The 56124-nt window shown below is 68.3% G+C and carries 55 protein-coding genes, 1 tRNA gene and 1 pseudogene (2 of these 57 only partly in view); 39 read left to right on the top strand and 18 right to left on the bottom strand.

All coding sequences use genetic code 11. The annotated features are described in order from the left end of the window. Positions 1 to 268: the 3' end of a DNA repair protein RecO gene (gene recO / locus P8627_RS02795; protein ID WP_279965995.1), read on the top strand. It extends 455 nt beyond the left edge of the window; 268 of the gene's 723 nt are visible here — the last part of the coding sequence; the start codon falls outside the window, past its left edge; it ends in the stop codon at positions 266 to 268. On the opposite strand, the gene P8627_RS02790 is transcribed toward recO, so the two are convergent. The 3 genes from P8627_RS02790 to P8627_RS02780 form a co-directional block, all read right to left on the bottom strand. Then, positions 265 to 657, bottom strand: a complete 393-nt coding sequence (locus P8627_RS02790; RefSeq protein ID WP_279965994.1) for an META domain-containing protein — start codon at positions 655 to 657, stop codon at positions 265 to 267. The two genes, recO and P8627_RS02790, sit on opposite strands and share 4 nt — an antisense overlap. Further along, on the bottom strand, positions 654 to 1652 hold the full coding sequence (locus P8627_RS02785; protein WP_279965993.1) for an NAD-dependent epimerase/dehydratase family protein: 999 nt from the start codon (positions 1650 to 1652) through the stop codon (positions 654 to 656). Before P8627_RS02785 ends, P8627_RS02790 begins: the two co-directional genes overlap by 4 nt. Positions 1653 to 1781: 129 nt before the next feature. Then, positions 1782 to 3476 (bottom strand): acyl-CoA dehydrogenase family protein, encoded by a 1695-nt coding sequence (locus tag P8627_RS02780; RefSeq protein ID WP_279965992.1) that lies wholly within the window; start codon positions 3474 to 3476, stop codon positions 1782 to 1784. A 146-nt stretch (positions 3477 to 3622) separates the two neighbouring features. Between P8627_RS02780 and P8627_RS02775 the strand changes: the two genes are divergently transcribed. Beyond that, positions 3623 to 4384, top strand: coding sequence for a sulfite exporter TauE/SafE family protein (locus P8627_RS02775; RefSeq protein ID WP_279965991.1), 762 nt, complete (start codon positions 3623 to 3625; stop codon positions 4382 to 4384). A gap of 3 nt (positions 4385 to 4387) precedes the next feature. Here the strand turns inward: P8627_RS02775 and P8627_RS02770 are convergent, their stop codons facing one another. Together P8627_RS02770 and P8627_RS02765 are read right to left on the bottom strand one after the other, a co-directional pair. After that, positions 4388 to 4906 carry a DUF3859 domain-containing protein gene (locus P8627_RS02770; RefSeq protein WP_279965990.1) on the bottom strand — a complete coding sequence of 173 codons (519 nt, stop codon included), beginning with the start codon at positions 4904 to 4906 and terminating at the stop codon, positions 4388 to 4390. Continuing rightward, positions 4891 to 6486, bottom strand: coding sequence for a phosphoenolpyruvate carboxykinase (locus P8627_RS02765; protein ID WP_279965989.1), 1596 nt, complete (start codon positions 6484 to 6486; stop codon positions 4891 to 4893). Before P8627_RS02765 ends, P8627_RS02770 begins: the two co-directional genes overlap by 16 nt. Positions 6487 to 6798: 312 nt before the next feature. Between P8627_RS02765 and P8627_RS02760 the strand changes: the two genes are divergently transcribed. Genes P8627_RS02760 through P8627_RS02730 form a run of 7 tightly spaced genes read left to right on the top strand, consistent with a single transcriptional unit; the run spans position 6799 to position 12302 of the window. Further along, positions 6799 to 7500: a response regulator transcription factor gene (locus tag P8627_RS02760; protein WP_279965987.1), complete on the top strand. Its 702-nt coding sequence runs from the start codon at positions 6799 to 6801 to the stop codon at positions 7498 to 7500. Between the two features lie 9 nt (positions 7501 to 7509). After that, positions 7510 to 9258: a sensor N-terminal transmembrane domain-containing protein gene (locus P8627_RS02755; protein WP_407932963.1), complete on the top strand. Its 1749-nt coding sequence runs from the start codon at positions 7510 to 7512 to the stop codon at positions 9256 to 9258. Positions 9259 to 9261: 3 nt separating this feature from the next. Then, positions 9262 to 9813, top strand: coding sequence for an HPr kinase/phosphorylase (locus P8627_RS02750; RefSeq protein WP_279965985.1), 552 nt, complete (start codon positions 9262 to 9264; stop codon positions 9811 to 9813). Further along, positions 9810 to 10730: an RNase adapter RapZ gene (rapZ, locus tag P8627_RS02745; RefSeq protein WP_279965984.1), complete on the top strand. Its 921-nt coding sequence runs from the start codon at positions 9810 to 9812 to the stop codon at positions 10728 to 10730. The genes P8627_RS02750 and rapZ overlap by 4 nt, the downstream gene beginning before the upstream one ends. Further along, entirely contained in the window at positions 10727 to 11119 is a 393-nt protein-coding gene (locus tag P8627_RS02740; RefSeq protein WP_279965983.1) for a PTS sugar transporter subunit IIA, read from the top strand. The genes rapZ and P8627_RS02740 overlap by 4 nt, the downstream gene beginning before the upstream one ends. Positions 11120 to 11151: 32 nt before the next feature. Beyond that, complete coding sequence (locus P8627_RS02735) at positions 11152 to 11421, top strand: HPr family phosphocarrier protein (protein WP_279965981.1); 270 nt, start codon at positions 11152 to 11154, stop codon at positions 11419 to 11421. Further along, positions 11418 to 12302 carry a lysophospholipid acyltransferase family protein gene (locus P8627_RS02730; RefSeq protein ID WP_407932962.1) on the top strand — a complete coding sequence of 295 codons (885 nt, stop codon included), beginning with the start codon at positions 11418 to 11420 and terminating at the stop codon, positions 12300 to 12302. Before P8627_RS02735 ends, P8627_RS02730 begins: the two co-directional genes overlap by 4 nt. A 6-nt stretch (positions 12303 to 12308) precedes the next feature. On the opposite strand, the gene P8627_RS02725 is transcribed toward P8627_RS02730, so the two are convergent. Continuing rightward, positions 12309 to 13187, bottom strand: a complete 879-nt coding sequence (locus P8627_RS02725) for a 3-hydroxybutyryl-CoA dehydrogenase (protein WP_279965980.1) — start codon at positions 13185 to 13187, stop codon at positions 12309 to 12311. A gap of 166 nt (positions 13188 to 13353) precedes the next feature. Between P8627_RS02725 and P8627_RS02720 the strand changes: the two genes are divergently transcribed. Further along, positions 13354 to 14172, top strand: a complete 819-nt coding sequence (locus P8627_RS02720; protein WP_279965979.1) for a DUF6473 family protein — start codon at positions 13354 to 13356, stop codon at positions 14170 to 14172. 57 nt (positions 14173 to 14229) lie between these two features. Here P8627_RS02720 and P8627_RS02715 read toward each other — a convergent pair whose 3' ends face one another. The 7 genes from P8627_RS02715 to P8627_RS02685 all read right to left on the bottom strand — a co-directional run bounded on the left by P8627_RS02715 (position 14230) and on the right by P8627_RS02685 (position 19293). Next, complete coding sequence (locus P8627_RS02715; protein WP_279965978.1) at positions 14230 to 15156, bottom strand: electron transfer flavoprotein subunit alpha/FixB family protein; 927 nt, start codon at positions 15154 to 15156, stop codon at positions 14230 to 14232. Continuing rightward, entirely contained in the window at positions 15156 to 15914 is a 759-nt protein-coding gene (locus P8627_RS02710; RefSeq protein ID WP_279965977.1) for an electron transfer flavoprotein subunit beta/FixA family protein, read from the bottom strand. Before P8627_RS02710 ends, P8627_RS02715 begins: the two co-directional genes overlap by 1 nt. 115 nt (positions 15915 to 16029) lie before the next feature. Further along, on the bottom strand, positions 16030 to 16845 hold the full coding sequence (locus P8627_RS02705) for a hypothetical protein (RefSeq protein ID WP_279965976.1): 816 nt from the start codon (positions 16843 to 16845) through the stop codon (positions 16030 to 16032). Positions 16846 to 17029: 184 nt separating this feature from the next. Then, the gene (locus P8627_RS02700) at positions 17030 to 17602 is read right to left on the bottom strand and encodes a cob(I)yrinic acid a,c-diamide adenosyltransferase (RefSeq protein WP_279965975.1); all 573 of its coding nucleotides are present in this window, start codon (positions 17600 to 17602) and stop codon (positions 17030 to 17032) included. 3 nt (positions 17603 to 17605) lie between these two features. Continuing rightward, positions 17606 to 17809, bottom strand: coding sequence for a twin transmembrane helix small protein (locus P8627_RS02695; RefSeq protein WP_279965974.1), 204 nt, complete (start codon positions 17807 to 17809; stop codon positions 17606 to 17608). A 48-nt stretch (positions 17810 to 17857) separates the two neighbouring features. Further along, entirely contained in the window at positions 17858 to 18679 is an 822-nt protein-coding gene (locus P8627_RS02690; protein WP_279965973.1) for an SDR family oxidoreductase, read from the bottom strand. An 83-nt stretch (positions 18680 to 18762) separates the two neighbouring features. Further along, positions 18763 to 19293 carry an SH3 domain-containing protein gene (locus tag P8627_RS02685; protein ID WP_279965971.1) on the bottom strand — a complete coding sequence of 177 codons (531 nt, stop codon included), beginning with the start codon at positions 19291 to 19293 and terminating at the stop codon, positions 18763 to 18765. Positions 19294 to 19450: 157 nt separating this feature from the next. Between P8627_RS02685 and P8627_RS02680 the strand changes: the two genes are divergently transcribed. From P8627_RS02680 to tuf (P8627_RS02660), 5 genes are all read left to right on the top strand, one after another. Continuing rightward, positions 19451 to 21757, top strand: a complete 2307-nt coding sequence (locus P8627_RS02680; protein ID WP_279965969.1) for a DNA topoisomerase IV subunit A — start codon at positions 19451 to 19453, stop codon at positions 21755 to 21757. A gap of 4 nt (positions 21758 to 21761) precedes the next feature. Next, a complete protein-coding gene (locus P8627_RS02675) occupies positions 21762 to 22982 on the top strand; it encodes a DUF898 family protein (RefSeq protein ID WP_279965968.1) in 1221 nt (406 codons plus the stop codon). Next, positions 22979 to 24151, top strand: coding sequence for a M48 family metallopeptidase (locus P8627_RS02670; RefSeq protein ID WP_279965967.1), 1173 nt, complete (start codon positions 22979 to 22981; stop codon positions 24149 to 24151). The genes P8627_RS02675 and P8627_RS02670 overlap by 4 nt, the downstream gene beginning before the upstream one ends. A gap of 57 nt (positions 24152 to 24208) precedes the next feature. Beyond that, positions 24209 to 24766 carry a hypothetical protein gene (locus P8627_RS02665; RefSeq protein ID WP_279965966.1) on the top strand — a complete coding sequence of 186 codons (558 nt, stop codon included), beginning with the start codon at positions 24209 to 24211 and terminating at the stop codon, positions 24764 to 24766. 98 nt (positions 24767 to 24864) lie between these two features. Continuing rightward, positions 24865 to 26040: an elongation factor Tu gene (tuf, locus tag P8627_RS02660; RefSeq protein WP_279965948.1), complete on the top strand. Its 1176-nt coding sequence runs from the start codon at positions 24865 to 24867 to the stop codon at positions 26038 to 26040. A 427-nt stretch (positions 26041 to 26467) separates the two neighbouring features. On the opposite strand, the gene P8627_RS02655 is transcribed toward tuf (P8627_RS02660), so the two are convergent. Continuing rightward, complete coding sequence (locus P8627_RS02655) at positions 26468 to 26740, bottom strand: hypothetical protein (RefSeq protein ID WP_279965965.1); 273 nt, start codon at positions 26738 to 26740, stop codon at positions 26468 to 26470. Positions 26741 to 26908: 168 nt separating this feature from the next. Then, positions 26909 to 27391: a peptide-methionine (R)-S-oxide reductase gene (locus tag P8627_RS02650; RefSeq protein WP_279965964.1), complete on the bottom strand. Its 483-nt coding sequence runs from the start codon at positions 27389 to 27391 to the stop codon at positions 26909 to 26911. A gap of 225 nt (positions 27392 to 27616) precedes the next feature. Here P8627_RS02650 and P8627_RS02645 point away from each other — a divergent pair. The 12 genes from P8627_RS02645 (at position 27617) to P8627_RS02590 (ending at position 43230) form a co-directional block, all read left to right on the top strand. Continuing rightward, positions 27617 to 27692 (top strand) — tRNA-Trp (locus P8627_RS02645). A 66-nt stretch (positions 27693 to 27758) separates the two neighbouring features. Further along, positions 27759 to 27953, top strand: coding sequence for a preprotein translocase subunit SecE (secE, locus tag P8627_RS02640; RefSeq protein WP_279965963.1), 195 nt, complete (start codon positions 27759 to 27761; stop codon positions 27951 to 27953). Positions 27954 to 28105: 152 nt separating this feature from the next. After that, the gene (gene nusG, locus P8627_RS02635) at positions 28106 to 28639 is read left to right on the top strand and encodes a transcription termination/antitermination protein NusG (protein ID WP_279965962.1); all 534 of its coding nucleotides are present in this window, start codon (positions 28106 to 28108) and stop codon (positions 28637 to 28639) included. 110 nt (positions 28640 to 28749) lie between these two features. Beyond that, on the top strand, positions 28750 to 29199 hold the full coding sequence (gene rplK / locus P8627_RS02630) for a 50S ribosomal protein L11 (RefSeq protein WP_279965961.1): 450 nt from the start codon (positions 28750 to 28752) through the stop codon (positions 29197 to 29199). Next, a complete protein-coding gene (rplA, locus tag P8627_RS02625) occupies positions 29199 to 29909 on the top strand; it encodes a 50S ribosomal protein L1 (protein WP_279965960.1) in 711 nt (236 codons plus the stop codon). Before rplK ends, rplA begins: the two co-directional genes overlap by 1 nt. A gap of 398 nt (positions 29910 to 30307) precedes the next feature. Then, positions 30308 to 30826: a 50S ribosomal protein L10 gene (gene rplJ / locus P8627_RS02620; RefSeq protein WP_279965959.1), complete on the top strand. Its 519-nt coding sequence runs from the start codon at positions 30308 to 30310 to the stop codon at positions 30824 to 30826. A gap of 74 nt (positions 30827 to 30900) precedes the next feature. Further along, positions 30901 to 31281, top strand: a complete 381-nt coding sequence (gene rplL / locus P8627_RS02615; protein WP_279965958.1) for a 50S ribosomal protein L7/L12 — start codon at positions 30901 to 30903, stop codon at positions 31279 to 31281. Between the two features lie 259 nt (positions 31282 to 31540). Then, positions 31541 to 35680 carry a DNA-directed RNA polymerase subunit beta gene (gene rpoB, locus P8627_RS02610; RefSeq protein ID WP_279965957.1) on the top strand — a complete coding sequence of 1380 codons (4140 nt, stop codon included), beginning with the start codon at positions 31541 to 31543 and terminating at the stop codon, positions 35678 to 35680. Positions 35681 to 35763: 83 nt separating this feature from the next. Continuing rightward, positions 35764 to 39996 carry a DNA-directed RNA polymerase subunit beta' gene (rpoC, locus tag P8627_RS02605; protein ID WP_279965956.1) on the top strand — a complete coding sequence of 1411 codons (4233 nt, stop codon included), beginning with the start codon at positions 35764 to 35766 and terminating at the stop codon, positions 39994 to 39996. 234 nt (positions 39997 to 40230) lie between these two features. Continuing rightward, positions 40231 to 41379, top strand: a complete 1149-nt coding sequence (locus P8627_RS02600) for a Hint domain-containing protein (RefSeq protein WP_279965955.1) — start codon at positions 40231 to 40233, stop codon at positions 41377 to 41379. Positions 41380 to 41513: 134 nt separating this feature from the next. Beyond that, entirely contained in the window at positions 41514 to 42344 is an 831-nt protein-coding gene (locus P8627_RS02595) for a glycosyltransferase (protein ID WP_279965954.1), read from the top strand. Position 42345: 1 nt separating this feature from the next. Beyond that, entirely contained in the window at positions 42346 to 43230 is an 885-nt protein-coding gene (locus tag P8627_RS02590; RefSeq protein WP_279965953.1) for a DMT family transporter, read from the top strand. On the opposite strand, the gene P8627_RS02585 is transcribed toward P8627_RS02590, so the two are convergent. Next, positions 43227 to 44030 (bottom strand): glycosyltransferase, encoded by an 804-nt coding sequence (locus tag P8627_RS02585; protein ID WP_279965952.1) that lies wholly within the window; start codon positions 44028 to 44030, stop codon positions 43227 to 43229. The two genes, P8627_RS02590 and P8627_RS02585, sit on opposite strands and share 4 nt — an antisense overlap. A 282-nt stretch (positions 44031 to 44312) precedes the next feature. On the opposite strand from P8627_RS02585, the gene rpsL reads away from it, so the two are divergent. The 10 genes from rpsL to P8627_RS02535 all read left to right on the top strand — a co-directional run bounded on the left by rpsL (position 44313) and on the right by P8627_RS02535 (position 53681). Next, positions 44313 to 44684, top strand: a complete 372-nt coding sequence (rpsL, locus tag P8627_RS02580; protein WP_279965951.1) for a 30S ribosomal protein S12 — start codon at positions 44313 to 44315, stop codon at positions 44682 to 44684. Between the two features lie 12 nt (positions 44685 to 44696). Beyond that, positions 44697 to 45167: a 30S ribosomal protein S7 gene (gene rpsG / locus P8627_RS02575; RefSeq protein WP_279965950.1), complete on the top strand. Its 471-nt coding sequence runs from the start codon at positions 44697 to 44699 to the stop codon at positions 45165 to 45167. Between the two features lie 83 nt (positions 45168 to 45250). Further along, on the top strand, positions 45251 to 47374 hold the full coding sequence (gene fusA, locus P8627_RS02570; protein ID WP_279965949.1) for an elongation factor G: 2124 nt from the start codon (positions 45251 to 45253) through the stop codon (positions 47372 to 47374). A gap of 85 nt (positions 47375 to 47459) precedes the next feature. Next, the gene (gene tuf, locus P8627_RS02565; protein WP_279965948.1) at positions 47460 to 48635 is read left to right on the top strand and encodes an elongation factor Tu; all 1176 of its coding nucleotides are present in this window, start codon (positions 47460 to 47462) and stop codon (positions 48633 to 48635) included. 400 nt (positions 48636 to 49035) lie between these two features. Further along, positions 49036 to 50313 carry a class I SAM-dependent methyltransferase gene (locus P8627_RS02560; protein ID WP_279965947.1) on the top strand — a complete coding sequence of 426 codons (1278 nt, stop codon included), beginning with the start codon at positions 49036 to 49038 and terminating at the stop codon, positions 50311 to 50313. Positions 50314 to 50369: 56 nt separating this feature from the next. Then, a complete protein-coding gene (locus P8627_RS02555; RefSeq protein WP_279965945.1) occupies positions 50370 to 51374 on the top strand; it encodes a zinc transporter ZntB in 1005 nt (334 codons plus the stop codon). Positions 51375 to 51587: 213 nt separating this feature from the next. Beyond that, positions 51588 to 51896 (top strand): 30S ribosomal protein S10, encoded by a 309-nt coding sequence (gene rpsJ / locus P8627_RS02550; RefSeq protein WP_246947868.1) that lies wholly within the window; start codon positions 51588 to 51590, stop codon positions 51894 to 51896. 14 nt (positions 51897 to 51910) lie between these two features. Next, a complete protein-coding gene (rplC, locus tag P8627_RS02545) occupies positions 51911 to 52783 on the top strand; it encodes a 50S ribosomal protein L3 (RefSeq protein WP_279965941.1) in 873 nt (290 codons plus the stop codon). After that, positions 52780 to 53400, top strand: coding sequence for a 50S ribosomal protein L4 (rplD, locus tag P8627_RS02540; protein ID WP_279965939.1), 621 nt, complete (start codon positions 52780 to 52782; stop codon positions 53398 to 53400). The genes rplC and rplD overlap by 4 nt, the downstream gene beginning before the upstream one ends. Continuing rightward, positions 53397 to 53681 carry a 50S ribosomal protein L23 gene (locus P8627_RS02535; RefSeq protein WP_279965937.1) on the top strand — a complete coding sequence of 95 codons (285 nt, stop codon included), beginning with the start codon at positions 53397 to 53399 and terminating at the stop codon, positions 53679 to 53681. The genes rplD and P8627_RS02535 overlap by 4 nt, the downstream gene beginning before the upstream one ends. A gap of 83 nt (positions 53682 to 53764) precedes the next feature. Here the strand turns inward: P8627_RS02535 and P8627_RS02530 are convergent, their stop codons facing one another. Beyond that, positions 53765 to 54187, bottom strand: a complete 423-nt coding sequence (locus tag P8627_RS02530; RefSeq protein WP_279965936.1) for a DoxX family protein — start codon at positions 54185 to 54187, stop codon at positions 53765 to 53767. 153 nt (positions 54188 to 54340) lie between these two features. Between P8627_RS02530 and rplW the strand changes: the two are divergent. Beyond that, positions 54341 to 54469, top strand: a pseudogene (gene rplW, locus P8627_RS02525) (50S ribosomal protein L23); the annotation flags it as partial. 55 nt (positions 54470 to 54524) lie between these two features. Here the strand turns inward: rplW and P8627_RS02520 are convergent. Next, entirely contained in the window at positions 54525 to 55589 is a 1065-nt protein-coding gene (locus tag P8627_RS02520) for a RelA/SpoT domain-containing protein (protein ID WP_279965935.1), read from the bottom strand. A gap of 205 nt (positions 55590 to 55794) precedes the next feature. Here P8627_RS02520 and rplB point away from each other — a divergent pair, with 205 nt between their 5' ends. Beyond that, positions 55795 to 56124, top strand: partial view of a 50S ribosomal protein L2 gene (gene rplB / locus P8627_RS02515; RefSeq protein ID WP_279965934.1) — the 5' portion only. It continues 513 nt past the right edge of the window; the window shows 330 of its 843 coding nt (coding positions 1-330); its start codon is at positions 55795 to 55797; the stop codon falls past the right edge of the window.

The following is a 56124-nucleotide window of genomic DNA, read 5'->3' as shown; positions in this document are numbered from 1 at the left end:
CGCCGCCGGGGGCGGGGCGAATGACCTGGCCTTCATCAGCCCGCGCACGGGCCGCGCCGTCAGCCGCGCGGGGGCGGGCGAATGGGCCGACCGGCTCCTGGTGCTGCCGGAGCTGATGCTGGGCGGGATGGCGACGCTGGACGGTGTGCTCGCCGCGCTCGAGGTGACGGGCCATTTCCTCGAGAAACGGCTCGCGCCCTCGCTGGGCGAGCGGCCGCTTCCGCCCGCGCGCGGGCGCCTGCTGGCCGCGCTGAAGCGCGAGGCTTAGTTTTCCTGAGGCTCGGCCACAAAGACCATCTCGCGCCCCGCCGCGTCCGACAGGATCAGCACCCGGTCGCTCGCCTCCGCCAGCGTCATCGCCTCCAGCGCCGCGAAGTAGCGCGTCTCGGCCTCGAGCGCGGGGCAGGCGCGGCGCGTGGCGGCGACGGGGCCGATCTCCAGCCAGGGGTAGGGGGCCGATTGCGCGGCGCGGAAGACGTTGCAGGGCCCCGCGCCCAGCGCGAGACTCGGCTCGGGGAAGCGCAGGGTCGCGGGCGCGGCGAAGGGCGCGCCGTCCAGTTCGGTCAGCCGCCAGACCGTGGCGCGGTCGGAATAGCCCGAGATCGTCTCGTCGCCCCGGCAGGCGGCGAGCAGCAGCAGGAGCGCGAGCGCCCTCACGCGTCGAGGGCGATCATGGCGCGGGCGGCGGCGCGCACTGCGTCGTCGGGCGGGATGTAGTCGATGCCCAGCTCGATCCGGGCCTTCTCGCCCGAGATCGGCTCGTTGCGGCCGAGCACCGGCACGAGGCCGCGCAGCGCCGGGTCCATCATCGCGAGCGCGCGGACCAAGAGCCGCGGCGCCGTCCGCGTGGAGATGCCGCGATGAGGCGCCTCGGCGGCGACGATGCGGGCGATGTCGGCGAACCACATCTTGCCCGCCACCAGCAGGAAGCGCCGGCCCGCCGTCGCCGGCGTCTCCAGCGCGACGACATGGGCCCGCGACACGTCGCGGACATCCACGATCTCGAAGGCCACCGGCGGCACCATCGGGTCCTTGCCCGACAGGATGCGGGCGATGATGCCCAGCGAGGTCCCCGCCTCGTCGCCCAGCGGCGGGCCCATCACGAGGCCCGGGCAGATGGTCGTCAGCAGCAGGCCCTCGGCCTCGGCGAAGGCCCAGGCGGCGCGCTCGGCCTCGGTCTTCGAGCGGACATAGGCATTGGCGTTCGGGTGATCGGCACTCGACCAGTCGCGCTCGTCGCGGGGGCGGTCGTCCTCGGGGCGGGGCCCGTTCTCGACCGCGACGACCGAAGAGGTCAGGATCACCCGCGCCACCCCGGCCGCCTTGGCGGCGCGCAGCGCGCGCTCGGTGCCCTCGACCGCCGGGCGGATGATGGTCTGGGGATCGGCCGGGGTCTGCATGATCGGGAAGGGCGAGGCGGTGTGGATCACGGCATCCGTGCCCTGCGCCGCCTCGTTCCAGCCGTCATCCTTCGTCAGGTCGAGCTCGACGAATTCCAGCCGATGCGCCGCGGCCTCGGGCATCAGCGCGCGCACGGCCTCGCCCTTGCCACGGTCGCGCAGCGAGCCGCGCACATGGTGGCCCGCGGCCAGCAAGTCATGGGCGATGCGGCGCGCAAGGAAGCCGGTGATGCCCGTCAGCAGAACCTTCATGCCGCGCCCCTCCCCGAACTGCCGCTCGCCCAGATATGGGTGCGGCGACGCGTCGGCACCAGTCTCGGCGGGCCGGGCGGCGGATTCGGGCGCGCGGGGTGGGCGTCGTGTGGGGCTAGAGACGATGCCTCAGGCCAGCAAGCGGCGCGCGATGACTTGTGCCTGGATCTCGGCTGCGCCCTCGAAGATGTTGAGGATGCGGGCGTCGCAGAGCAGGCGGCTGATCGGGTATTCCAGCGCGAAGCCGTTGCCGCCATGGATCTGCAGCCCGTTATCGGCCGCGGCCCAGGCGGTGCGCGCGCCCAGCAGCTTGGCCATCCCGGCCTGGACGTCGCAGCGGCGCTCGGCATCCTTCTCGGCGGCGGAGTAATAGGTCAGCTGCCGCGTCACCATGATCTCGACCGCCATCATGGCGAGCTTGTTGGCCACGCGCGGGAAGGCGACGAGCGGCTTGCCGAACTGGTTGCGCGTCTCGGCATAGGCGAGGGCCGCGTCGAGCGCCGCCTGCGCCACGCCGATCGCGCGGGCGGCGGTCTGGATGCGAGCGCTCTCGAAGGTCTGCATCAGCTGCTTGAAGCCCTGGCCCTCGGCCCCGCCCAAGAGGTTCTCGCCCTTGACGCGGAAATCGTCGAAATTGACCGTATATTCCTTCATGCCCCGGTAGCCGAGAACCTCGATCTCGCCGCCCGAGATGCCCGGATCCTGCCAGGGCGCCGCATCGGTGCCGGGCGTCTTCTCGGCCAGGAACATGCTCAGCCCGCGGTAATCGTCGGTGCCGGGCACGCTGCGCGCCAGTACGGTCATCATGTGGGTCCGCGCGGCATGGGTGATCCAGGTCTTGTTGCCGTTCAGCACCCAGTCCTCGCCGTCGCGCACCGCCTTGGTGCGCAGCGACCCGAGGTCGGAGCCGGTATTGGGCTCGGTGAAGACGGCGGTGGGCAGCGTCTCGCCCGAGGCGAGGCGGGGCAGCCACTTGTCCTTCTGCTCGGGCGTGCCGCCGCAGAGGATCAGCTCGGCCGCGATCTCGGACCGGGTGCCGAGCGAGCCCACGCCGATATAGCCGCGCGACAACTCCTCCGAGACGACGCACATCGCGGCCTTGGGCAGGCCCAGCCCGCCGTATTCCTCGGGGATGGTCAGGCCGAAGACGCCCATCTCGGCCATCTCGGCGATGATCTCCATCGGGATCAGCTCGTCCTTGAGATGCCATTCATGCGCATGCGGCGCGACCTTCTCGGTCGACCAGCGGCGGAACTGGTCGCGGATCATCTCCAGCTCGTCGTCGAGCCCCGTCGCGCCGAAGGTCGCGTTGGCGGTCGCATCGCGCAGCAGCGCGACGAGGCGGTCGCGCGCGGCCTGGCTGTTGGCGTCCGCGATCAGCGCGGTCACGGCCGGCGTGGCGAAGCCGTCCATGTCGGCGCGCGACAGGCCCATATCGGCGGGGCGGATGATCTCGCCCTGGCTCATCGGGATGCCGCCCGCGACCTGCGCGAAATATTCGCCGAAGGCGATCTGGTGCAGCAGCCGCTCGGCCTCGCCGAAACCGCCCTCGGCCTCCAGCCGCTCGGCCCAGGCCTGCATCTGGCGCAAGGCCTGCGCGTACGTTGTGAGCCAAGCCAGTCCGTGGGTCGCGGCCTGCTCGGCTTCGAGCGCCGCGGCGTCGAGACGCCCGTCCCGCATCACCCGCGCGCCCACCGTCTCGCGCGCCCGCGCGGCAAGCGCGTCGAGCGCATCGGCGGCCGGGCCGGTCAGGGCCAGCAGGTCGGCGAGGACCGGGCCGGAGGCGGGCGCGTCGAGGGGCATGGTCTGACCGTCATGGGGCATCGTGGGGCTCCGGGAAAGGGGAACGTTTCGCAGTTGCAGCGTAACTTAATTCCACGACAAACCCCCGGCAAGGGAATTATCTGACCGCGCCGCCCTGTCGCACTTGTGGCTGGAACGCCCTCGCGCCGGCGCGTAGGCAAGGGCGGATGGAGACGCTTACCCCCTTCCTGTGGACCGCCGCGGTCGCGATCGCCTTCGGGGCGGGGCTGATAAAGGGCTCCATCGGATTCGCGCTGCCGCTGGTGATGGTCTCGGGGCTGTCGACCTTCCTCGATCCGCGGCTCGCGCTGGCGGGCTTGATCCTGCCCGTGCTGATGACCAACGGGATGCAGATCCTGCGCGCCGGCGCCGGGCCCGCCATCGCCGCGACGCGGCTGCATTGGCGCTACGTGCTGATGGTGGTCCTCGCGATCCTGATCGCGGCGCAGGCCGTCACCGCGATCCCGCGACAGGTCTTCTATTTCGTCCTCGGCATCCCGGTCGTGCTGCTATCGGTGGTGCAATTGGCCGGCTGGGTCCTGACGATCCCGCCCGCGCGGCGCATCGCCGCCGAATGGGGGGTGGGCGCGGTCTCGGGCGTGCTGGGCGGGCTGGTGGGCACCTGGGGGCCGACGACGGTGCTCTACCTGATGGCGATCGAGACGCCCAAGGACCGCCAGATGGTGGTGCAGGGCGTCATCTACGGCATCGGCTCGGTCGCGCTCCTGGTGGCGCATCTGGCCTCGGGCCTGCTCAACGAGCGGACGGTCTGGTTCTCGGCGGCGATGCTGGTGCCGGCGGTGATCGGCATGGCGCTGGGCCAGCAGATCTCGGACCGCATGGACCAGGCGCGGTTTCGCAAGCTGACGCTGGTGGTGCTGGTGATCGCCGGGTTCAACCTGATCCGCAAAGGCGTCGCGGGCATCTGAGCGTCACGACATGAACTGGAAGCAGGCCGCCTCGACCGGCCCGCGCGCGCCCTCGCGCGTGACCTCGAAGGGCACCGAGACGACGGGTCGGCCCGCGACCTCGACCGCGAAGGTCCAGGGCCCGGGGACCTTCTCGTAATCCAGCTCGAAGGTGAACAGGTTCAGGTTGGTCTGGCCGGGAAACAGCGTGTCGGGCCATTCCTCGCGGGTCACGCCGCGCGGGCCCATGGGCGGGTGGGTGACGACAATGGTGACGTCGGTGGCGGGCGCGCCGTCCTTCAGCGCGGTGCGGAAGCCGAAGCTGAGATTGTCCATCGTCGGAACCGTCCGCGCGGCGAGGTCGAAGCCCAGGCCCTCCTCGATGCGCCGGATATGTCCCGCCTCCGTGCCCGGCGCCTCGACCAGTTCGCCGGTCGAGATCCGCGGGCAGATGATGCCCGCCTCCAGCAGCCGGACCTGCGCCGCCGCCGGACCCGCCAGAAGCACGAGCCCGGCGGCGAGGCCGATCAGCCGATGGCGCATGCCGCGACATCCTCGTCGATGTGATCGACATACTGCGCGAAATTGTCGGCGAACATCGCCACCAGCTTGGCCGCCGCCGCGTCATAGGCCGCCTTGTCGGACCAGGTGCCGCGCGGATCGAGCAGCGCGTCGTCCACGCCCGCGACCGAGACCGGCACGTCGAAGCCGAAATTCGGGTCGCGGCGGAACTGGCCGCGGGCCAGCGAGCCGTCGAGCGCCGCCGAGAGTAGCGCGCGCGTGGCCTTGATCGGCATCCGCGAGCCGGTGCCGTAGGCGCCGCCGGTCCAGCCGGTGTTCACCAGCCAGCAATCCGAGCCGTGCTTGGCGATCTTCTGCTGCAGCAGCTTGCCGTAGACCTCGGGCCGGCGCGGCATGAAGGGCGCGCCGAAGCAGGTCGAGAAGGTGGGCTCGGGCTCGGTCACGCCGCGCTCGGTGCCCGCGACCTTCGAGGTGAAGCCCGACAGGAAGTGATACATCGCCTGCGCCGGGCTCAGCCGCGAGATCGGCGGCAGCACCCCGAAGGCGTCGCAGGTCAGCATCACCACGTTCTTCGGATGCCCCGCGAGCCCCGTGGCGGAGGCGTTCGAGATCGCCTCCAGCGGGTAGGCGCAGCGCATGTTGGCGGTGATGCTGTCATCCTCGAAATCCAGCTCCAGAGTCTCGGGATCGAAGAACATGTTCTCGATCACGGTGCCGAAACGGCTTGTCGTTGCGTGGATCTCGGGCTCGGCCTCGGCGCTCAGGTTGATGGTCTTGGCGTAGCAGCCGCCCTCGAAATTGAAGATGCCGCTATCGGACCAGCCATGCTCGTCATCGCCGATCAGCGTGCGGTCGGGCGCCGCCGACAGCGTCGTCTTGCCGGTGCCCGACAGGCCAAAGAAGACCGCGGCCTCCGACGGGTCGTCGGGCGCGTGGTTGGCCGAGCAATGCATCGGCATCACGCCGCGCTCGGGCAGGATGTAATTGAGGAGCGTGAAGACCGACTTCTTGTTCTCGCCGGAATATTCGGTGCCCGCGATCAGCACCTCCCGGGCCTCCAGGTTCAGCGCGATCACGACCTCGCTGCGGCTGCCGTGCCGCGCGGGATCGGCCTTGAAGGAGGGGCAGTTGATGACGGTGTAGCCCGGCACGAACCCCTGCAGCTCGGCCATGTCGGGGCGGCGCAGCAGGTGGCGGATGAACAGGCTGTGCCAGGCCAGCTCGGTCACCACGCGCACATCCAGCCGGTGCGCGGGATCGGCCCCGGCGAAGAGATCCTGCACGAAGAAATCTCGCCCCTTCATATGCGCCAGCATGTCGGCGCGCAACGCGGCATAGGCCTCGGGCGACATCGCCCGGTTGGCATCCCACCAGATCGTGTCTTCGGTCGCGGCCGAGCGGACGATATGCTTGTCCTTGGGCGAGCGACCCGTATAGGCGCCCGTCGTGACCATCAGCGTCCCGCCCCGGCCCAGCGTGCCCTCGCCCCGCCGCAGCGCGGCCTCGACGATCGCGGCCTCGGAGAGGTTGTAGCGCACCTCGCCCAGCCCGGTGATGCCCTGTGCTTCGAGCGTGTGATCGGGATTGACGCGCTGGGTCATGGTCGGCCTCCTCCGTGGCGCAGCTCCGCCCGGAGCGGGATCGGCCGGGATCGGCGAACCGCAGGGGCGGATGCGTCCCTCGCATATAGCACGCCCGCCGGGTGGGGCAGACCTCGTTAGCGCAACCATCACGCCAGATAGCGCAATCATGCCGCCGGGATACGGGCCGGCGCTTCACCTTCCCTTAATTGCAGCACGGCCACAGTCACCCGGGCGAATCACCCATCACGCGAAATTCCTTGATTCTGCCTCCGCATTCCGGCGAGTTGGAAAAAAACACGGCAGAAAACAGGCAACCACGAGGACATTGGCATGTCGCGGATCGCGCTCGTCGACGACGACAGGAACATCCTGACGTCGGTCTCGATGACTCTCGAAGCCGAGGGCTTTGAGGTCGAAACCTACAACGATGGGCAGAGCGCGCTGGACGCGTTCAGCCGGCAACTCCCCGATCTGGGGGTGTTCGACATCAAGATGCCGCGCATGGACGGCATGGACCTGCTCCAGCGGCTGCGCCAGAAATCCAGCGTCCCGGTGATCTTCCTGACCTCCAAGGATGACGAGATCGACGAGGTGCTGGGCCTGCGGATGGGCGCGGACGACTACGTGCGCAAGCCCTTCAGTCAGCGCCTCCTGGTCGAGCGGATCCGCGCGATCCTGCGCCGGCAGGAGGCGATCGCCTCCGACGACACCGAGACGCCGGAGGAGACGCAGGTCATGGTCCGCGGCGAGCTGACGATGGACCCGCTGCGCCACGCGGTGAAGTGGAAGGGCCGGGACGTCACGCTGACGGTGACCGAATTCCTGCTGCTGCAGGCCCTGGCCCAGCGGCCGGGCTTCGTGAAGTCGCGCGACCAGCTGATGGACGTGGCCTATGACGACCAGGTCTATGTGGACGACCGTACGATCGACTCGCACATCAAGCGCCTGCGCAAGAAGATGCGCTCCGCCGACCCGGAATTCTCGGCCATCGAGACGCTTTACGGCATCGGTTACCGCTACAACGAAGAGTGAGGCGCCTGCATGGCCTCCGCGACCGAGATCGACCTGATGCCTAAGGCCCCGCGACGCGGGCGCGGCGCCGACCGCGTGGAACGCGCCGATGGCGAGGTCGTCCTCGGCGAGGATTGGGAAGGTCCGGAGGGCACGGTCGAGGCCGAGCTGAGCGAGGCGCGCGAGCGTCGCGGCCTCTTCTCGCTCGACCGCTCGCCGCTGGCGCGCAAGATCATCCTCTTCAACCTGCTCGCGATCCTGATGCTGGTCGCGGGCGTGCTGTTCCTGAATCCCTCGCGCGACAGCCTCGTCGTGCAGCGCGAGCAGGGGCTGGTGACCGAGGCGCGGCTCATCGCCGACGTCTTCACCGCCTCGCTGCCCGCGGGCGCACCGATCAGCTTCGGGGCGGGCGACGGGGTCAACGTGCCGACGCTTCTGGACGCGATCGACCTGCCGCGCGGCGTCGAGGTCCATGTCTTCGACACCGGCGGCACCCTCATCGCGCAAGCCATCGGAAACGCGCCCTCGGGCGCGGTGGCCGGGCTGAACACGCCGGTCCAGAAGACCACCATCATCACCAGCGCGCTCAACACGATTTGGGAAGGGCTCTCGGCGCTGTTCAGCCGCAGCCCGGACCAGCCGCCGCTCACGCTGGACGTGGCGCAGGACCTGATCGACGCGACGCCCGCCGGCGAGACGGCGATCCGCGGCTACGAAGGCATCCAGGGCCAGCTCTACACAGTCACCACGCCGATCGAGACCGGGGCGGGACCCATCGGCACCATCGCCATCACCACCCGCGCGGGCGAGATCGACGCGCTGGTCCGGGTCGAGCGCGAGGCGCTCTTGCAGATGTTCGTCATCGCGCTCCTCGTCTCCATCGGCCTCAGCCTGGTGCTGGCCTCGACCATCGCGAACCCGCTCTCCGACCTGTCGGCGGCGGCCGAGCTGGGCCGCGACAAGCACGCGCGCAAGATGTCGCCGCAGCGCGTCCGCATCCCCGACCTGACCGCGCGCCCCGACGAGATCGGGCGCCTGTCGGGGGCGCTGCGCGGCATGGTCGCCGCGCTCTACGACCGGATCGACAGCAACGAGCAATTCGCGGCCGATGTCGCGCATGAGATCAAGAACCCGCTGGCCTCCCTGCGCTCCGCCGTGGGCACGCTGCGCCTGGCCAAGAACGACGACCAGCGCGGCCGCCTCCTAGAGGTGATCGAGCACGATGTCCGCCGGCTCGACCGGCTGGTTTCGGACATCTCCAACGCCTCCCGCCTCGACAGCGAACTCGTCAAGGAGGAGGAGGAGCCCTTCGACCTGGTCAAGATGATCTCGAACCTCGCCGTCTATCACGGCCAGGAGGCGGAGCTTCAGGATATCGACTTCATCACCGACCTGCCGCGCGACCCGATCGTGATCATGGGGCTCGAGGCGCGGCTGGCGCAGGTCTTCGTGAACCTCATCACCAACGCGCTCAGCTTCTGCGAGGCGGGCGACGCCGTCCGCGTCTGGATGCGCCGCCGCGACAACCGCGTCCTCGTCGTGGTCGAGGATACCGGCCCCGGCATTCCCGAGGCCGCGCTGACCAAGGTGTTCAACCGCTTCTATTCCGAACGGCCCGTGAAGCAGTTCGGCAACCATTCCGGCCTCGGCCTCGCCATCTCCAAGCAGATCGTGGAGGCGCATGGCGGCGTCATCTGGGCCGAGAACATCCGGCCCACCGATGCCGACGTGACCTCCGATCCGTTGGGCGCGCGCTTCGTGGTCGGCCTCCCGGTCTGACCGATGGGGCAGGGCGCGCCGCTTGAGCCGGAGCTGCCCACCTTCCACGACATGGGCGATGGACGCCTGTCGGTCCACGGCACGGCCGTCGCGCTGGATGACCGGGGCCTCCTGATCCTCGGCCCGGCCGGATCTGGAAAAAGCGGCCTCGCCGCCGGGATGATCGCGCTGGGCGCCGCGCTCGTGGTCGACGATCTCGTCATCCTCTCCGATGACACGGCCGCAGGCAGCCTGCGCGTCGCCGCGCCCCCGGGCCGGCCCCTGCGGCTGGAGCTGCGCGGGCTGGGCCTGGTCGAACCGCCCACCGCGGGTCCCGTACCGCTCGTCGCACTCCTGCTGCTCGCCCCCTCCGCCGCGCGCCTGCCCGAGCCGGCGAGTCTGACGCTTTTCGGCCGCGCCGTCCCGCTGCTGCGCCATCCCGCGCATCCCGACCTCGCGGCGAAGATGATGCTCTGGCTCGGGGCATCACGGCTGCGCGATCCCGGGGCCGAACCCCTTCCCGGCGCGGCCGCGGAACATAGATCGAAGCGGTCTTCCCAGAAAGGTCGCCCATGACCCCGCCGCCCGATTCCCCCGACCTGATCCTCGTCACCGGCCCCTCGGGCGCCGGGCGCACCACCGCGATCCGCGCGCTGGAGGACCAGGGCTTCGAGGTGATCGACAACCTGCCGCTGTCGATGGTGACGCGCATGGTCGGCGACGGGCTGGACCGGCCGCTTGCGCTCAGCCTCGACGTGCGCAACCGCGATTTCAGCGTCGAGGCGGTCGCCGATCTCGTGGCCGAATTGCGGGCCGATCCGGGCGTGACGGTGCGGCTTCTCTATCTCGATTGCGATGCCGACGCGCTCGTGCGCCGCTTCTCCGAGACGCGCCGCCGCCACCCGCTCGCCCCGTCCGAGGACGCGGAGCTGGGCGTCGCGCGCGAGCTGGAGCTCCTGGCCCCGCTGGCCGATCTCGCCGACTTGCTGATCGACACGAGCGCGCTCAACGTCCACGACCTGAAATCCGAGATGGCGCGCTATTTCGGCCGGCGCGAGGACCGGCTTGCCGTGTCGGTCCAGTCCTTCAGCTACAAGCGCGGACTTCCGCGCGGGCTCGACATGGTGTTTGACGTGCGTTTTCTGCGCAACCCGCATTGGGTGCCCGATCTGCGCCGCGGCACCGGCCGCGACGCCGCGGTGCGCGACCACGTCACCGGCGATCCGCATTTCGCGCCCTTCTACGCCCGCGTCGAGGAGCTGATCCTGTCGCTCCTGCCCGCCTATCGCGACGAGGGCCGGGCGCATCTCGCCATCGGATTCGGCTGCACCGGCGGGCGTCACCGCTCGGTTGCCCTTACGGAAATGCTCGCCGAGTCCCTTGCGGCGGCGGGCTGGCAGGTGTCAAAACGTCATAGGGAACTGGACCGCCGGGCGACGGCGGTCCCCGGGTCCGGGCCAGGGGACATGGCCCACGGGGGAAGCGCCGCATGATCGGCATCGTGATCGTGGCCCATGGCGGGCTCGCGGACGAATATCGCAAGGCCGTCGAGCATGTGATCGGCCCGCAGGACGGTGTGCGCGCCATCGCCGTCAGCGCCACCTGTGACCGCCGCCGCAAGGAGCTCGAGATCTGCGAGGCCGCGGACGCGGTCGACACGGGCGACGGCGTCGTCGTCGTCACCGACATCTTCGGCGGCTCGCCCTCCAACCTCTCGATGAACGCCTGCGCCCCGCAGGATCGTGTCATCTTCTACGGCGCCAACCTGCCCGCGCTGATCAAGCTGGCGCGCAGCCGGGCCAAGCCCCTGGGCGAGGCGGTGGCCTTGGCGAAGGCCGCGGGAACACGCTACATGGACGTGGCGCAGGGACCGGCCGCCTGACGGCGCCGCAGGCGCGGGCCGTGGGGGGATGGATGCCGGTACGAACGCTCGACATCATCAATGAGAAGGGGCTGCACGCGCGCGCCTCCGCCAAGTTCGTCGAGACGGTGGAGCGTTTCGACGCGCGCGCCACCGTGCGGCGCGACGGGATGGCGGCCGAGGGCGACTCGATCATGGGGCTCCTGATGCTCGCGGCCGCGCGCGGCACGGCGATCGAGGTCGAGACCTCGGGCCCCGAGGCCGAGCCGCTGATGGAGGCGCTCGATGCGCTGGTGGGCGACTATTTCGGGGAAGGCATGTGACCGACCTGTCGCCGCCGCGGGACGCGCCCGGCCCCGCGCACGGGGCCGGCGACGCGCGCCCGGACGCGCCCTATGACCGCCGCAGGCTCAGCTATGCCGGCACCTTCACCCATCCCGGGCGCGCCGCCGCGATCCGCACGGTCGAGTGGCTGACCGGCAAGCCGCGTCTCCTGCGCCGCATCCGGCAATTCGAGCGCGAGGGCGTCGCGACCGGGCCCGCCTTTTTTACCCATGCCCTGCGCGTCATGGGCATCCGCATCGACACGCCGCCCGAGCAGGTCGCGCGCATCCCGCGCGCGGGCCCGCTGGTCGTCGTGGCCAATCACCCCCACGGGCTGGTCGACGGCATGGTCCTGGCCGAGCTGCTGGGCCGCGTCCGGCCCGACTTCAAGATCCTGACGCGCAGCCTTCTGACCAACATCCCCGAGATCGCGGACCACATGATCCCCGTGCCCTTCCCGCACGAACCCGGCGCGCGCGCCCGCAACCTCGCCATGCGCGGCGAGGCGATGCGCCACCTGGGCGCGGACGGCGTCGTGGCGCTGTTCCCGGCAGGGGGCGTGGCGGCGGCGGCCAGCGCCTTCGGCCCCGCGGTCGAGGGCGACTGGAACCCCTTCACCGCCAAGATGATCCGGCTGTCGGGCGCCACGGTGCTGCCGGTGCATTTCGCCGGCGCCAATTCGCGCGCCTACCAGATCGCCAACCGGCTGTCGGCCACGCTGCGCCAGGGCCTCCTGCTGCACGAGGTGGTCCACAGCCTCGACCGCCCGCAGGCTCCGACCATCCGCGCGCCTATCCCGCCCGCCGCGTGGCGCGCACATGCGGACCAGCCCTCGGCCTTCATGGCGTGGCTGCGGGCCCGGACGCTAGGCGACGCCTGAGCGGCCTCAGCGCGTCGGAACCGGGTCGCCCTCGCCGCGATAGTCGTAGAAGCCGCGTAGCGATTTCCGGCCCAGCCAGCCGGCCTCGACATATTTCACCAGAAGCGGGCAGGGCCGGTATTTTGTGTCGGCCAGCCCGTCATGCAGCACGTTCATGATGGCCAGGCAGGTATCCAGCCCGATGAAATCGGCCAGCTCCAGCGGCCCCATCGGATGGTTCGCGCCCAGCTTCATCGAGGTGTCGATCGACGTGACCGTGCCCACGCCCTCGTAAAGCGTGTAGACCGCCTCGTTGATCATCGGCATCAGGATCCGGTTGACCATGAAGGCCGGGAAATCCTCTGCCGTGGCGGCGGTCTTGCCCAGCCGTTCCACCACCGCCTGGCAGGCGGCATAGGTCTCGTCATCGGTGGCAATGCCGCGGATCAGCTCGACCAGCTGCATCACCGGGACCGGGTTCATGAAATGAAAGCCCATGAACTTCTCGGGCCGGTCGGTGCGGCTGGCCAGCCGCGTGATCGAGATGGACGAGGTGTTCGAGGTCAGGATCGTCTCGGGCTTCAGATGCGGGACCAGGTCCTCGAAGATCGCCTGCTTGATCGTCTCGCGTTCGGTCGCGGCCTCGATCACCAGGTCGCAGGCGCCCAGGTCGGTCAGGGTCAGCGTGGTCGCGATGCGCGCCAGCGCGGCGTCGCGCGCCGCCGCGTCGATGCGGTCGCGCTGCACCTGGCGGTCGAGGTTCTGGCCGATCAGGTCCAGCGCAGCGTCCAGCGCATCCTTGCTGACATCGGTCAGGGTCACGTCATAGCCCGCCAGCGCGCAGACATGCGCGATGCCATTGCCCATCTGCCCGGCCCCGACGATGCCGATGGAGGCGATTTCCATGCGCGGTCTCCCCAGTCGCAACTCGGCGCGACCATAGCAGCGCGCGGGCCCGCCGCAAGCGAACCCGGCCCGCGCAATTCGACGCGAATTCCCCGGTCAAGAACTCGGTAAGGCCCGGCTGCGAGGTTGCACGAACCCCTGCCGAATCGCGGACCGGACCAATGCGATGAGCTTCGAAGGACCCCCCACCGGGTTGGACTATTACCCGTGCCGCTACGGCAAGTCGCGGCTGCCGTTTCGCGGGCCGCGCGCCGCGCTCGACGGCCGCTACACCGTCGTGCTCGGCGGGTCGGAAACCTATGGCAAATACGTCGAGGACCCGTTCTGCGACCAGCTGGCCGAACGCACCGGCCGGCGCGTCGCCAATCTCGGCATCATGAACGGCAGCGTGGAGGCGTTCGTGCTGGACCGCCCGCTCCTGCGGGTCATCCGCGCCGCGCAGGTCGTGGTGGTCCAGGCGATGGGCGCGCAGAACCTGTCGAACCGCTACTACACCGTCCACCCGCGCCGAAACGACCGGTTCCTGCGCCATTCCCGGCAGATGGAGCGCCTGTTCCCGGAGGTCGATTTCAGCGATTTCGTCTTCACCCGCCACATGCTCGGCGCGTTGCACGACGTCTCGCCCGAGCGTTTCGCGACGCTCCGGCGCGAGTTGCAGGCGACCTGGTCCGCCCGGATGCGCCGCCTCCTGTCCGAGATACCGGGCCAGAAGGTCATGCTCTGGATCGAGGGCGTGCCCGCCCACGGCCCCTGGAGCGAGCCGCTCTTCGTCACGCTCGAGATGATGCAGGGGCTCGAGGGGCAGATCGACAAGTTCGTCCATGTCGACGTGTCGGACCTGCAGGGCGATCCGACGCTCGGCCGGATGGTCTTCCCCGAGACCGAGCGTCCGGCCGCGCGGCTGATGATGACGCCGGACGGCCATGCCCGCGTCGCGGCGGCGCTGGCCAAGGCCATTCGCCGCGCCAACGGCATGGCTGCCTGAACGAAAGACGGCGCGACCCCGCGAAGGGCCGCGCCGTCGGCTCGGTTCGGTCCGGGCTCAGAGCTTCTCGGTCAGCTCCGGCACCGCGGTGAAGAGGTCCGCCACCAGGCCGTAATCGGCGACCTGGAAGATCGGCGCTTCCTCGTCCTTGTTGATGGCCACGATGATCTTCGAATCCTTCATCCCGGCGAGGTGCTGGATCGCCCCCGAGATGCCGACCGCGACGTAGAGATCGGGGGCCACGACCTTGCCGGTCTGCCCCACCTGCCAGTCGTTGGGCGCATAGCCCGAGTCGACCGCCGCCCGCGAGGCGCCCACGGCGGCGCCCAGTTTGTCGGCCAGCTTCTCGATCATCGCGAAATCGTCCTCGGACCCGACGCCGCGGCCGCCCGAGACGACGATGCCCGCCGAGGTCAGCTCGGGCCGGTCCGACTCCGCCAGCTTGTCCTCGATCCATTCCGACAGGCCCGGGTTCTCGGCCGCCGAGATGGTCTCGATCGGGGCCGAGCCGCCGTCGCCCGCGGCCTCGAAGGTCGAGGTCCGGATGGTCATCACCTTGGTCGGGTCTACCGACTTGATCGTCTGCACCGCGTTGCCGGCGTAGATCGGGCGCTCGAACGTGTCGGCATCGACCACGCCGGTGACGTCCGACAGGATCATCACGTCCAGCAGCGCCGCGACGCGCGGCATGACGTTCTTCGCATCCGTGGTCGAAGGGGCGAGGATATGCGAGTAGTCGCCCGCCAGCGCGGCGATCAGCGCCGCGGTCGGCTCCGCCAGGCGGTGGCCCAGCGACGGGTCCTCGGCGACCAGCACCTTGGCCACGCCGTCCAGAGTCGCAGCGGTCTCGCCCGCGGCCGCGGCCGAGGCCCCGGCGCAGAGCACGGTCACGTCGCCCAGTTGCTTCGCGGCGGTCAGCGCCTTGGAGGTCGCGTCCAGCGCCAGCGCGCCATCGGTCACTTCACCAATCAGAAGAACAGCCATCACACAGCCCCCGCTTCCTTGAGTTTCTCCACCAGCTCGTCGACCGATTTTACCATCTCACCCGCCTTGCGGGCCTCGGGTTCGGCGGTCTTGAGGATCTGCAGCCGCGGCGTGACGTCGACGCCGTAATCGGCGGCGGTCTTCTCGTCGAGCGGCTTCTTCTTGGCCTTCATGATGTTGGGCAGCGAGGCGTAGCGCGGCTCGTTGAGGCGCAGGTCCACGGTGACGATGGCGGGCATCTTCACCTTGATGGTCTGCAACCCGCCGTCGACTTCGCGCGTCACCGTCGCGTGGTCGCCGTCGATGGCGACCTCCGAAGCGAAGGTCGCCTGGCTCCAGCCGGTCAGCGCCGCCAGCATCTGGCCGGTCGCGTTCATGTCGTTGTCGATGGCCTGTTTGCCGGCCAGCACGAGGCCCGGCTGCTCCTCGTCGATCACGGCCTTGAGGATCTTCGCGACGGCCAGCGGCTCGATATCCTGGTGCACGTCGTCCGAGGCGATCACCAGGATCGCGCGATCCGCGCCCATGGCCAGCGCCGTGCGCAGCGTCTCCTGCGCCTGCTTCACGCCGATCGAGACGGCCACGACCTCCTCGGCGGCGCCTTTCTCCTTCAGGCGGATGGCCTCCTCGACGGCGATCTCGTCGAAGGGGTTCATGGACATCTTGACGTTTGCGAGGTCCACGCCCGAGCCGTCGGCCTTCACCCGGACCTTCACATTATAGTCGATGACCCGCTTCACGGGCACGAGGATTTTCATCTGTCACTCCTCCGAATTCGCGTCTTTCGGAGGTGGTGTTACCGGATGCCGGGGCAAGGCGACAGGCGGAAAACGACGCAGGGACAGCCCGTGACGTGGTGTTTTGACGTGAACGTCACGTCGTCGCGATCTCGTGCTTCTCGGCCAGCCGATGCAGCACCGTCGCCTGCGGCGGGATGCCATCGTATTCCTTCAGCAGCCGGTCGCGGATGCGGCGGCCGTAGAAATGGATCGACATGGTCCGGTCGGTGCAGGACCGCATGACGTGGCGGGCGCGTTTGAAGATCTTGCGCCGGTCCGGATAGGAGACGGGATAGAGCGTGTCATGCGGCATGGCATGCTCCAGCTCGCCCGTATGGCGCAGGACCCAGGTGATCGCGCTGGGTCCCCAGGCGCCCCAGGGAAATTCCGACACATGGACCGGTTCGCCGTCGCGCGCGGCGCGGCAGGCCTGGTCCAGCGCCGTCGCCGGCAGCCAGGGCAGCACGGCATATTCGTTCTCGGTCCAGGCGATCAGCTCGCGCAGCGTCGCGCTTTCGGGTGGCAGGGCCAGCACGCCATTGGCGACGATGCGGCTCTTTTCGTCGGCGAAGGCGAAGAAATACCCGGTCGGGTTCTCGAAGGGGCGCAGGCAATAGGCATCGGTATCCGCCCAGATCACCCCGGGCCGCTTGGCCAGCAGGTGATAGCGGAACCGGTCGGCGAAGGGGGCGGGGCTCTGCGTGCGCGTGTGGGTGGTGATCGTCTCGGGTTCGGCCAGGATGTCGTTGGCGTCGGCCATCTCCACGCCGTCCGGAACGCCCTCGACCGCGCCGTAGCTGTAGAGCACCATGCGGTGCCCGGCATCGAGGAAGGATTTCAGGCACAGCCGCTCGATCATCGAGAGCGGATCGCCGGTCCAGAAACTGGCGATGGTGGGAAGCTCGGCCAAGACGGTCTCCTTCGATGGCGAACGGGCCGCCGGCCCGCGCACCATGCACATGACGCCCCAAGGGGGCAATTCTTTGACACGAAGCGGAAGCGTTTTCCGGCCGGCCCCAGCCCGCCCGTGGGCTCATGCGGCGGGCGGCGCATCGCCCCCCGCGCCGGGCATCAGCGGGTCGCCGATGACACGGTCACCGGTTCGCGCCGGGAACCCACAACACGTCGGCGCGGCCGTCGTCATTGGCGATGCGCGATGCCACGAAGAACCAGTCCGACAGGCGGTTGAGGTAGCGCACGGCGGGCTCGGTGACGTCCTCGCGCACGGCCAGCTCCGTCGCCAGCCGCTCGGCCCGGCGCGTCACCGTCCGGCACAGGTGCAGATGCGCGGCCAGGGGCGACCCGCCGGGCAGCACGAAGCTGCGCAGCGGCTCCAGCCCCGCGTTCATCGCGTCGATCTCGGTCTCCAGCCGCTCGACCTGGCTCTCGACCATCCGCAGGGGCGGATATTCGGCCTCGGCATCCTTCGCCGGGTCGGGGCGGCAGAGGTCGGCGCCCAGGTCGAACAAGTCGTTCTGGATCCGCGCCAGCGCGTCGTCCATCTCGCCCTCGGCCGTCAGACGGGCGAGGCCGATGGTCGCGTTTGCCTCGTCCACCGTTCCATAGGCCTCGACCCGCAAGGCACCCTTCGCCACGCGGCTGCCGTCGCCCAGGGCCGTCGTGCCCTTGTCGCCAGTGCGCGTGTAGATCTTCGACAGCACCACCATCGCTCAGCCCCCCGACCGCAGCCAGACGAAGCCCACGAGCAGGATCACCGCGATGAACTGCGCGATCACCCGCCAGCGCATCAGGCGGTTGGCGTGCTTCTTGTTGAAATCGCCGCCCTTGGCGAAACCGCCGATCCCGGTCAGCAGGATCAGCAGCACGACGACGCAGGCGCCGGCCACGAGGTAGAACAGAGGGTCGTCACGCATCTTCGGGTCCTCAGGGCTTCGGGTCCGGTGGGGACCTAGCAGATCGGTTCAGGAATTCGACAGGATTCGGTCCATTCCGCGCGTCGACAGGACCCGGCGGGCCAGCGCGGCCAGCTTGGTGGGCACCGTGACGCGGTAGCGGGGACGGGGGCGCGCGGCCTCCAGCGCGTGGATCAGCACCCGCGTCACGGCCGCGGGCGGCAGCTGGAAGCGGTCCTTCGCATCCCCCGTCAGACGGACCATCAGCCGCTCGTAATCGCCGCGCCGCGCCGAACGCTCCCAGTCGATCCAATGCTCGAACTGGGCGCGGGCGTTCTCGCGGAAGCGGGTGCCGATCGGCCCCGGCTGGATCAGCACGACCGCGATCCCGCTGCCCGCCATCTCCTGGCGCAGCGTGTCGGTCATCCCCTCCAGCGCGAATTTCGTGGCGTTGTAGGCGCCCCGCCACGGCGCGGCGGCGAAGCCCAGAACCGAGGAGCATTGCACGATCCGCCCCGATCCCTGCGCGCGCATCACCGGGATCACGCGCCGCGTCAGGTCGTGCCAACCGAAGAGGTTCGCCTCGAAGATCGCGCGCAGCGCCTCCGTGGGCATATCCTCGACCAGGCCCGGGATGGCGTAGGCCCCGTTGTTGAACAGCGCGTCGAGCCGCCCGCCCGTCGCCGCCAGCACCTCGTCCAGGCCCGCGGCGACGGTGTCGGGGGCTTCGTAGTCGATCCGCGGGCTCTCGAACCCCTCGGCGCGAAGCCGCGCGCAATCCTCGGCCTTGCGGCAGGCGGCGAAGACGTGCCAGCCGCGGTCCTTCAGCGCTCGGGCGGCATCGAGGCCGATGCCGGAGGAGCAGCCGGTGATCAGAATGGAACGTGTCATCCGCGCGCTCTAGCAACGCGGGCCGGGAATGCAAACGGCCGCGGCCCCGCCGCGCCCGATGGGTCGTCTCGGTCAGTTGTGGCTTACGACGGCGACAGGAAGCGCGCCGCCATGTAGCCGGTCAGGCCGGTGCTCACGTCCCGGATCTCCTGCCAGCCATCGACCGGCGCGCCCAGCGGCTCGGTCAGCGTGCCCTCGGCCAGGCTGTCGACGACCGGATTGGCGGTCGACGGCCCGGAGCGCATGTTCACCACCGTCCCCGTCACGACCAGGAAGGGGCCGCCCGCGGGCTGTGTCGTCTCGGCCTCAGCGTCGGGTGCGGGGGCGCCCGGATCGACCAGGCTGACGACCAGCGGCTCGCCGATATCGCGCAGCCGCCCGAAATCGGCGGTGGGCGCAGGTGCCGAGGCGGCGACCACCGCCGGATCGGGCGCCACGAAAGCCCGCGTCACGGCCGGTTCGGCCGCGTCCACCGACAGGATCGTCGGCCGGTCGTAATCCACGGCGGCCGTCTCGATCGGCGCGGCCTCCGTCGACGCCTCAGCCAGGCCGTCGACCGGCCGGCCCCAGATCACGAAACCGGCGTAAAGCGCCACGGCGAGCGTAAAAGTCATTTTCATCATATGGTCGTCCCCCCGGACAAAATTCGTTCATCGTCAAAACGCTGGACCCCCGGCAACGGGTTCCACATCGACCAAGATAACACATCGCGGACCGTCCTCGTAGCGCCCTCGGCTTGTGCGCCCGAGTCCCCTCGAATACATCGTGAACATGAGTGACCCGAACGACACGGACCCGCCCGCGCTGGTCGTCACCGAACGGCTGCGCGACGCGATCGGCGACCGCTATCTGACCTACGCGCTGTCCACGATCATGCACCGCGCGCTGCCCGATGCGCGGGACGGTCTGAAGCCCGTGCACCGGCGCATTCTCTTCGCGATGCGCGAGCTGCGGCTCAGCTCCGCGGGGGGGTTCCGCAAGTCGGCCAAGATCGCGGGCGACGTGATGGGCAATTACCACCCGCATGGCGACGCCGCGATCTACGACGCGATGGCGCGGCTGGCGCAGGATTTCGCGGTCCGCTATCCGCTGGTCGACGGGCAAGGGAACTTCGGCAATATCGACGGCGACAACCCCGCCGCCTCCCGCTACACCGAGGCGCGCATGACCGCGGCGGCCGAGGCGCTGCTCGAGGGGCTCGACGCCGACGCGGTCGATTACCGCGACAATTACGACGGCACCCTGCGCGAGCCGGTGGTCCTGCCCGCGGCCTTCCCGAACCTTCTCGCCAACGGCGCCGCCGGCATCGCGGTCGGCATGGCCACCAACATCCCGCCGCACAATCTCGACGAGCTGATCGACGGCTGCCTGCACCTGATCCGCCACCCGAACGCCACCGACGAGAAGCTGGTCGAGCTGATCCCGGGGCCCGACTTCCCCACCGGCGGCGTCATCGTCGAGCCGCGCGAGAGCATCCTCGACGCCTATCGCACCGGCCGCGGCGCCTTCCGCCTGCGCGCCCGCCACGAGATCGAGGATCTGGGCAAGGGACAGTGGCAGATTGTCGTCACCGAGATCCCGTACCAGCTGCAGAAGGGCAAGCTGATCGAGAAGCTGGCCGAGCTGGTGCTGCAGAAGAAGGTGCCGATCCTCGGCGATATCCGCGACGAGAGCGCCGACGACATCCGCATCGTGCTGGAGCCGAAATCGCGCAATGTCGATCCCGACACGCTGATGGCCACGCTCTACCGCATGTCGGATCTGGAAACGCGCTTCTCGCTCAACATGAACGTGCTGATCGACGGCGTGACGCCGCGCGTCTGCGGCCTGCGCGAGGTGCTCCAGGCCTTCCTCGACCACCGCCGCGAGGTGCTGCTGCGCCGCTCGCGCCACCGGATGGCCAAGATCGACCACCGGCTGGAGGTGCTGGAGGGCTTCATCCTCGCCTATCTCAACCTCGACCGCGTGATCGACATCATCCGCTACGACGACGCCCCGAAGGAGGCGCTGATGTTCGAGGGCTGGGGCGAGGGCTATGTCCGCGCCACCGACGAGGGCGATTACGTCTCGCCCCTGCCCACCGAACGCGCCGCCACGCTGAGCGACGTGCAGGCCGAGGCGATCCTGAACATGCGCCTGCGCGCCCTGCGCCGGCTCGAGGAGATGGCGCTTCTCAAGGAGCGCGACGCCCTGATGGAGGAGCGCGCCGGCCTCGAGGACCTGCTCGACAATGACGAGGTGCAGTGGAAGGCCATCGCGGGCGAGCTGCGCGAGGTCCGCAAGGTCTTCGGCAAGGGCACCGATCTGGGCCGCCGCCGCAGCACCTTCGCCGAAGCGGGCGAGGTGGCCGAGGTCCCGCTCGAGGCGATGATCGAGCGCGAGCCGATCACCGTCGTCTGCTCCCAGATGGGCTGGGTGCGCGCGCTGTCGGGTCACCAGCCGCTCGACAAGGAACTGAAGTTCAAGGATGGCGACGGCCCGGCCTTCATGTTCCACGCCGAGACCACCGACAAGCTGATCGTCTGGGGCAGCGACGGCCGCGCCTTCACGCTGCAGGCCAGCCAGCTTCCCGGCGGCCGCGGCATGGGCGAGCCGCTGCGCCTGATGGTCGATCTGCCCAACGAGACGGCCATCGTCGACATCCTGATCCACAAGCCGGGCCGCAAGCTGCTGCTCGCCTCCTCGGCCGGCGACGGCTTCGTCGTCCCCGAGGAGGAGTTGGTCGCCATGCGCCGCGCGGGCAAGCAGGTGCTGAACCTCCGCGCCGGCACCAATGCGCTCCGTCCGGTCGAGGCGCGGGGCGACCACGTCGCCTGCGTCGGCGACAACCGCAAGATGCTGGTCTTCCCGCTGGCCGAGCTGCCCGAGATGCCGCGCGGCAAGGGCGTGCGGCTGCAGAAGTTCAAGGATGGCGGGCTCTCCGACGTGACCGTGATCGCGCTCGAGGACGGGCTGAAATGGTCCGATCCGGCCGGCCGCATCCGCCACGAGCCGGACCTGACCGAATGGCTGGGCGCGCGCGCCCAGGCGGGGCGGATGGCGCCGCGGGGCTTCCCGCGCGACAACCGCTTCGGCTGAGGCCTTGGCGGCCGCGGGCCTCGACACGCTGGATGCGGATCTCGCGGGCAGCCGCGCGGCGCTCCTCGCGCTGACGCTCAAGACGACATTGCTCAGCGTGGCGACGCTGGGGCTCTACTCCTTCTGGGCGCGCACGCGGGTGCGCCGCTGGCTCTGGTCGGCGCTGCGCGTGGGCGGCACGCCCTTCGAATATCTGGGCAAGCCGCTCGAGAAGCTGATGGGCTTCGTCATCGCCGCCGCGATCGTGGCGACCTATCTGGGGGTCGTGGTGATGCTGCTGGTCTTCGCCGCCATCACCCTGTTCCAGACCCCCGGCCCGGGCATCGCGGCGGCCTTCGCGATGGTGCTGCCGGTCTACTGGTTCGCGCAGTACCGGGGCCTGCGCTACCTGCTCAACCACACCCGCTGGCGCGGCCTGTCCTTCGGGATGGAGCCGTGCGCCTGGGGCTACACCTGGCGCGCGATCCTCTGGACGGCGCTGACGGTGGTCACGCTGGGCGCGGCGCTGCCCTGGCGGACCCACGCGCTCTGGCGCTTCCGCGCCGCGCGCACCCGCTACGGCGACGCCGCCTTCCGGCTCGAGGGCGAGGCCCGGCCGCTCGTCCGCCTCTGGCTGCCGATCTGGGCCACCGGCTGGGCGGTGGCCGCCACCGCCGCGATCTGGGGCGCGCAGGCCTCGGGCGGCTGGCAGGACCCGGAGGCGAATGCCCGGGCGCTCGGCCTCATCACGCTGATCTGCGCGCCGATCCTCGTCCTCCTCTGGGTGCGCTGGCGCGTGCGCGCCTTCGCGATGCTGGCCGGTGCGATGCGCTACGGCGAAGGCGCGGCGCTGTCGGTCGCGCCGCGCGTCGGGCGGGTGATCCGCATCCACCTGCTGGGCTGGATCGTCGTCGGCACGCTGCTCGTCGCGATCCTCCTGGGCCTCGGGATCGCGCTGGGCGTCCTCGCCGTGGGCGGGCTCGAGGCGCTGCCCCGGTCCGGCGATCTTGCGACCGTCTCGCCCTATGTCGTCGCCGTCATCGGCCTGCTGGCCTATCTCACGCTCTTCCTGCTGCGCGGCGCGCTGCGCACGGCCTTCGTGACCTACCCGCTGATCCGCCATGTCGGCGAGACGCTGGTCGTGTCGAACGCGACCGAGGTCGTCTCGACCAAGGCGGGCCGGTCGCGGCACATGGCCGATGCGGACGGCTTCGCCAATCTCTTCGACATGGGGGCCGGGATATGAGCGTCTGGGGCCCCGCCACCCCCACCGGGCAGGCCGCATCGTCCACCGGACAGGATGCGCCCGACGCGCCCCCCGAGGCGGTCTTCGCCGATCTCTTCGACGGCAGCCGCGCGATGCGCCGCCGGGTCGAGCTGCGGGCGGGGCAGGGCGGGCTCGACCTGCTGGAGCCCGACGACACCCGGCACCACTGGCCCGCGGGACAGATCCACCGCGTCCCCGACCAGGCCGGCGGACGCGTGACCGTCTTCGCCCGCGACGGGGCCGACCCGGCCCGGCTGGTGGTGGCCGACGGCCCGGCGCGCCTTCTGGTCGAACGCGTCGCCACCCGGCCCGCCCGTGCCCCCGCGGGTCCTGCCCTCAAGCGCCGCGCCGCGCTGGTCGTCGCCGGCGGCGCGGGTTTCATCGCCGCGCTGGTCTTCGCGGTGTTGCCGCTGCTGGCCGCCGGCCTCGCCCGGGTGATGAGCCCCGAAGCCGAGGCCGCCATGGGCGAGATGCAATACGAACAGACGCGGGTTTTCTTCGGCGGCGAGAGGGGCGCGCTGCGCGAATGCGACGACCCGGCGGGGCTGGCCGCGCTGCAGGCGATGACCGACCGCGTCGCCGCCGGCGTCGATCTGCCCTATCCGCTGCAGGTCGCCGTGCTCGACGACCGGGCCGAGCCGATCCTCAACGCCTATGCCGTGGCCGGCGGGCGGGTGGCCTTCTTCGACGCGATGATCCAGGCCGCCGAGCATCCCGACGAGATCGCCGCCGTGCTGGCGCACGAGCTGGGCCATGTCGTCAACGACGATCCGGTTCGCGGGATGCTGCAGCAGCTCTCGGGCGTCGCCATCCTGTCGCTGCTCCTGGGCGACGTGACCGGGGGCGGCCTGCTCTCGAGCACGGCGACGGGGGCGCTCTCGGCCAGCTATTCCCGCGGCGCCGAGGCCGAGGCCGACGAATTCGCCGCCGCGCAGCTGCGCGCCCAGGGCCTGCCGCCCTCGGCGCTGGGCCGGATGTTCGAGCGGCTCCGCGACCGCTACGGCGACGCGACGGGCATCGTGCGCCATTTCTCGTCCCACCCGCAGCTCGCCGCCCGGATTGCCGCGGCCGAGCGCGCGGGCGACCCGGATGGCGCGCCCGCGCTCGACCCCGCGCAATGGGCTGCCCTGCGCGGGATCTGCCGCTGATCTTGCCCCGCGCGGCCCCGCCCGCTAGCCAGTCCGCGACCGACAGGAGACCCGCCCATGTCCACGCCCCTCAGCCGCCGCCGCTTCGCCATGCTGGGCGCGGCCGCCTGCGCCGGGCTCGCCGGGTGCGAAGCCGCCGACCCGCTGACCGAGGCGCCGCGCGAGATGGGGAATTTCCGGCTGGGCTTCAACATCGTGGTCGCCGAGAACGCCAAGAAGATCCCGCCCTCGCGCAATGCCGAGCCCGCGGAATGGCAGGCGGTGTTGAAATCCGAGATCGACCGCCGCTTCGGCCGCTACGAGGGCGCCAAGGAATTCCACATCGCCCTCAATATCGACGGCTACGCGCTGGCTCCGCCGGGCATCCCCATCGTGCTGACGCCGAAATCCATTCTCGTCGTCTCGGCCAATATCTGGTCGGCCGAACTGGGCCAGAAGATCCTCGGCCCCGAGCAGATCTCGACCTTCGAGGGGGCGGACACGCTGCTTCTGGGCTCGGGCCTGGTGAAGACGGCGGACGAGCAGATGGTCACGCTCGCGCGCAACATGGCGGGCAAGGTGCAGTCCTGGATGCTGCGCAATCCCGAGTGGTTCGACCTGCCCCCGCGCGGCTGACACGGCCGGTCTTGCGTTCGCGGATCGGCCCGGCTAGACGGCCCGCGATGTAATCAGGGGGCCCGTTTTCCGGGCCCCGACAAGCGCAGGGGCCCCTCATGGCGAAGGCAAAATTCGAACGCACGAAGCCGCATGTGAACATCGGCACGATTGGTCACGTGGACCACGGCAAGACGACGCTGACGGCGGCGATCACGAAGTATTTCGGTGATTTCAAGGCCTATGACCAGATCGACGGCGCGCCGGAGGAGAAGGCGCGGGGGATCACTATCTCGACGGCGCATGTCGAGTACGAGACCGAGGCGCGGCATTACGCGCATGTCGACTGCCCGGGCCATGCCGACTACGTCAAGAACATGATCACGGGCGCCGCGCAGATGGACGGCGCGATCCTGGTGGTGAACGCGGCCGACGGCCCGATGCCGCAGACGCGCGAGCACATCCTGCTGGGCCGCCAGGTCGGCATCCCGAAGATGGTCGTGTTCATGAACAAGGTCGACCAGGTCGATGACGAGGAGCTTCTGGAGCTCGTCGAGATGGAGATCCGCGAGCTGCTGTCGAGCTACGACTACCCGGGCGACGACATCCCGATCATCGCGGGTTCCGCGCTCGCGGCGATGGAAGGCCGCGACCCGGAGATCGGCGAGAACAAGATCCGCGAGCTGATGCAGGCGGTGGACGATTACATCGACACGCCCGAGCGCGCGGTGGACCAGCCCTTCCTGATGCCGATCGAGGACGTGTTCTCGATCTCTGGCCGGGGCACGGTTGTGACGGGCCGGGTCGAGCGCGGCGTGATCAACGTGGGCGACGAGATCGAGATCGTGGGCATCCGCGACACGAAGAAGACGACCTGCACGGGCGTCGAGATGTTCCGCAAGCTTCTCGATCGCGGCGAGGCGGGCGACAATATCGGCGCGCTGCTGCGCGGCATCGACCGCGAGGGCGTCGAGCGCGGCCAGGTGCTGTGCAAGCCCGGCTCGGTGAAGCCGCACACGAAGTTCGAGGCCGAGGCCTACATCCTGACCAAGGACGAGGGCGGGCGGCACACGCCGTTCTTCGCGAACTACCGTCCGCAGTTCTACTTCCGCACGACGGACGTGACGGGCACGGTGGAGCTGGCCGAGGGCACGGAGATGGTGATGCCGGGCGACAACGTGTCCTTCGGGGTGGAGCTGATCGCGCCGATCGCGATGGAGCAGGGCCTGCGCTTCGCGATCCGCGAAGGCGGCCGCACCGTCGGCGCCGGCGTCGTCAGCAAGATCATCGAGTAAGCCGCGCGGCCCCGTCCCGGGGCCGACGCGCGAACCCGACAGTGCAGCGGGCCCCCGCGGGGGCCCTTTGTCACGAGAGGGAAAACGAGATGATCTGACGCGCCGAAAAAGCGTCTCGAAGATCATCGAGTGAGCCGCGCGGCCGCGTCCAGCGGCCGACACGCGAACCCGACAGTGCAAAGGGCCCCCGCGGGGGCCCTTTGTCACGTGAGGGGGAGCTTGACGACGGGACTCCGCACGCCAAGCGCACCTCCCGTTACCGACGCACCCGAGCCCCGGCGATGAAAGGGCTGCCCGTCGCCGGCCTTCGATCCATCAGAAATCGCGACCTCCCACAGTCCCGCGATCCCCCAGACCCGCACACGAAAAAGGGCGGCGCAGATGCGCCGCCCCTTGACCCGGCCGGGGCCGGGATCGATCGGTCGGATCAGTTGTTGGCGATGATCGCCTCGATCCGGCCCTTCTTCTCGGGGTTGGCTTCGTCACCTTCGACGACGGCCTTGATCGCGGCGATCTGGCCCAGCGTCAGGTCGTCGAGCGTGTCGGTCGGGATGCCGAGCTGCTCGAAATCGGCCATCAGCGCCGTCTGCAGCATGTTGAAGCCTTCGTTCATCATGCCGGCATGGGCGTCGGCCATGGCGGCGGTGCCGCCGAAGGTCAGGGTGGCGGCGGTGGCGAGAGCGGTAAGCGTGCGGTTCATGGTGTGCTCCTTTCAAAGGGGGCAGTGGTCATTGAGACGGACCCCTTAAGGGCCGCGTCGGGGATAGAACGATGCCCCGCGCCAATTGGTTCCGCCGCGGTTGCGGGGAGCTGCAATTTTCTTTCGTCGGCCCCAAACGGCTTGTCCGCGCGCCTCGTCCCGCGCCAGTCACGCCGCCGCGAAGTTCAGCGCCAGCCCGTTGATGCAATGCACGTTCTGCCCGGCCACATTTAGGTAGTGGCCCAGATGCGATCCGCAGCGGCGGCAATGGATCTCGACCAGCGTGGTCGATCCCTCGGCCATGCCGTATTCGCGCACCGCCCCGTCGATCCCGGTCAGCACCGAATTCGGCTCGGCATGGGTGAAGAAGACCCAACCCTTGTCGAGCGGCACCTTCCAGTTCGCGCCGAAGACCGGCAGCTCGCAGCCCTTGCAGGCGAACATGCCGTCCCGCGTCTCGCTCACCAGCTCCGGCGAGGTGCCGGGCAGCTCGGTCGATCCGCGGCGCAGGATGACGTATTCCTCGTCCGAGAGCATCTCGCGCCACTCCGCCTCGCTGCGGGTGACCTCGTATTCGAATTCGTCGGTCTCGATATTGCGCTGCGCGCGGGCGGCGAGCGGGGCGAGCGCGGCCATCCCGGCCGAGCTCATCAGCGCCCTGCGGGTCAATCTCGCATGTTTCATGGCGTAATCCTCCGGGGTTCAAACCTCGTGTTGCGCGTGCAGTCTGCCACATTTCGCCCGGGCCCGCCGACACATTCGCGTAAAACCCCCGTCAAGGGCGCGTGACCGCGGCGCGCGCCCGCGCCGGACGGCCGGGGCCCCACGACCCCTCTTGCGCGCGCGCACGGCGCGGCTTATTCCGCACCGGCCTGCAGGGGTATAGCTCAGTTGGTAGAGCAACGGATTCCAAATCCGTAGGTCGCGGGTTCGAATCCTGCTGCCCCTGCCAGGCCCGTTGCGCGGCACGCGCGGCGCGCCTATCTGGCGTGCCAACCCGACAGCAGAGGCGCTCGACATGGCCACGAACAACCCGATCCAGTTCATCCAGCAGACGCGCGCCGAGGTCGGCAAGATCACCTGGCCCGGCCGCCGCGAGGTGCTGCTGACCACCGTGATGGTCTTCCTTCTGGCGATCATCGCGGCGACCTTCTTCTTCCTGGTCGACCTGGCGATCCGCACCGGTCTGACGACGCTGCTGCAATCCTTTTGAGCGGCCTTGAAACCCTTTCCGCCCGGCGGTAGAGGGACGCAACTTCGGACCCGGGCGGCGCGCATCGATTCGACATGCGCGCTGCTTGACGTTTCAGGCGACCCGAACCCGGGGCGGTCCGGCCCAGAACGACGAGCGAGGACGACGGACAGATGGCGAAGCGGTGGTATTCGGTGAGCGTGCTGTCCAATTTCGAGAAGCGCGTGGCGGAGCAGATCCGCACCGCGGTCGAGGAGCAGGGCCTGCAGGACCAGATCGAGGAGGTCCTCGTCCCGACCGAGGAGGTCCTCGAGGTGCGCCGCGGCAAGAAGGTCACCTCCGAGCGGCGCTTCATGCCCGGCTACGTGCTGGTGCGCATGGAGATGTCGGACGAGGGCTACCACCTCGTGAACTCGATCAACCGCGTCACCGGCTTCCTGGGGCCGCAGGGCCGTCCGATGCCGATGCGCGACGCCGAGGTGAACCAGATCCTCAACCGCGTCCAGGAAGGCGAGGAAGCCCCGCGCAGCCTGATCACCTTCGAGGTGGGCGAGCGGGTCAACGTCATCGACGGCCCGTTCGAGGGCTTCGACGGCGAGGTCGAGGAAGTCAACGACGGCGACCAGAGCCTCAAGGTCTCGGTCTCCATCTTCGGCCGGCCCACGCCGGTCGAGCTGAAATTCACGCAGGTCGCCAAGGCCGCGTGATCGTCGGACGTGGGAGGGCGCCTGCGGGCAGCCCGAACCACGGCCTCAAAGCGCGTCCCCGGGCGCGAGGGTAAGGCGGGAATGCTCCCGCCGCCGAAAAGGAGAAAGCCATGGCGAAGAAACTCGTCGGCAAGATGAAGCTGCAGATCCCTGCAGGCAAGGCCAACCCCAGCCCGCCGGTCGGCCCGGCGCTGGGTCAGCGCGGCATCAACATCATGGAGTTCTGCAAGGCGTTCAACGCCAAGACGCAGGAAATGGAGCCCGGCGCTCCCTGTCCGACGGTGATCTCGTATTACCAGGACAAGTCCTTCACGATGGACATCAAGACGCCCCCCGCGAGCTACTATCTCAAGAGGGCCGCCGGCCTGAAGCCCGTGGGCAAGCGCAACCGTCCGCGCGGCGCCGAGAAGCCGGGCCGCGAGACCGTCGCGTCGGTGACCGTCAAGCAGGTTCGCGAGATCGCCGAGGCGAAGATGAAGGACCTCTCCGCGAATAACGTGGAAGAGGCGATGAAGATCATCGTGGGGTCGGCGAACTCCATGGGCATCGAGGTGAAGTGATGGCGAAACTCGGTAAGCGTACCCGCTCGGCCCGCGAGGCCTTCGCCGGCAAGGAGAACCTCCCCGTCGAGGAGGCCGTCTCGCTGATCAAGTCGAACGCCAACGCGAAATTCGACGAGACCGTCGAGATCGCGATGAACTTGGGCGTCGACCCGCGCCATGCCGACCAGATGGTCCGCGGCGTGGTCAGCCTGCCCAACGGCACCGGCAAGTCGGTCCGCGTGGCGGTCTTCGCCCGCGGTCCCAAGGCCGACGAGGCCAAGGAAGCCGGGGCCGATATCGTCGGCGCCGAGGACCTGATGGAGCAGGTGCAGTCGGGCAAGATCGACTTCGACCGCTGCATCGCTACCCCCGACATGATGCCGATCGTCGGCCGTCTGGGGAAGGTGCTCGGCCCGCGCAACCTGATGCCGAACCCCAAGGTCGGCACGGTGACGATGGACGTGGCCGAGGCGGTGAAGGCCGCCAAGGGCGGTCAGGTCCAGTTCAAGGCCGAGAAGAACGGCGTGGTCCATGCCGGCGTCGGCAAGGCCTCCTTCGATGCGGGCCAGCTGCGCGAGAACGTGCTGGCCTTCGTGGACGCCGTCTCCAAGGCCAAGCCGGCGGGCGCCAAGGGCTCGTATCTGCAGAAGATCTCGCTCAGCTCGACCATGGGCCCGGGCGTGACGGTCAGCGTCGAAAGCGCCACCGGCAACGCGCCCGGCGCCTGAGGCGGCACCCTCACGAAACGCGACGCGGGCGGGTCCGAAAGGGCCCGCCCGCTTCCGTTCGGGGCCGCCCACCGCGCGAAATCGCTTGCCCGGCGGCCCGCCCGCGCCCTAGGATGCGCCACCGGCCGGGCGCTGCGCGCGATTTCGGCCTTTTCATTCCCGCATGACCGTCCTATGACGCCCCCCGACGACCCGGGCGAAGTCATTCGCACGGGCCGTCGATTCGTCCGAGACGGTGGGCGGCTCCGGCCATAAGCCCTGCCCGAGACGGGAAGAGACATTCCGGCCCCGATTTCCGGGTCCTGGGCTGCATTGACCCGTAAGGACTTCTTGCCGCGCATCCGTCGCGGCGAAAACGAGCCGGAGGGGGTCCGCCCCTCCACACTTGGAGAAGAACTGTGGATAGAGCCCAGAAAGAGAAAGTGGTCGAGGAACTCGGCCAGATCTTCGAAAGCTCTGGCGTCGTGGTGGTCAGCCGCTACGAGGGCATGACAGTCGCCGAGATGCAGGACCTCCGCGCGCGCATGCGCGACGCGGGCGGCTCCGTTCGGGTTGCCAAGAACAAGCTCGCCAAGATCGCCCTCGAAGGGAAGGCCGTCGACTCGATCGGCTCCTACCTTCAGGGCATGACCGTGCTCGCCTATTCCGAGGACCCCGTCGCTGCGGCGAAGGTCATCGATGCGTATGCCAAGGAAAACTCCAAGCTGGAGATCCTGGGCGGCGCGATGGGCGACACGGCGCTGGACGCCGCCGGTGTTCAGGCAGTGGCCAAGATGCCCAGCCGCGAGGAGCTCATCGCTTCCATCGTGGGCTGCATCGGCGCACCTGCTTCGAATATCGCGGGGGCCATTGGCGCGCCTGCTTCCAACATCGCGAGCATCCTGTCGACCATCGAGGAGCGGGCCGAGGCGGCCTGATCCGAAAACATGCTTTCGTCGCGGGGTTGAACACCCGGAACCGGAACACATCTTAACGAACTGGAAATCATCAAATGGCTGATCTCAAAGCTCTCGCCGAACAAATCGTCGGCCTCACCCTCCTGGAAGCCCAGGAACTCAAGACCATCCTCAAGGACGAATACGGCATCGAGCCCGCCGCCGGTGGCGCGGTCATGATGGCCGGTCCCGCGGGCGACGCCGGCGGCGCCGCCGCCGAGGAGCAGACCGAATTCGACGTCATCCTGAAGTCGGCCGGTGCCTCCAAGATCAACGTGATCAAGGAAGTGCGCGGCATCACCGGTCTGGGTCTGAAGGAAGCCAAGGACCTGGTCGAAGCCGGCGGCAAGCCCGTCAAGGAAGGCGTCGACAAGGCCGAGGCCGAGGAAATCAAGGCCAAGCTCGAAGCCGCTGGCGCGGAAGTCGAGCTGAAGTGATCGCGGTCTGACCGCGGCCCCGCGCGCGCCGCGCGCGGGTCGAAGATGCAGGGTGGAGCGGGTTTTCCCGCTCCACCCGCTCCTGTCTCGAAAAGCCCCTTCCGCAGGGCGGGGCTTTTCCGGTCAGGAGGACGGGACGGGGGCGCGCCTGTGGGACGGCGCGCCGGATGGTCCCCCCTCGAAGACCCCTTCGCAGGCCGCGACCGTCCGATGCCCGACGGATGGCGCGGCGCGAAACGTGAGAAAAGGCGAGCATCACATGGCTCAGACGCAGGCGTCCTCCAAGCGTATCCGTCGGTATTATGGCAAGCTGGAAGAAGTGCTCCAGATGCCGAACCTCATCGAGGTTCAGAAATCCTCCTACGACCTGTTCCTGAACTCCGGAAGCGGCGAAGCCCCGACAGACGGGGAGGGCCTGATGGGCACCTTCCAGTCGGTCTTCCCGATCAAGGATTTCAACGAGACCGCGGTCCTGGAATTCGTGAAATACGAGCTCGAGGAGCCGAAATACGACGTCGAGGAATGCCAGCAGCGCGACATGACCTACAGCGCGCCGCTGAAGGTCACGCTGCGGCTGATCGTGTTCGATGTCGATGACGACACCGGCGCCAAGTCGGTCAAGGACATCAAGGAGCAGGACGTGTTCATGGGCGACATGCCCCTGATGACGCCCAACGGCACCTTCATCGTCAACGGCACCGAGCGCGTGATCGTCAGCCAGATGCACCGCTCGCCGGGCGTCTTCTTCGACCACGACAAGGGCAAGACGCACAGCTCGGGCAAGCTGCTCTTCGCCTGCCGCATCATCCCCTATCGCGGCTCCTGGCTCGATTTCGAGTTCGACGCCAAGGACCTCGTCTTCGCGCGCATCGACCGCCGCCGGAAGCTTCCGGTGACGACGCTGCTCTACGCGCTGGGCATGGACCAGGAAGCGATCGTCAGCGCCTATTACGACACCGTCGTCTACGAGCACCGCAAGAACGAGGGCTGGGCCACCAAGTTCTTCCCCGAGCGTTATTCGGGCTCGCGCCCGGCGATGGACGTGATCGACGCCGCCACCGGCGAGGTCGTGCTGGAAGCCGGCAAGAAGGTCACCCCGCGCCAGGTCAAGAAGCTGCGCGAGGAGGGCAAGGTCGACCAGATCCTCGTCCCCTTCGACGCGATCGTCGGCAAGTTCGCCGCGCGCGACATCATCGACGAGTCGAACGGCGCGATCTTCGTGGAGGCCGGCGACGAGCTGACCTGGGAGATCGACAAGCAGGGCGAAGTCTCCGGCGGCACCCTGAAGGAGCTGCTCGACGCGGGCATCGAGGACATCCCCGTCCTCGACATCGATAACGTCACCGTCGGCCCGTATATCCGCAACACGCTGGCCGCCGACAAGAACGTCAGCCGCGAGACGGCGCTGATGGACATCTACCGGGTCATGCGCCCGGGCGAGCCGCCCACCGTCGATGCCGCGCAGACGCTGTTCGACCAGCTCTTCCGCGATAGCGAGCGCTACGACCTCTCGGCCGTGGGCCGCGTGAAGATGAACATGCGCCTCGACCTCGACGCCGAGGACACCGTCCGCACGCTGCGCGACGAGGACATTCTCGCCTGCGTCAAGGCGCTGGTCGAGCTGCGCGACGGCCGCGGCGAAATCGACGATATCGACCATCTCGGCAACCGCCGGGTGCGCTCGGTCGGCGAGCTGATGGAGAACCAGTACCGCGTGGGTCTCCTGCGCATGGAGCGCGCCATCAAGGAGCGTATGTCCTCGGTCGAGATCGACACGGTCATGCCGCAGGACCTGATCAACGCGAAGCCCGCCGCGGCGGCCGTGCGCGAATTCTTCGGCTCCTCGCAGCTGTCGCAGTTCATGGACCAGACCAACCCGCTCTCCGAGGTCACCCACAAGCGCCGCCTCTCGGCGCTCGGACCGGGCGGCCTGACGCGCGAGCGGGCGGGCTTCGAGGTGCGCGACGTGCACCCGACCCACTACGGCCGGATGTGCCCGATCGAGACGCCGGAAGGCCCGAATATCGGCCTGATCAACTCGCTCGCCACCTTCGCGCGCGTGAACAAGTACGGCTTCATCGAGACCCCCTACCGCAAGGTCGTGGACGGCAAGGTCACGGATGAGGTCCAGTACATGTCCGCCACCGAGGAGATGCGGCACACCGTGGCGCAGGCCAACGCCAAGCTGACCGACGCCAAGACCTTCGAGAACGAGCTGGTCTCGACCCGTCAGTCCGGCGACTACATGCTGCAATCGCGTGAGAACGTGGACCTGATCGACGTCTCGCCCAAGCAGCTGGTCTCGGTCGCGGCGGCGCTGATCCCCTTCCTCGAGAACGACGACGCCAACCGCGCGCTGATGGGCTCGAACATGCAGCGCCAGGCGGTGCCGCTCCTGCGCGCCGACGCCCCCTTCGTGGGCACCGGCATGGAGGGCGTCGTGGCCCGCGACTCGGGTGCGGCCATCATGGCCAAGCGCGGCGGCGTGATCGACCAGGTCGACGCGCAGCGGATCGTCGTGCGCGCCACCGAGGATCTCGCCCTCGGCGATGCCGGCGTGGACATCTACCGCCTGCGCAAGTTCCAGCGTTCCAACCAGAACACCTGCATCAACCAGCGCCCGCTGGTGAAGGTGGGCGACACCGTCCAGAAGGGCGAGGTCCTGGCCGACGGCCCCTCGACCGACATGGGCGAGCTGGCGCTCGGCAAGAACGTGGTCGTCGCGTTCATGCCGTGGAACGGCTACAACTACGAGGACTCGATCCTGATCTCCGAGCGGATCGCCCGCGACGACGTCTTCACCTCGATCCATATCGAGGAGTTCGAGGTCGCCGCGCGTGACACCAAGCTCGGACCCGAGGAGATCACCCGCGACATCCCCAATGTCGGTGAAGAAGCGCTGCGCAACCTCGACGAGGCCGGCATCGTCTATATCGGCGCCGACGTGGAGCCGGGCGATATCCTGGTGGGCAAGATCACCCCGAAGGGCGAGAGCCCGATGACGCCCGAGGAAAAGCTCCTCCGCGCCATCTTCGGCGAGAAGGCCTCGGACGTGCGCGACACCTCGCTGCGGGTGAAGCCGGGCGATTACGGCACCGTGGTCGAGGTCCGCGTCTTCAACCGTCACGGCGTCGAGAAGGACGAGCGCGCGCTCCAGATCGAGCGCGAGCAGGTCGAGCGCCTGGCCCGCGACCGCGACGACGAGCGCGAGATCCTTGACCGCAACATCTATGCCCGCCTGCGCAGCATGATCGAGGGCAAGAAGGCCGTGAAGGGCCCGAAGGGCTTCAAGTCCAACACGGTCGTCGACGCGGCCGTGCTGGAGCAGTTCACCCCCGGCCAGTGGTGGCAGCTCGCCATCGAGGAGGAGGAGACCGCCCAGCAGGTCGAGGCCCTGAACGAGCAGTACGAGATCCAGAAGCGCGCCCTCGAGGCCCGCTTCGAGGACAAGGTCGAGAAGGTCCGCCGCGGCGACGACCTGCCGCCGGGCGTGATGAAGATGGTCAAGGTCTTCATCGCGGTGAAGCGCAAGCTTCAGCCGGGCGACAAGATGGCCGGCCGTCACGGCAACAAGGGCGTCATCTCCAAGGTCGTCCCGATGGAGGACATGCCCTTCCTCGCCGACGGCACGCCGGTCGATTTCGTGCTCAACCCGCTGGGCGTGCCCTCGCGCATGAACGTGGGTCAGATCCTCGAGACGCATATGGGCTGGGCCGCGCGCGGCCTGGGCCTGCAGATCGACGAGGCGCTGGACGACTACCGGCGCTCGGGCGACCTGACCCCGGTGCAGGACGCGATGAAGATCGCCTATGGCGAGGAGGCCTGGGAAGAGCACCTGGCCGCCATGTCCGAGGACGGCCTGATCGAGGCGGCGACCAACGTCACCTCGGGCGTGCCGATCGCGACGCCGGTCTTCGACGGCGCCAAGGAGCAGGACGTCAACGACTCGCTGCAACGGGCGGGCTTCGACACCTCGGGGCAGTCGGATCTGTTCGACGGCCGCACCGGCGAGAAGTTCTCGCGCCAGGTGACCGTGGGCATCAAGTACCTGCTCAAGCTGCACCACCTGGTGGACGACAAGATCCACGCGCGCTCGACGGGCCCGTACTCGCTCGTCACCCAGCAGCCGCTGGGCGGCAAGGCGCAGTTCGGCGGGCAGCGTTTCGGCGAGATGGAGGTCTGGGCACTGGAAGCCTACGGCGCGGCCTACACCCTGCAGGAGATGCTGACGGTGAAGTCCGACGACGTGGCCGGCCGGACCAAGGTCTACGAGAGCATCGTCAAGGGCGAGGACAATTTCGAGGCGGGCGTTCCCGAGAGCTTCAACGTGCTCGTCAAGGAAGTCCGCGGCCTCGGCCTGAACATGGAACTCCTGGATTCGGAGGAAGGCGAGGAATAGCGACTCTTCGCCGAAAAACCGGGGCGGTCTCTGGGACCGTCCCGCGCTCCTCCTCCGAGACACCTTTTTTGTAAGGACCTGACATGAACCAGGAACTGACGAACAACCCGTTCAACCCGATCGCGCCGCAGAAGGTCTTCGACGAGATCAAGGTCTCGCTGGCCTCGCCCGAGCGGATCCTCTCGTGGTCCTATGGCGAGATCAAGAAGCCCGAGACCATCAACTACCGTACGTTCAAGCCCGAGCGCGACGGCCTGTTCTGCGCGCGCATCTTCGGTCCGATCAAGGATTACGAGTGCCTGTGCGGCAAGTACAAGCGCATGAAGTATCGCGGCGTCGTCTGCGAGAAATGCGGCGTCGAGGTCACCCTGCAGAAGGTCCGCCGCGAGCGCATGGGCCATATCGAGCTGGCCTCGCCCGTCGCCCATATCTGGTTCCTCAAGTCGCTGCCCTCGCGCATCGGCCTGATGCTGGACATGACGCTGCGCGATCTCGAGCGGATCCTCTATTTCGAGAATTACGTTGTGATCGAGCCGGGCCTCACGGACCTCGCCTACGGGCAGCTGATGTCCGAGGAGGAGTTCATGGACGCGCAGGACGCCTACGGCGCCGACGCGTTCCAGGCCAATATCGGGGCCGAGGCCATCCGCGAGATGCTGGCCGCGATCGACCTCGATGCCGAGGCCGCGCAGCTGCGCGAGGACCTCAAGGAGGCCACGGGCGAGCTGAAGCCCAAGAAGATCATCAAGCGCCTGAAGATCGTCGAGAACTTCATCGAGTCGGGCAACCGGCCCGAATGGATGATCCTGACGGTGATCCCGGTCATCCCGCCCGAGCTGCGCCCGCTGGTCCCGCTCGACGGCGGCCGCTTCGCCACGTCTGACCTGAACGATCTCTACCGCCGCGTCATCAACCGCAACAACCGCCTCAAGCGGCTCATCGAGCTGCGCGCGCCCGACATCATCGTGCGCAACGAGAAGCGGATGCTGCAGGAATCCGTCGACGCGCTCTTCGACAACGGCCGTCGCGGCCGCGTCATCACCGGCGCCAACAAGCGCCCGCTGAAGTCGCTGTCGGACATGCTCAAGGGCAAGCAGGGCCGGTTCCGCCAGAACCTGCTCGGCAAGCGCGTGGACTTCTCGGGCCGCTCGGTCATCGTGACCGGGCCGGAGCTGAAGCTGCATCAATGCGGCCTGCCCAAGAAGATGGCGCTCGAACTCTTCAAGCCGTTCATCTACTCGCGGCTCGAAGCCAAGGGCCTGTCGTCCACCGTCAAGCAGGCGAAGAAGCTGGTCGAGAAGGAGCGTCCCGAGGTCTGGGACATCCTCGACGAGGTCATCCGCGAGCACCCGGTCCTTCTGAACCGCGCGCCCACGCTGCACCGTCTCGGCATCCAGGCCTTCGAGCCCGTGTTGATCGAGGGCAAGGCGATCCAGCTTCACCCGCTGGTCTGCTCGGCCTTCAACGCCGATTTCGACGGCGACCAGATGGCCGTGCACGTGCCGCTCTCGCTGGAAGCCCAGCTTGAGGCACGCGTCCTGATGATGTCGACGAACAACGTGCTGTCGCCCGCAAACGGCGCGCCGATCATCGTGCCGTCGCAGGACATGATCCTCGGCCTCTACTACGTCTCGATGGAGCGTCAGGGCATGAAGGGCGAGGGGATGATCTTCTCCTCGGTCGACGAGGTCGTGCACGCGCTCGAGGCCGGCGAGGTGCATCTGCACGCCCGGATCAAGGCGCGCGTCACCCAGATCGACGAGATGGGCGAGGAAGTGGGCCGCGTCTACGACACGACCCCCGGCCGCGTGCGCCTCGGCGCGCTCCTGCCGCTCAATGCCAAGGCGCCCTTCGACCTGGTCAACCGCCTGCTTCGCAAGAAGGAGGTCCAGCAGACCATCGACACCGTCTACCGCTATTGCGGCCAGAAGGAGTCGGTCATCTTCTGCGACCAGATCATGACGCTGGGCTTCCGCGAGGCCTTCAAGGCCGGCATCTCCTTCGGCAAGGACGACATGGTCATCCCCGAGGAGAAGTGGGGCATCGTCGAATCCACCCGCGAGCAGGTGAAGGATTTCGAGCAGCAATACATGGACGGCCTGATCACCCAGGGCGAGAAGTACAACAAGGTCGTCGACGCCTGGTCCAAGTGCAACGACAAGGTGACCGAGGCGATGATGTCCAACATCTCCGTCTCCGCCACCGACGAGTCGGGCGCCGAGGCCGAGCCGAACTCGGTCTACATGATGGCCCATTCCGGCGCGCGCGGCTCGGTCACGCAGATGAAGCAGCTGGGCGGGATGCGCGGCCTGATGGCCAAGCCGAACGGCGACATCATCGAGACGCCGATCATCTCGAACTTCAAGGAAGGCCTCACCGTGCTGGAGTACTTCAACTCCACCCACGGCGCCCGCAAGGGCCTGTCGGACACCGCGCTCAAGACCGCGAACTCGGGCTACCTGACCCGTCGACTCGTCGACGTGGCGCAGGACTGCATCGTCCGGGTCGACGATTGCGGGACCGAGAAGGCGATCACCGCGCAGGCGGCCGTCAATGACGGCGAGATCGTCGCCACCCTGGCCGAGCGCGTGCTGGGCCGGGTCGCGGCGGAGGATGCCGTCAAGCCGGGCACCGACGAGGTAATCGTCGCGGCCGGCGAGCTGATCGACGAACGCCGCGCCGACCTGATCGACCAGGCGCAGATCCAGTCGATGCGCATCCGCTCGCCCTTGACCTGCGAGGCCGAGGAGGGCGTCTGCGCGACCTGCTACGGGCGCGACCTGGCGCGCGGCACCAAGGTGAACCTCGGCGAGGCCGTGGGCATCATCGCGGCGCAGTCGATCGGCGAGCCGGGCACCCAGCTGACGATGCGGACCTTCCACATCGGCGGCGTGGCCCAGGGCGGCCAGCAGAGCTTCATGGAGGCCTCGGTCGAGGGCACCGTGGAGTATCGCAACGCCAGCACGCTGATGAACGAGGCCGGCGGCGTCGTCGTGATGGGGCGCAACATGTCGCTCGCCATCATCGACGAGAACGGCGAGGAGCGGTCGACCCACAAGCTGGGCTACGGCACCACGCTCTTCGTCAAGGAAGGCCAGAAGGTCGCCCGCGGCGACAAGCTGTTCGAGTGGGATCCCTACACCCTGCCGATCATCGCCGAAGCCGACGGCAAGGCGAAATTCGTCGATCTCTACGCGGGCATCTCCGTGCGCGACGAGACCGACGACGCGACCGGCATGACCCAGAAGATCGTCTCGGACTGGCGGTCGGCGCCGAAGGGCTCGGATCTCAAGCCCGAGGTGCTGGTCGTCGGCGAGGATGGCGAGCCGGTGCGCAACGAGGCCGGCAACCCGGTGACCTACCCGATGTCGGTGGACGCGATCCTCTCGGTCGAGGATGGCCAGATGCTGAAGGCCGGCGACGTGGTCGCACGGATCCCGCGCGAGGGCGCCAAGACCAAGGACATCACGGGCGGCCTGCCGCGCGTGGCGGAGCTGTTCGAGGCGCGCCGTCCCAAGGATCACGCGATCATCGCGGAGGCCGACGGCACGGTGAAGTTCGGCAAGGACTACAAGAACAAGCGCCGGATCACCGTGGTGCCCTCCGACGACAGCCTCGAGCCGATCGACTACATGGTGCCCAAGGGCAAGCACATCCCCGTGCAGGAGGGCGATTACGTCCAGCGCGGCGACTACATCATGGATGGCAACCCCGCCCCGCACGACATCCTGCGGATCCTGGGCATCGAGGCGCTGGCCGACTACCTGATCGACGAGGTGCAGGATGTGTACCGCCTGCAGGGCGTGCGCATCAACGACAAGCACATCGAGGTCATCGTCCGCCAGATGCTCCAGAAGTGGGAGATCCTCGACAGCGGCGGCACCACGCTGCTGAAGGGCGAGCATGTCGACAAGGCCGAGCTGATGGAGGCCAACGAGAAGGCCGAAGCGCGCGGCGACCGTCCCGCCCGGGCCGAGCCGATCCTGCTCGGGATCACCAAGGCGTCGTTGCAGACCCGCAGCTTCATCTCGGCGGCCTCCTTCCAGGAGACGACCCGCGTGCTCACCGAGGCGTCCGTCCAGGGCAAGCGCGACAAGCTCGTCGGCCTCAAGGAGAACGTCATCGTGGGCCGCCTGATCCCGGCGGGCACGGGCGGCGCGACGCAGAAGATGCGCGCCATCGCCCAGAGCCGCGACAATGTCGTGATCGAAGCCGCGCGCGCCGAGGCCGAGAAGGCCGCGGCCCTCGCCGCCCCGTCGGAGGAGGAGGTGTTCAAGGACACCCCCGCCGCCGAGGAGGAACCCGTCGAGGATTGATCCTCGCGGAAACGTGACCGAAATCACCCCCGCCGGAGCCATCCGGCGGGGGTTTTTCGTATTATCTGCCCGTTATCCGCACGCGATTGACGTAGTGTTCACGCAATTTCCCGCTAGTTGCTCGCGTAACGCGATCGTCCCGGTGGATCGGGCAAAAATCTCCCGTAGATCGGGATAGTCGCGTCGCGCGGCGGGATGATCCCGCGGTGTCCCGAAACCCGAACCGGACCGATCATGGCGGACAAGCTCAACGGCATCATCATCAGCGAGGTTCTCGCCGATAACCCGTCCAGTGGCGGGTTCGATACCGATGGCGACGGCCGCGCCAGCAAGTCCGACGAGTTCATCGAGATCCAGAACACGACCGGCAACCCGATCTCGCTGGCGGGCTATCAGCTCTGGTCCGACGATCGCGGGCTGCTCTACGAATTCGGCCCCGGCACCACGATCGCGCCCGGCGGCACGGCGACGGTCGTGGGCGAATATACCGGCACGCCGCCGCCCGGCTTCTACGATGCCGGGCTCTCCAACAGCGGAAACTTCCTGCCCGATGGCGAGGGCAGCAAGTTCGACACGATCTACCTCGTCGACCCGGCCACCGGCGATTTCATCGCGCTCTCCTATGGCGACCCGCCGCGCCCGCCGGATCCGCCGCAGGGCTTCCCCGGCACCAACCAGCAGGGATCGGGCGAGCAGATCAACAGCAACGCCCCGAACGGCACCGCCTTCTCGCGCAACGCCGAAGGGCAGTTCGTCGAGGACCCGAACCCCGACCCCGGCACGCCCGGCGTCGCCTGCTACGCCGCGGGCACGCTGATCGCGACGCCGGACGGCCCGCGCCGGATCGAGACGCTGGCGGCGGGCGACCATGTCGGCACCCTCGACGGCGGCGCGGCGCCGATCCGGCTGATGCTGTTCCGGCGCGAGCAATTCGAGGATCCGGACGCGGCCCGCCCGATCCAGATCAAGGCCGGCGCGCTGGGCCCGGGCCGCCCGGCCCGCGATCTCGTGGTCTCGGCCAATCACCGCATCCTCGTGGGCGGGCAGGGGCAGCTCGCCGACCGCTTCCCGGCCGAATGCTTCGTGCCCGCTAAGGCGCTGGTCGGCCTGCCGCGCATCCGCGTGATGGCGGGCAAGCGCGCGATCCTCTGGGTGCATTTCCTGCTGCCGGATCACGGCGTCGTCTTCGCCGAAGGCGCCTGCAGCGAGTCCATCCTCCCGGGCCCCGTGGCCCTGCGCCAGGCCGCGCCCGGCCCGCGCCGCGTGCTGCGCGCGGGCGCCCCCGCCGCGCCGCGACCCGCGCGCCCCTGCCTGACCCCGCGCCAGGCCGCCGAATGCCTCGCGCCGCGCCCCGCCGCCGCGCCGGACGCCGTCCCCGCCTGACCGCTCGCCCGCACAGAAGACGGTCCACCGGCGTCCGTAGGTGCGAATTTTAGGTATGACGCAGATCACCCGTGGATCACCCATGAATTCCGCCCCGCTTGCCCGGCCCCCCGGCCCGTGCCACCACCCGGGCCATGACCGTCCGCAACCAGATCATCGGCGTGCTGCGCTTCTCCTATCCGGCCAAGGAAGGCTTCGCCGTCTCCGGTCTCGACGAGGCCGCGCTCGAGCGGCATCTCTACGATCCCGCCCGTCTCGAGACCCGCTTCCGCTACCTCGAGACCATCACGCTGCCGTCGCTCGCCGCGCAGACCGATCCCGACTTCCGCTGCGTGATCCTGGCCGGCACCACCCTGCCGTTCCGCTATCGCAAGCGCCTGAGATCGCTGGAAGAAAGCCACCCGTTTCTGCAATGCGTCTTCCTCGAACGCATGGGCGCGCTCGCCGCCGGCAAGCGCGCCTTTCGCCGGGCCAGCGCGGCGGAGACCACCCATATCACCGGCTTCCGCATCGACGATGACGACGCCGTGGCGACCGACTACATCGCCCGCACCCGCGACCTCGCCGACCGGCTGATCGGCGCGGGGCTGGCCGATGCGCCCACCACGCTCTCCTTCATGCGCGGCATCTACTGGAACCTCTTCGACCCCGACGCCCCCTTCCACGAATTCCGCGAGCCCCAACCCCTCGGCCTCGCCTCCGCGATGATCACCACCGCCGATCTTCCGACCTGCATCTTCCGCTACAACCACCGCCGGCTGCCCTGCCACGTGCCGGGCTATACCCTGCCGGGGGAGGCGCCGATGTTCCTGCGCACCCTGCACGCGCATAACGACAGCGGCCGATCGATCCCGCCGCACGCCACCGCGATGCCGACCCGCAAGGGACGCAAGCTGATGGCGGAGCGGTTCGGGCTCGACCCCGAGGCCGCGCTGGCGCTGATGCCCGTGCCGCCGAAGGACTGACATGCGCGACAACCTGAAGGGCGCGGCCCTGATGATGGGCGCGATGGCGACGTTCACGATGAACGACGCCGCGCTCAAATGGCTGGCGACGGACCTGCCGGCCTTCCAGGTGACCTTCCTGCGCGGCTGCGCGGCGACCGTCCTGATCGTCGCGCTGTCCGCGGCGATGGGCAGCTTGCGCCGAGGCATCCCCCGCGCCGACCGGCCCTGGGCCATCGGGCGGTCCGCGGCCGAGGCCGGCGCCTTCCTGCCCTTCCTGTTGGCGCTGCAGCACATGCCGCTGGCCAACATCACCGCGATCCTCGCGGCGTTGCCGCTGTCGATCACGGCCGCGGGCGCGCTGTTCCTCGGCGAGCCGGTCGGCTGGCGGCGCTGGACGGCCATCGCCGTCGGGTTCATCGGGGTCCTGCTGATCATGCGCCCGGGCACGGAAGGCTTCGACGGCTGGTCATTGGTGGCGATGCTGACCGTCCTGCTGGCCACGCTGCGCGACCTGCTGACGCGCCGCCTGTCGCGCGAGACGCCATCGCTCAACGTGGCGGCGATCACCGCGGGCTTCGTGACGCTGCTGGGCCTCGGCCTGTCCCTGACGGAGCCATGGATCCGCCCCGATGCTGCGCAGGCGGGCATGATCCTCGCGGCGGCAGCCTTCATCCTCGGGGCCTATCTGTGCTCGGTCATGGCGATGCGCGTGGGTGAGGTCGCGGTGGTCACGCCGTTCCGCTACACCTCGTTGGTCTGGGCGCTGCTGCTCGGCTGGCTCGTCTTCGGCGACTGGCCCCGGCCGCTGACGCTTGTCGGCGCGGCGCTGATCGCGGGCACGGGCCTCTATACGCTTTGGCGCGAGACGCGCGTGCCGATGCCCCGCCCTGTCGCGCCGCGCTAGAAGCTCCGGGCGATCGCGTCGAGGTCGAGGCGAAACCGCGTTTCGAGATCGGCGCGCTGCTCGGGGCTGGGTGGCGCCAGCCGGTCCGCCGCCTGCGGCATCGGGCTGTCGTTCATCCCGTCCACGCCGCGCAGCCACATGCAGGCGTCCGGGAGGGTGACCGACGGCATCAGGAGGCCGAGCTTGTGATGCGGGAAATGGATCGCGGTGCGCCGCAGCCCCGGCGGCAGGACCAGCGCCTGCGCCACGCCCAGATGGTTGCGCGCGGTCTCCTCGACCCGCACGCCCTCCGGGCCCAGCGCCAGCATGTAGCCGCGGTTGAAATCGATCGCGAGGCGCTCGTGGCGCTCCCACAGGGGCCGGACCTGCCGAAAGGTCTCGCGCGCACGGGCCACGAAGCTGCGCGCCACGCCGTCGTCGTCATCCTGCCGGAACTGCATCACCGGCGGACCGTCGGGGTCGATGCGCGCGGTGACGATCGCCTCCATGGCCTGGCGGTGGTTCTGCGGCGGGTGGAAGATCAGCTCGGTCTGCGGCAGCCGCGCCGCCAGCGTCTCCAGCCGCCCGCGCCAGGGCTCGGGCAAGGCGTCGCCGGTGATCAGCAGGTGGCGGAAGCCGCCATCGGTCTGCGCGGCCAGCGTCGCCATGCAGACATGCTCGAGCGAGCGCAGCCGCGCCTCCATCCGCGCCGGCGCCCAGAGAAACGCCGCGCGCTCGGCCACGGTCTCGTGCCGGGTCTGGAAGCCGCCCAGCCCGGGATAGGCGAAGCGGGTGATGGCGATGATCTGCAGCTCGGCCATGGCGGCGACCGTGGCGCGCGGCGCGGGGCGGGGCAAGGGCCGGGGCCGCGTTGACACCCCCCGCCGATTCCCCTAAGTGACGCGCAATTCGGTCCGGGTGCGCCCTCTGCGCCCGTTCCGGCAAGCCAGAACCGTCGCACAAGATCCGGGATACTGTTTCCCGCATCCTCTGTCACCAAACCGCAGCGTCCAGGTCGGAATTCCGGGCGGCTGCGGGTTTCGGTTTTTGGCGCGTCGGGGTCCGGACGTGATTGGAACGAGAGAGAACGGGAACACCCACAGATGCCCACCATCCAGCAGCTGATCCGCAAGCCGCGGCAGCCCAAGGTCAAGCGATCGAAATCGATGCACCTGGAAGGGTGCCCCCAGAAGCGCGGCGTCTGCACGCGCGTCTACACCACAACGCCGAAGAAGCCGAACTCGGCCATGCGGAAGGTCGCCAAGGTGCGCCTGACCAATGGCTATGAGGTCATCAGCTACATTCCCGGCGAGAGCCACAACCTGCAGGAGCACTCCGTGGTCCTGATCCGTGGCGGCCGCGTGAAGGACCTTCCCGGCGTTCGCTATCACATCCTGCGCGGTGTGCTCGATACGCAGGGCGTCAAGGATCGCCGCCAGCGTCGTTCGAAGTACGGCGCGAAGCGTCCGAAGTAAGAGGATCGAGATATGTCCCGCCGTCACGCCGCCGAGAAGCGCGAAGTCCTGCCTGACGCCAAGTATGGCGACAAGGTTCTGACGAAATTCATGAACAACCTGATGATCGACGGCAAGAAGGCCGTCGCCGAGCGCATCGTGTACACCGCGATGGACCGGGTCGAGGGCAAGCTCAAGCGCTCGCCCATCGAGGTCTTCACCGAAGCCCTGGACAACGTGAAGCCCTCCGTCGAGGTGCGGTCGCGCCGCGTCGGCGGCGCCACCTACCAGGTGCCCGTCGAGGTCCGCCCCGAGCGCCGCGAGGCGCTGGCCATCCGCTGGCTGATCAACGCCGCCCGCGCGCGCAACGAGAACACCATGGAAGAGCGTCTGGCCGGTGAGCTGATCGACGCCGTCCAGTCGCGTGGCTCCGCCGTCAAGAAGCGTGAGGACACCCACAAGATGGCCGACGCCAACAAGGCGTTCAGCCACTACCGCTGGTGATCCCCCGCACCCATATGGTGCGCGAAAAGGGGACCGCGTCCGGCGGTCCCCGCAACCAATTCTCCTCTACGAGGTAAGCCGACATGGCACGCGATTATCCCCTCCAGCGGTACCGCAACTTCGGTATCATGGCCCATATCGACGCGGGCAAGACCACTTGCTCCGAGCGGATCCTCTTCTACACCGGCAAGTCCCACAACATCGGCGAAGTCCATGACGGCGCCGCCACGATGGACTGGATGGAGCAGGAGCAGGAGCGCGGCATCACGATCACCTCGGCCGCGACCACGACCTTCTGGCAGCGTCAGGAAGAGCCGACCAAGGACGGCACCTCCGACACGAAGTACCGGATGAACATCATCGACACGCCCGGCCACGTGGACTTCACCATCGAGGTCGAGCGCTCGCTCGCCGTGCTCGACGGCGCGGTCGCCGTGCTGGACGCCAATGCCGGCGTCGAGCCCCAGACCGAGACCGTCTGGCGCCAGGCCGACCGTTACAAGGTTCCGCGCATCGTCTTCGTCAACAAGATGGACAAGATCGGCGCCGACTTCTTCAACTGCGTCCACATGATCGAGGACCGCACCGGCGCCCGTGCCGTTCCCGTCGCCATCCCGATCGGCGCCGAGACCGAGCTGGAAGGCCTGATCGACCTCGTGACGATGGAAGAATGGGTCTGGAAGGGCGAGGACCTGGGTGCCTCCTGGGAGAAGAACCCGATCCGCGACAGCCTCAAGGACCTCGCCGAGGAATGGCGCGGCAAGATGATCGAGGCGGCCGTCGAAATGGACGACGACGCGATGATGGAGTACCTGGAGGGGAACGAGCCCGACATCGACACGCTCCGCAAGCTGCTCCGCAAGGGCACGCTGTCGCTCAGCTTCGTGCCGGTCCTCGGCGGTTCGGCCTTCAAGAACAAGGGCGTGCAGCCCCTGCTCAACGCCGTGATCGACTACCTGCCCAGCCCGCTGGACGTGGTCGACTACATGGGCTTCCGCCCGGGCGACGAGGAAGAGGTTCGCAACATCCCGCGCCGCGCCGATGACGACATGCCGTTCTCGGGCCTGGCCTTCAAGATCATGAACGACCCGTTCGTGGGCTCGCTGACGTTTACCCGGATCTATTCGGGCAAGCTGAAGAAGGGCGACACGATGCTCAACTCCACCAAGGGGAAGAAAGAGCGCGTGGGCCGGATGATGATGATGCACTCGATCAACCGCGAGGAGATCGAGGAGGCCTTCGCCGGCGACATCATCGCGCTGGCCGGCCTGAAGGACACCACCACCGGCGACACGATCTGCGATCCGCAGGACCCGGTCGTGCTGGAGACGATGACCTTCCCCGATCCGGTCATCGAGATCGCGGTCGAGCCCAAGACCAAGGCCGACCAGGAGAAGATGTCCCAGGGCCTGCAGCGCCTCGCCGCCGAGGATCCGTCGTTCCGCGTCGAGACCGATCTCGAGTCGGGCCAGACCATCATGAAGGGCATGGGCGAACTCCATCTCGACATCCTGGTCGATCGCCTGAAGCGCGAGTTCAAGGTCGAGGCCAATATCGGCGCCCCGCAGGTGGCCTATCGCGAGACCATCGGTCACGAGGTCGAGCACACCTACACCCACAAGAAGCAGTCGGGTGGTTCGGGCCAGTTCGCCGAGGTGAAGCTCCTCATCTCCCCGACCGAGCCGGGCGAGGGCTACTCGTTCGAGTCGAAGATCGTCGGCGGCGCGGTGCCGAAGGAATACATCCCCGGCGTCGAGAAGGGCATCCGCTCGGTCATGGACTCCGGTCCCCTGGCGGGCTTCCCGGTGATCGACTTCAAGGTCCAGCTTCTCGACGGCAAGTTCCACGACGTGGACTCGTCGGTCCTGGCCTTCGAGATCGCGGCGCGGATGGGCATGCGCGAAGGCATGAAGAAGGCCGGCGCCAAGCTGCTCGAGCCGATCATGAAGGTCGAGGTGGTCACGCCCGAGGATTACACGGGCGGCATCATCGGCGACCTGACCTCGCGCCGGGGCCAGGTGAACGGGCAGGACTCGCGCGGCAACGCCATCGCGATCGATGCCTTCGTGCCGCTGGCCAACATGTTCGGCTACATCAACACGCTGCGCTCCATGTCCTCGGGCCGCGCGCAGTTCACGATGCAGTTCGACCATTACGAGCCCGTCCCGCAGAACATCTCGGACGAGATCCAGAAGAAATACGCGTAATCGGTGCGGCGGGGTGAACCCCGCCCTACCCACCCCGTAGGGCGGGGGCTCCCCGCCGGCCATTCAAGGAAAAGGAGACCTTCCCATGGCGAAGGCAAAATTCGAACGCACGAAGCCGCATGTGAACATCGGCACGATTGGTCACGTGGACCACGGCAAGACGACGCTGACGGCGGCGATCACGAAGTATTTCGGTGATTTCAAGGCCTATGACCAGATCGACGGCGCGCCGGAGGAGAAGGCGCGGGGGATCACTATCTCGACGGCGCATGTCGAGTACGAGACCGAGGCGCGGCATTACGCGCATGTCGACTGCCCGGGCCATGCCGACTACGTCAAGAACATGATCACGGGCGCCGCGCAGATGGACGGCGCGATCCTGGTGGTGAACGCGGCCGACGGCCCGATGCCGCAGACGCGCGAGCACATCCTGCTGGGCCGCCAGGTCGGCATCCCGAAGATGGTCGTGTTCATGAACAAGGTCGACCAGGTCGATGACGAGGAGCTTCTGGAGCTCGTCGAGATGGAGATCCGCGAGCTGCTGTCGAGCTACGACTACCCGGGCGACGACATCCCGATCATCGCGGGTTCCGCGCTCGCGGCGATGGAAGGCCGCGACCCGGAGATCGGCGAGAACAAGATCCGCGAGCTGATGCAGGCGGTGGACGATTACATCGACACGCCCGAGCGCGCGGTGGACCAGCCCTTCCTGATGCCGATCGAGGACGTGTTCTCGATCTCTGGCCGGGGCACGGTTGTGACGGGCCGGGTCGAGCGCGGCGTGATCAACGTGGGCGACGAGATCGAGATCGTGGGCATCCGCGACACGAAGAAGACGACCTGCACGGGCGTCGAGATGTTCCGCAAGCTTCTCGATCGCGGCGAGGCGGGCGACAATATCGGCGCGCTGCTGCGCGGCATCGACCGCGAGGGCGTCGAGCGCGGCCAGGTGCTGTGCAAGCCCGGCTCGGTGAAGCCGCACACGAAGTTCGAGGCCGAGGCCTACATCCTGACCAAGGACGAGGGCGGGCGGCACACGCCGTTCTTCGCGAACTACCGTCCGCAGTTCTACTTCCGCACGACGGACGTGACGGGCACGGTGGAGCTGGCCGAGGGCACGGAGATGGTGATGCCGGGCGACAACGTGTCCTTCGGGGTGGAGCTGATCGCGCCGATCGCGATGGAGCAGGGCCTGCGCTTCGCGATCCGCGAAGGCGGCCGCACCGTCGGCGCCGGCGTCGTCAGCAAGATCATCGAGTAAGCCGCGCGGCCCCGTCCCGGGGCCGACGCGCGAACCCGACAGTGCAAGGGGCCCCCGCGGGGGCCCTTTGTCACGAGAGGGAAAACGAGATGATCTGACGCGCCGAAAAAGCGTCTCGAAGATCATCGAGTGAGCCGCGCGGCCGCGTCCAGCGGCCGACACGCGAACCCGACAGTGCAAAGGGCCCCCGCGGGGGCCCTTTGTCACGTGAGGGGGAGCTTGACGACGGGACTCCGCACGCCAAGCGCACCTCCCGTTACCGACGCACCCGAGCCCTCACGCAGCCAAGACCGCCCCGAACGGCCCTCATCTAGTCGGGGGCCGCCTCCGACGGCGGGCTTGCCAGGCCGCGGGGCGGGGCGCAGGCTGGCGGGGCGCGAGGGATCCGGGGGAGGACCCGATGAGCGACCGTCACGATGCCTGGACCGCCGGCGAAAGCTATGAGCGCTACATGGGGCGGTGGAGCCGGCTGATCGCCGATCTCTTCCTCGATTGGCTGGCGCCCGCGCCGGGGCGCGACTGGCTCGAGATCGGCTGCGGCAGCGGCGCGCTGACGGCGGCGATCCTGGCGCGCGCCGCGCCGAAGACCCTGCTGGCCACCGACCGCTCCGCCGATTTCCTGCACCACACCGCCGCCGCGCTGGCGGATGCCCGGCTGTCCTTCATGCGGGCCGATGCGACCGCGCTGCCGGTGGGCGATGACAGCCGCGATGTCGTAACCTCCGGGCTCGTCCTCAATTTCGTGCCGGACCGCGCGGCCGCGCTCCGCGAGGCGCGCCGGGTGCTGCGGCCCGGGGGGCGGCTGGCCTTCTACGTCTGGGATTATCCCAACGGCGGGATGGGTTTCATCGACGCCTTCTGGCGGGCCGCGGCGGCCTGCGACCCCGCGGCGGCGGCGCTCGACGAGGGCGCGCGCTTTCCCTTCTGCACCGCGGCCGGCCTGACCGCGCTCTGCGAGGCGGCGGGCGTCGCCACGCGCCGCGTCGCGCCAATCGAAACCGAGACCCGCTTCGCCGATTTCGATGCCTTCTGGGAGCCCTTCACGCTGGGCGCCGGGCCCGCGCCCGGCTACGCGGCCAGCCTCGATCCCGAGGCCCGGGCACGCCTGCGGGCGGCGCTGGCCCGGGAGCTGGACACCGGCGGGCCGGTCGTGCTGCCGGCCCGGGTCTGGGCGGTCGATGCCACCATGCCCTTAGGGGGAGGGCGCGCGCGCGTCCCGGACATGACGAAGGGCGGCGCGGGGGCCGCCCTTCGTCCCGGCACCGGGTTCGGGGATCAGTTGTTGGCGATGATCGCCTCGATCCGGCCCTTCTTCTCGGGATTGGCTTCGCTGCCCTCGACGACGGCCTTGATCGCGGCGATCTGGCCCAGCGTCAGGTCGTCGAGCGTGTCGGTCGGGATGCCGAGCTGCTGGAAATCGGCCATCAGCGCCGTCTGCAGCATGTTGAAGCCTTCGTTCATCATGCCGGCATGGGCGTCGGCCATGGCGGCGGTGCCGCCGAGGGTCAGCGTGGCGGCGGTGGCGAGGGCGGTGAGAATGCGGGTCATGTCGGTCTCCGTTGATCCTGGCCATGTCCCGGACCGTCCGGGCCATGTGCCTCGGGGGACAGTGGCACCCGGCGACCGCTCACCGTCACCCGACGAAGCCGTGAGGTGCCGCCGCCTTGATCCCCTGTGACGCGGGCGTGATCGCCGGCCTTGCCCCGGTCCGCGCGCCGCGCCAATCCTGACGCCATGACCGACACGCCCCCCGCCGGCTATTCCGGCTTCGCCCTGAACGGCCCCCGCCGCGCCACCGCGCTGGAGGGGGCGGCCCTGGGCCAGGCGCTCGAGGGCGCGGAGCTGGCCTGGGCGCATCTGCCCTTCGATCCCGACGCGCCCGCGCCGCAGCAGGACTGGATGGCGGCGCATGTCCCGGGTCTCGACGCGACCACGCGGACCGCGCTCACGGGCGAGACGACGCGGCCCCGCGCGCTGGCCGCCGGGGCGGGGCTCATGGTCGTGCTGCGCGGCGTGAACCTCAACGCGGGCGCCGAGCCCGAGGACATGGTGTCCTGCCGGATCTATCTCGACGCCAGGCGCATCGTCACGCTGGCGCGCCGCCCGCTGCGGTCGATCGCGGCGCTGTCGGAGCGCATCGCGGCGGGGAAGGGGCCCGAGACTCCCGGCGGCTTCCTGCACGACCTGGCCGAGGAGCTGATCCTGCGGATCGAGGACACGCTGGAGCGGCTGGAGGACGACACCGACGCGCTCGAGGACCTGGTCGAAGCCGCGGACCTGACCGCGGCGGATGCGACGCGGGCGCGCGGCGAGGCGGCACGGCTGCGGCGCGCGGTGCTGGGCATGCGCCGCCACATCGCGCCGCAGCGCGACGCGCTGGCCGCGGCGGCCGCGGCCCTGCCGGACCTGATCGTCAAGCACGACCGCCGCCGCCTTCTGGAGGTGCAGGAGCGCCACCAGCGCGCGGTCGAGGAGTTGGACGCGATGGCGGGCCGGCTGACGCTGGTGCGCGACGAGATCAAGGCCGAGCAGGACGAGCGCACCAACCGCAACCTCTACGTCCTGTCGGTTCTGTCGGCGCTGTTCCTGCCGCTGGGCTTCCTGACGGGGCTCCTGGGCATCAACCTGGGCGGCATCCCCGGCGCCGAGAGCCCCTGGGGCTTCGCGGCGTTCTGCGCGATCCTGACGGTGATCTTCGTCCTGCAGGTGATCGTGCTGATGCGGATGCGGCGGCTCTAGGCGCGCGGCCGCGTCCGACCCCGCAATTCCGTCCCCGCGGGGTTGCCACGCGCCCCGAGTCGGTCTAGACGCCCGCATCTGCGGACGGGGTCGCGAGTGCGGCCCCGCTTCCGTTCGGGTTCGACGAGGGGCCAGGATGGGCCTGTCTCCTCCTCTCAACTTGAACGCCGCCGGACCCAACGGGGTGCCGGTGGCCTCGTCATCGGACATGACATGAAAAGCCAGAACATCCGCATCCGGCTCAAGGCGTTCGATTACCGCGTGCTCGACGCCAGCACGCAGGAAATCGTCAACACCGCCAAGCGCACGGGTGCCCAGGTTCGCGGGCCGATCCCGCTTCCCAACAAGATCGAGCGTTTCACCGTCCTGCGCGGGCCGCATATCGACAAGAAGTCGCGCGACCAGTGGGAGATCCGCACGCACAAGCGGATGCTCGACATCGTCGACCCGACGCCGCAGACCGTGGACGCGCTCATGAAGCTCGACCTCGCCGCGGGCGTCGACGTCGAGATCAAGGTCTGAGGGAGGGTATCGCCATGATGCGTTCCGGAGTGATCGCGAAGAAGGTGGGCATGACGCGCATCTTCCAGGAGGACGGGCGCCAGGTTCCCGTCACCGTGCTGCAGCTCGACGCCCTTCAGGTCGTCGGCCAGCGCACCAAGGACAAGCATGGCTACACCGCCGTCCAGCTGGGCGCCGGTACGGCCAAGGCCAAGCGCACCAGCCAGGCCATGCGCGGCGTTTTCAAGGCGGCGGGCGTCGAGCCCAAGCGCCGGATCGTCGAGTTCCGCGTGGACGAGGATGCGCTGATCGAGGTGGGCGAGGAGATCATCGCCGACCATTATTTCGAGGGCCAGTATGTCGACGTGTCCGGCACGTCGATCGGCAAGGGCTTCGCCGGTGCCATGAAGCGGCACAACTTCAGCGGTCTTCGCGCCTCGCACGGCGTGTCGATCAGCCACCGCTCGCACGGCTCGACGGGCCAGTGCCAGGATCCCGGCAAGGTCTTCAAGGGCAAGAAGATGGCCGGTCACATGGGCGCCGCCCGCGTGACCACGCAGAACCTGCAGGTCGTCCGCACCGATACCGACCGGGGCCTGATCATGGTCAAGGGCGCGGTGCCGGGCTCGAAGGGCGGCTGGGTCACGATCAAGGACGCGGTGAAGAAGCCCTTCCCCGAGACCGCCATCGTCCCCGCCGCGCTGATGAGCGCCCGCAAGGAGGCCGAGAAGGCCGCCGCGGAAGCCGCAGCCCAGGCCGAGGCCGAGGCCAAGGCCGCCGAGGAGGCGCGTCTGGCCGAGGAGGTCGCCCAGCAGGAGGCCGCGCTGAAGGCCGCCGAAGCCGAGATCGCCGAGGAATCGTCGCAGACCGACAATTCCGACGTGGAAAAGAAGGAAGGTGACGAATGAAACTCGACGTCATCAAGATGGACGGATCCGCCGCCGGCTCGGTCGAGCTGTCGGACGAGATCTTCGGCCAGGAGCCGCGCCGCGATATCCTGTATCGCGTCGTGCGCTGGCAGCGGAACAAGGCGCAAGCCGGCACCCACAAGGTCAAGACGCGCTCCGAGGTCAGCTATTCGACCAAGAAGATCGTCCGCCAGAAGGGCTCCGGCGGCGCGCGCCACGGCTCGCGCAAGGCGCCGATCTTCCGCAAGGGCGGTGTCTACAAGGGCCCGACCCCGCGCAGCCACGGCCACGAGCTGACCAAGAAGGTCCGCCGCATGGGCCTGATGCACGCGCTGTCGGCCAAGGCGCAGGCGGGCCAGCTGGTCATCCTGGACGCGGCCAATGTCGAAGGCGGCAAGACCGCGATGCTGGCCCAGCAGGTCAAGGACCTGGGCTGGAAGCGCGCGCTGGTCATCGACGGCGCGAACGTGAACGAGGATTTCGCGCAGGCCGCGCGGAACCTGGACAACGTGGACGTGCTGCCCTCGATGGGCGCGAACGTCTACGACATCCTCAAGCGTGACACGCTGGTGCTCACGAAGGCGGGTGTCGAAGCTCTGGAGGCGCGGCTGAAATGAACACCTACGACGTGATCCGCAAGCCGATCATCACCGAGAAGGCCACTATGGCGTCCGAGTCCGGCGCCGTCGTCTTCGAGGTCGCGATCGACGCCAACAAGCCCCAGATCAAGTCCGCCGTCGAAGAGCTCTTCGGCGTCAAGGTGAAGGCCGTGAACACGACCATCACCAAGGGCAAGGTCAAGCGCTTCCGCGGCCAAATGGGCAAGCGGAAGGACGTGAAGAAGGCCTATGTGACGCTCGAAGAGGGCAACACGATCGACGTGACGACCGGGCTCTGAGCCCCGCCCGTGACGCCGAAGGTAGATGAAAGAAGCCCCGCCGGAAACGGCGGGGCTTTTTCGTTGGTTGGGCGTCGGCGGCCTCAGATCAGGCTGCGGCCCTTCACGTCGCCGTTGCCGCGCATCAGGAAGAAGGCGCCGGCGGCGAGGAGCATGCCCTGGAGCTGCCAGCCGCTGAACGGGCCGAAATAGATCATGACGATTACCCCCGCGACGACGGTGGTGATGGCCAGCCCGCCGAGCCGGGTGAGCATGTCGCTCATCCAGTTGTTGCGGATCAGGCCGCCCAGAAGGATGGCGATGCCGCCCGCGATCTCGGCGAAGGCGGCCAGCGCGAAGAGGATCAGCGGCAAGCCGTAGCTCTCGGCCTGGCCCGCCATGTCGGGCAGCTTGAAGCTGCCCTGCTCGATGATGATCGCGGCCAGCGGCACGCGCAGGAACCAGTCCGAGCCGCGGATGGTCGGGATGCGCTGACTGTAGTCGGCGACGGTGTCGATAACGGCCATGAGGGCCTCCGGATTTTGGGGCCGCCCCGCGTCGCGAGGCGGCATTGCGTTGGTGTATTGACGGCGTACGTAGCGGCAGCGACGGCCGGCGCAACGAACTGCGGCGCTTGGTCCCGGTGGGGGGCGACCGGCTCTTTTGCGAGAAGTGGACTCGTAAACACGACCATCACCTAGGGGAAGGTCAAGCGCTTCCGCGGCCAGATGGGCAAGCGGAAGGACGTGAAGAAGGCCTATGTGACGCTCGAAGAGGGCAACACGCCCGACGTGACGACGGGTCTCTGAAGCCCGATCGGTATCGCCAGGCCGAAAGAAGCCGCGCCGGTGACGGCGGGGCTATTTATACGTTACCTTCGGCTTCGATTATCTCGACGAAATCGATCGGGTCATAGAAGTAGTTTCGATATGCTGATCGAAGTTGCTTTGGGTTGTCTGAGCGGACATAGACTGCATTCAAGCTTTCTTCGCTAGCCTCAAGTCTGCCTGCCATCTCGATTGCATCGGAGGGATTTGCGAAGGGCAGCACATCGAGTGCAAGTTGCCCTGACTCATCGCGGTATATATTGAGGACGTTATGTCGGGTCAGCTTCTCTTCATCCTCAAACTGGCGAAGAAGTTTAAGCCTTCTCAGAATTCCTAGCTCATTCTCTATACTTCGAAGTTCGGCGCGCAAGTCCTGATCAGAAACCTCAGTGAACGCTCGTCTTATATGCTCGTGTTGTCGTGCGATAATCTCACTCGCAAGGGCAAAGAAACGGCCGCGACGAGATTGGTCCAACTCAAATTTCGTTTGCTCGCCATCGAGAAGATCTGAAATCTCCACAGCGGTCGCCCAAGCGTGCTGGGCTCTGGTTCTATATTGAAGCTCTACAAGAAGCCCATCCCATGGCTTTCTCGTCTGTCTCCGGACACTCCCTCGCGGATAATGGCGATATACGTCGTGGACGCCACGATACCCGGTAAATTTTGGCTTCTCGATATAGTTATATTTGTTTGGATCTTGACTATGACGAAGCTGGTGGTCCACATTTTTCATAGTGGATGCGGAATGCATGTACTCTCTAAATTCATTTAGGTCGTCAATAGTGTCGAATATCATTCGGCAGCCAGCAAAGTCATGCATGCTGGATACGTCAGAGATAAGCAAATCCCCATTGGGCTGTCGACGACGAAGTTTGCCAATAACTGTGTTTCTGCGCTTTAGTCTTTGCGCGAACTCGACGTAATAACTCTTCTTATTGATGTGCCCTTTAAGCCAAGCTTGGAAGGTATTGATTACGTAGCCGTGCGCGGCGCGCCACCGATCCACAGTATCGTAATCTTCTTGAGAAGCGCGCCCTTCAGATATTGCTTGCCCGGCGCGTTTTACCGCGCCTTTGCTTTCCGGGGGGATAGGGTATGCCATGGCCGCCATCCATTTATCAAATTTGCTGGGGAGACAACCCTTGACCCCCCCGGCCGACTCCCCTAACAGGCCCCATCCCGAGCACCCCGGATCCGTCCGGGGTGTCTCTTTTCGGGATGTCGAACCGGGGACCTTCGGGGCCCTTACATCCAGGGCGGACCCGCGATGCGGGATCGTCCGACACACAACGGAAGACAGGTAAACAATGGCACTCAAGTCGTACAAGCCGACGACGCCGGGCCAGCGTGGGCTGGTTCTGATCGACCGTTCGGAGCTGTGGAAAGGTCGCCCCGTCAAGGCGCTGACCGAAGGCCTCACCAAGAATGGTGGCCGCAACAACACCGGACGGATCACGATGCGCCGCAAGGGCGGCGGGGCCAAGCGCCTCTATCGGATCGTCGATTTCAAGCGCAACAAGCTGGACGTCCAGGCGAATGTGGAGCGGATCGAATACGACCCGAACCGCACCGCCTTCATCGCGCTCATCCGCTACACGGATGGCGAGCAGGCCTATATCCTGGCGCCGCAGCGTCTC

The organism is Jannaschia sp. GRR-S6-38 (genome assembly GCF_029853695.1).
GTDB lineage: Bacteria > Pseudomonadota > Alphaproteobacteria > Rhodobacterales > Rhodobacteraceae > Jannaschia > Jannaschia ovalis.
Note: the sequence above shows the minus strand (reverse complement) of the source record. Positions and strands in the feature narration are given on the sequence as shown.

Coding starts and splice junctions, on each gene's coding strand:
- P8627_RS02785 (WP_279965993.1), bottom strand. CDS start 1,652: ATGAAGGTTCTGCTGACGGGCATCACCGGCTTCCTTGCGCGCCGCATC.
- P8627_RS02780 (WP_279965992.1), bottom strand. CDS start 3,476: ATGCCCCATGACGGTCAGACCATGCCCCTCGACGCGCCCGCCTCCGGC.
- P8627_RS02775 (WP_279965991.1), top strand. CDS start 3,623: ATGGAGACGCTTACCCCCTTCCTGTGGACCGCCGCGGTCGCGATCGCC.
- P8627_RS02770 (WP_279965990.1), bottom strand. CDS start 4,906: ATGCGCCATCGGCTGATCGGCCTCGCCGCCGGGCTCGTGCTTCTGGCG.
- P8627_RS02765 (WP_279965989.1), bottom strand. CDS start 6,486: ATGACCCAGCGCGTCAATCCCGATCACACGCTCGAAGCACAGGGCATC.
- P8627_RS02760 (WP_279965987.1), top strand. CDS start 6,799: ATGTCGCGGATCGCGCTCGTCGACGACGACAGGAACATCCTGACGTCG.
- P8627_RS02755 (WP_407932963.1), top strand. CDS start 7,510: ATGGCCTCCGCGACCGAGATCGACCTGATGCCTAAGGCCCCGCGACGC.
- P8627_RS02750 (WP_279965985.1), top strand. CDS start 9,262: ATGGGGCAGGGCGCGCCGCTTGAGCCGGAGCTGCCCACCTTCCACGAC.
- rapZ (WP_279965984.1), top strand. CDS start 9,810: ATGACCCCGCCGCCCGATTCCCCCGACCTGATCCTCGTCACCGGCCCC.
- P8627_RS02740 (WP_279965983.1), top strand. CDS start 10,727: ATGATCGGCATCGTGATCGTGGCCCATGGCGGGCTCGCGGACGAATAT.
- P8627_RS02735 (WP_279965981.1), top strand. CDS start 11,152: ATGCCGGTACGAACGCTCGACATCATCAATGAGAAGGGGCTGCACGCG.
- P8627_RS02725 (WP_279965980.1), bottom strand. CDS start 13,187: ATGGAAATCGCCTCCATCGGCATCGTCGGGGCCGGGCAGATGGGCAAT.
- P8627_RS02720 (WP_279965979.1), top strand. CDS start 13,354: ATGAGCTTCGAAGGACCCCCCACCGGGTTGGACTATTACCCGTGCCGC.
- P8627_RS02715 (WP_279965978.1), bottom strand. CDS start 15,156: ATGGCTGTTCTTCTGATTGGTGAAGTGACCGATGGCGCGCTGGCGCTG.
- P8627_RS02710 (WP_279965977.1), bottom strand. CDS start 15,914: ATGAAAATCCTCGTGCCCGTGAAGCGGGTCATCGACTATAATGTGAAG.
- P8627_RS02700 (WP_279965975.1), bottom strand. CDS start 17,602: ATGGTGGTGCTGTCGAAGATCTACACGCGCACTGGCGACAAGGGCACG.
- P8627_RS02695 (WP_279965974.1), bottom strand. CDS start 17,809: ATGCGTGACGACCCTCTGTTCTACCTCGTGGCCGGCGCCTGCGTCGTC.
- P8627_RS02690 (WP_279965973.1), bottom strand. CDS start 18,679: ATGACACGTTCCATTCTGATCACCGGCTGCTCCTCCGGCATCGGCCTC.
- P8627_RS02685 (WP_279965971.1), bottom strand. CDS start 19,293: ATGACTTTTACGCTCGCCGTGGCGCTTTACGCCGGTTTCGTGATCTGG.
- P8627_RS02680 (WP_279965969.1), top strand. CDS start 19,451: ATGAGTGACCCGAACGACACGGACCCGCCCGCGCTGGTCGTCACCGAA.
- P8627_RS02670 (WP_279965967.1), top strand. CDS start 22,979: ATGAGCGTCTGGGGCCCCGCCACCCCCACCGGGCAGGCCGCATCGTCC.
- P8627_RS02665 (WP_279965966.1), top strand. CDS start 24,209: ATGTCCACGCCCCTCAGCCGCCGCCGCTTCGCCATGCTGGGCGCGGCC.
- tuf (WP_279965948.1), top strand. CDS start 24,865: ATGGCGAAGGCAAAATTCGAACGCACGAAGCCGCATGTGAACATCGGC.
- P8627_RS02655 (WP_279965965.1), bottom strand. CDS start 26,740: ATGAACCGCACGCTTACCGCTCTCGCCACCGCCGCCACCCTGACCTTC.
- P8627_RS02650 (WP_279965964.1), bottom strand. CDS start 27,391: ATGAGCTCGGCCGGGATGGCCGCGCTCGCCCCGCTCGCCGCCCGCGCG.
- secE (WP_279965963.1), top strand. CDS start 27,759: ATGGCCACGAACAACCCGATCCAGTTCATCCAGCAGACGCGCGCCGAG.
- nusG (WP_279965962.1), top strand. CDS start 28,106: ATGGCGAAGCGGTGGTATTCGGTGAGCGTGCTGTCCAATTTCGAGAAG.
- rplK (WP_279965961.1), top strand. CDS start 28,750: ATGGCGAAGAAACTCGTCGGCAAGATGAAGCTGCAGATCCCTGCAGGC.
- rplA (WP_279965960.1), top strand. CDS start 29,199: ATGGCGAAACTCGGTAAGCGTACCCGCTCGGCCCGCGAGGCCTTCGCC.
- rplL (WP_279965958.1), top strand. CDS start 30,901: ATGGCTGATCTCAAAGCTCTCGCCGAACAAATCGTCGGCCTCACCCTC.
- rpoB (WP_279965957.1), top strand. CDS start 31,541: ATGGCTCAGACGCAGGCGTCCTCCAAGCGTATCCGTCGGTATTATGGC.
- rpoC (WP_279965956.1), top strand. CDS start 35,764: ATGAACCAGGAACTGACGAACAACCCGTTCAACCCGATCGCGCCGCAG.
- P8627_RS02600 (WP_279965955.1), top strand. CDS start 40,231: ATGGCGGACAAGCTCAACGGCATCATCATCAGCGAGGTTCTCGCCGAT.
- P8627_RS02595 (WP_279965954.1), top strand. CDS start 41,514: ATGACCGTCCGCAACCAGATCATCGGCGTGCTGCGCTTCTCCTATCCG.
- P8627_RS02590 (WP_279965953.1), top strand. CDS start 42,346: ATGCGCGACAACCTGAAGGGCGCGGCCCTGATGATGGGCGCGATGGCG.
- P8627_RS02585 (WP_279965952.1), bottom strand. CDS start 44,030: ATGGCCGAGCTGCAGATCATCGCCATCACCCGCTTCGCCTATCCCGGG.
- rpsL (WP_279965951.1), top strand. CDS start 44,313: ATGCCCACCATCCAGCAGCTGATCCGCAAGCCGCGGCAGCCCAAGGTC.
- rpsG (WP_279965950.1), top strand. CDS start 44,697: ATGTCCCGCCGTCACGCCGCCGAGAAGCGCGAAGTCCTGCCTGACGCC.
- fusA (WP_279965949.1), top strand. CDS start 45,251: ATGGCACGCGATTATCCCCTCCAGCGGTACCGCAACTTCGGTATCATG.
- tuf (WP_279965948.1), top strand. CDS start 47,460: ATGGCGAAGGCAAAATTCGAACGCACGAAGCCGCATGTGAACATCGGC.
- P8627_RS02560 (WP_279965947.1), top strand. CDS start 49,036: ATGAGCGACCGTCACGATGCCTGGACCGCCGGCGAAAGCTATGAGCGC.
- P8627_RS02555 (WP_279965945.1), top strand. CDS start 50,370: ATGACCGACACGCCCCCCGCCGGCTATTCCGGCTTCGCCCTGAACGGC.
- rpsJ (WP_246947868.1), top strand. CDS start 51,588: ATGAAAAGCCAGAACATCCGCATCCGGCTCAAGGCGTTCGATTACCGC.
- rplC (WP_279965941.1), top strand. CDS start 51,911: ATGATGCGTTCCGGAGTGATCGCGAAGAAGGTGGGCATGACGCGCATC.
- rplD (WP_279965939.1), top strand. CDS start 52,780: ATGAAACTCGACGTCATCAAGATGGACGGATCCGCCGCCGGCTCGGTC.
- P8627_RS02535 (WP_279965937.1), top strand. CDS start 53,397: ATGAACACCTACGACGTGATCCGCAAGCCGATCATCACCGAGAAGGCC.
- P8627_RS02530 (WP_279965936.1), bottom strand. CDS start 54,187: ATGGCCGTTATCGACACCGTCGCCGACTACAGTCAGCGCATCCCGACC.
- P8627_RS02520 (WP_279965935.1), bottom strand. CDS start 55,589: ATGGCATACCCTATCCCCCCGGAAAGCAAAGGCGCGGTAAAACGCGCC.